The sequence below is a fragment of the Nocardia sp. IFM 10818 genome (genome assembly GCF_054655275.1).
The window spans coordinates 286,100-343,770 of the sequence record NZ_BAAHJH010000001.1; the positions used below are offsets into that span (position 1 = coordinate 286,100).

General features: G+C 69.2%; 50 protein-coding genes, 1 tRNA gene and 1 other RNA gene (2 of these 52 running past the window's edge). 37 read left to right on the forward strand and 15 right to left on the reverse strand.

What is annotated here, in order from left to right:
• Positions 1-1,224, forward strand: partial view of a WS/DGAT/MGAT family O-acyltransferase gene (locus ACYQ5L_RS01325; protein ID WP_459954994.1) — the 3' portion only. 249 nt of this gene lie to the left of the window's left edge; the window shows 1,224 of its 1,473 coding nt (coding positions 250-1,473); the start codon falls outside the window, past its left edge; it ends in the stop codon at positions 1,222-1,224.
• A gap of 1 nt (position 1,225) precedes the next feature.
• Here the strand turns inward: ACYQ5L_RS01325 and ACYQ5L_RS01330 are convergent.
• Positions 1,226-1,311: transfer RNA gene (locus ACYQ5L_RS01330), tRNA-Ser, on the reverse strand.
• A 54-nt stretch (positions 1,312-1,365) separates the two neighbouring features.
• Complete coding sequence (locus ACYQ5L_RS01335) at positions 1,366-2,364, reverse strand: hypothetical protein (protein ID WP_459954995.1); 999 nt, start codon at positions 2,362-2,364, stop codon at positions 1,366-1,368.
• A gap of 100 nt (positions 2,365-2,464) precedes the next feature.
• Here ACYQ5L_RS01335 and ffs point away from each other — a divergent pair.
• Positions 2,465-2,559, forward strand: an RNA gene (gene ffs / locus ACYQ5L_RS01340) — signal recognition particle sRNA small type.
• 133 nt (positions 2,560-2,692) lie between these two features.
• On the forward strand, positions 2,693-3,982 hold the full coding sequence (locus tag ACYQ5L_RS01345) for an aspartate aminotransferase type Ic (protein ID WP_459954996.1): 1,290 nt from the start codon (positions 2,693-2,695) through the stop codon (positions 3,980-3,982).
• Between the two features lie 51 nt (positions 3,983-4,033).
• On the opposite strand, the gene ACYQ5L_RS01350 is transcribed toward ACYQ5L_RS01345, so the two are convergent.
• Positions 4,034-4,888, reverse strand: a complete 855-nt coding sequence (locus tag ACYQ5L_RS01350; RefSeq protein ID WP_459954997.1) for a methyltransferase domain-containing protein — start codon at positions 4,886-4,888, stop codon at positions 4,034-4,036.
• Between the two features lie 62 nt (positions 4,889-4,950).
• Here ACYQ5L_RS01350 and ACYQ5L_RS01355 point away from each other — a divergent pair, with 62 nt between their 5' ends.
• The 19 genes from ACYQ5L_RS01355 (at position 4,951) to ACYQ5L_RS01445 (ending at position 24,073) form a co-directional block, all read left to right on the forward strand.
• Positions 4,951-5,529 (forward strand): HhH-GPD-type base excision DNA repair protein, encoded by a 579-nt coding sequence (locus tag ACYQ5L_RS01355; RefSeq protein WP_459954998.1) that lies wholly within the window; start codon positions 4,951-4,953, stop codon positions 5,527-5,529.
• A 200-nt stretch (positions 5,530-5,729) separates the two neighbouring features.
• Complete coding sequence (locus ACYQ5L_RS01360; RefSeq protein ID WP_459954999.1) at positions 5,730-6,425, forward strand: DUF8020 domain-containing protein; 696 nt, start codon at positions 5,730-5,732, stop codon at positions 6,423-6,425.
• 189 nt (positions 6,426-6,614) lie between these two features.
• Positions 6,615-8,159 (forward strand): FAD-dependent monooxygenase, encoded by a 1,545-nt coding sequence (locus ACYQ5L_RS01365; RefSeq protein ID WP_459955000.1) that lies wholly within the window; start codon positions 6,615-6,617, stop codon positions 8,157-8,159.
• 111 nt (positions 8,160-8,270) lie between these two features.
• A complete protein-coding gene (locus tag ACYQ5L_RS01370) occupies positions 8,271-8,417 on the forward strand; it encodes a hypothetical protein (RefSeq protein WP_379194091.1) in 147 nt (48 codons plus the stop codon).
• On the forward strand, positions 8,417-9,583 hold the full coding sequence (locus ACYQ5L_RS01375) for a YeiH family protein (RefSeq protein ID WP_459955001.1): 1,167 nt from the start codon (positions 8,417-8,419) through the stop codon (positions 9,581-9,583). Before ACYQ5L_RS01370 ends, ACYQ5L_RS01375 begins: the two co-directional genes overlap by 1 nt.
• A gap of 177 nt (positions 9,584-9,760) precedes the next feature.
• Positions 9,761-10,711: an amino acid ABC transporter permease gene (locus tag ACYQ5L_RS01380; protein ID WP_459955002.1), complete on the forward strand. Its 951-nt coding sequence runs from the start codon at positions 9,761-9,763 to the stop codon at positions 10,709-10,711.
• Positions 10,708-11,472, forward strand: coding sequence for an amino acid ABC transporter ATP-binding protein (locus tag ACYQ5L_RS01385; protein WP_459955003.1), 765 nt, complete (start codon positions 10,708-10,710; stop codon positions 11,470-11,472). The genes ACYQ5L_RS01380 and ACYQ5L_RS01385 overlap by 4 nt, the downstream gene beginning before the upstream one ends.
• 31 nt (positions 11,473-11,503) lie before the next feature.
• Positions 11,504-12,481, forward strand: coding sequence for an ABC transporter substrate-binding protein (locus ACYQ5L_RS01390; protein WP_459955004.1), 978 nt, complete (start codon positions 11,504-11,506; stop codon positions 12,479-12,481).
• Entirely contained in the window at positions 12,478-13,005 is a 528-nt protein-coding gene (locus ACYQ5L_RS01395; RefSeq protein WP_459955005.1) for a GNAT family N-acetyltransferase, read from the forward strand. The genes ACYQ5L_RS01390 and ACYQ5L_RS01395 overlap by 4 nt, the downstream gene beginning before the upstream one ends.
• Complete coding sequence (locus tag ACYQ5L_RS01400; RefSeq protein WP_459955006.1) at positions 13,002-14,072, forward strand: LLM class flavin-dependent oxidoreductase; 1,071 nt, start codon at positions 13,002-13,004, stop codon at positions 14,070-14,072. Before ACYQ5L_RS01395 ends, ACYQ5L_RS01400 begins: the two co-directional genes overlap by 4 nt.
• Positions 14,069-15,670, forward strand: a complete 1,602-nt coding sequence (locus ACYQ5L_RS01405; RefSeq protein WP_459955007.1) for an ABC transporter substrate-binding protein — start codon at positions 14,069-14,071, stop codon at positions 15,668-15,670. Before ACYQ5L_RS01400 ends, ACYQ5L_RS01405 begins: the two co-directional genes overlap by 4 nt.
• Positions 15,671-15,674: 4 nt before the next feature.
• Positions 15,675-16,634: an ABC transporter permease gene (locus ACYQ5L_RS01410; protein WP_459955008.1), complete on the forward strand. Its 960-nt coding sequence runs from the start codon at positions 15,675-15,677 to the stop codon at positions 16,632-16,634.
• Positions 16,627-16,947, forward strand: coding sequence for a hypothetical protein (locus ACYQ5L_RS01415; protein WP_459955009.1), 321 nt, complete (start codon positions 16,627-16,629; stop codon positions 16,945-16,947). The genes ACYQ5L_RS01410 and ACYQ5L_RS01415 overlap by 8 nt, the downstream gene beginning before the upstream one ends.
• A 66-nt stretch (positions 16,948-17,013) precedes the next feature.
• Positions 17,014-18,078, forward strand: a complete 1,065-nt coding sequence (locus ACYQ5L_RS01420; protein ID WP_459955010.1) for an ABC transporter permease — start codon at positions 17,014-17,016, stop codon at positions 18,076-18,078.
• Entirely contained in the window at positions 18,075-19,676 is a 1,602-nt protein-coding gene (locus ACYQ5L_RS01425) for an ABC transporter ATP-binding protein (protein ID WP_459955011.1), read from the forward strand. Before ACYQ5L_RS01420 ends, ACYQ5L_RS01425 begins: the two co-directional genes overlap by 4 nt.
• The gene (locus tag ACYQ5L_RS01430) at positions 19,676-20,752 is read left to right on the forward strand and encodes an LLM class flavin-dependent oxidoreductase (protein ID WP_459955012.1); all 1,077 of its coding nucleotides are present in this window, start codon (positions 19,676-19,678) and stop codon (positions 20,750-20,752) included. Before ACYQ5L_RS01425 ends, ACYQ5L_RS01430 begins: the two co-directional genes overlap by 1 nt.
• 8 nt (positions 20,753-20,760) lie before the next feature.
• Complete coding sequence (locus ACYQ5L_RS01435; protein WP_459955013.1) at positions 20,761-22,125, forward strand: NtaA/DmoA family FMN-dependent monooxygenase; 1,365 nt, start codon at positions 20,761-20,763, stop codon at positions 22,123-22,125.
• Positions 22,122-22,943: a DUF1684 domain-containing protein gene (locus tag ACYQ5L_RS01440; RefSeq protein WP_459955014.1), complete on the forward strand. Its 822-nt coding sequence runs from the start codon at positions 22,122-22,124 to the stop codon at positions 22,941-22,943. Before ACYQ5L_RS01435 ends, ACYQ5L_RS01440 begins: the two co-directional genes overlap by 4 nt.
• Complete coding sequence (locus tag ACYQ5L_RS01445) at positions 22,940-24,073, forward strand: LLM class flavin-dependent oxidoreductase (RefSeq protein WP_459955015.1); 1,134 nt, start codon at positions 22,940-22,942, stop codon at positions 24,071-24,073. The genes ACYQ5L_RS01440 and ACYQ5L_RS01445 overlap by 4 nt, the downstream gene beginning before the upstream one ends.
• 227 nt (positions 24,074-24,300) lie before the next feature.
• On the opposite strand, the gene ACYQ5L_RS01450 is transcribed toward ACYQ5L_RS01445, so the two are convergent.
• A complete protein-coding gene (locus tag ACYQ5L_RS01450) occupies positions 24,301-25,593 on the reverse strand; it encodes an ROK family protein (protein WP_459955016.1) in 1,293 nt (430 codons plus the stop codon).
• A 526-nt stretch (positions 25,594-26,119) separates the two neighbouring features.
• Here ACYQ5L_RS01450 and ACYQ5L_RS01455 point away from each other — a divergent pair.
• Genes ACYQ5L_RS01455 through ACYQ5L_RS01480 form a run of 6 tightly spaced genes read left to right on the forward strand, consistent with a single transcriptional unit; the run spans position 26,120 to position 32,983 of the window.
• Positions 26,120-26,887 carry a GntR family transcriptional regulator gene (locus tag ACYQ5L_RS01455; RefSeq protein ID WP_459955017.1) on the forward strand — a complete coding sequence of 256 codons (768 nt, stop codon included), beginning with the start codon at positions 26,120-26,122 and terminating at the stop codon, positions 26,885-26,887.
• 1 nt (position 26,888) lies between these two features.
• Positions 26,889-27,116, forward strand: coding sequence for a 4Fe-4S dicluster domain-containing protein (locus ACYQ5L_RS01460; RefSeq protein ID WP_379194107.1), 228 nt, complete (start codon positions 26,889-26,891; stop codon positions 27,114-27,116).
• 16 nt (positions 27,117-27,132) lie between these two features.
• Positions 27,133-28,566, forward strand: coding sequence for an ABC transporter substrate-binding protein (locus ACYQ5L_RS01465; RefSeq protein WP_459955018.1), 1,434 nt, complete (start codon positions 27,133-27,135; stop codon positions 28,564-28,566).
• A 58-nt stretch (positions 28,567-28,624) separates the two neighbouring features.
• The gene (locus ACYQ5L_RS01470) at positions 28,625-29,491 is read left to right on the forward strand and encodes an ABC transporter permease (RefSeq protein ID WP_459955019.1); all 867 of its coding nucleotides are present in this window, start codon (positions 28,625-28,627) and stop codon (positions 29,489-29,491) included.
• 11 nt (positions 29,492-29,502) lie between these two features.
• The gene (locus tag ACYQ5L_RS01475) at positions 29,503-30,243 is read left to right on the forward strand and encodes an ABC transporter ATP-binding protein (protein ID WP_459963287.1); all 741 of its coding nucleotides are present in this window, start codon (positions 29,503-29,505) and stop codon (positions 30,241-30,243) included.
• A 37-nt stretch (positions 30,244-30,280) separates the two neighbouring features.
• Positions 30,281-32,983, forward strand: coding sequence for a fumarate reductase/succinate dehydrogenase flavoprotein subunit (locus ACYQ5L_RS01480; protein WP_459955020.1), 2,703 nt, complete (start codon positions 30,281-30,283; stop codon positions 32,981-32,983).
• A gap of 115 nt (positions 32,984-33,098) precedes the next feature.
• Here ACYQ5L_RS01480 and ACYQ5L_RS01485 read toward each other — a convergent pair whose 3' ends face one another.
• Entirely contained in the window at positions 33,099-34,685 is a 1,587-nt protein-coding gene (locus ACYQ5L_RS01485) for a DUF2207 family protein (protein WP_459955021.1), read from the reverse strand.
• 326 nt (positions 34,686-35,011) lie between these two features.
• On the opposite strand from ACYQ5L_RS01485, the gene ACYQ5L_RS01490 reads away from it, so the two are divergent.
• On the forward strand, positions 35,012-36,055 hold the full coding sequence (locus ACYQ5L_RS01490; protein ID WP_459955022.1) for a neutral zinc metallopeptidase: 1,044 nt from the start codon (positions 35,012-35,014) through the stop codon (positions 36,053-36,055).
• Between the two features lie 81 nt (positions 36,056-36,136).
• Here ACYQ5L_RS01490 and ACYQ5L_RS01495 read toward each other — a convergent pair whose 3' ends face one another.
• Positions 36,137-37,432 (reverse strand): ammonium transporter, encoded by a 1,296-nt coding sequence (locus ACYQ5L_RS01495; protein ID WP_459955023.1) that lies wholly within the window; start codon positions 37,430-37,432, stop codon positions 36,137-36,139.
• A 108-nt stretch (positions 37,433-37,540) separates the two neighbouring features.
• Positions 37,541-38,374: a hypothetical protein gene (locus ACYQ5L_RS01500; protein WP_459955024.1), complete on the reverse strand. Its 834-nt coding sequence runs from the start codon at positions 38,372-38,374 to the stop codon at positions 37,541-37,543.
• A gap of 448 nt (positions 38,375-38,822) precedes the next feature.
• On the opposite strand from ACYQ5L_RS01500, the gene ACYQ5L_RS01505 reads away from it, so the two are divergent.
• From ACYQ5L_RS01505 to ACYQ5L_RS01520, 4 genes are all read left to right on the forward strand, one after another.
• Positions 38,823-41,807 (forward strand): DNA polymerase III subunit gamma and tau, encoded by a 2,985-nt coding sequence (locus ACYQ5L_RS01505; protein ID WP_459955025.1) that lies wholly within the window; start codon positions 38,823-38,825, stop codon positions 41,805-41,807.
• Between the two features lie 255 nt (positions 41,808-42,062).
• On the forward strand, positions 42,063-43,274 hold the full coding sequence (locus tag ACYQ5L_RS01510; RefSeq protein ID WP_459955026.1) for an acetyl-CoA C-acetyltransferase: 1,212 nt from the start codon (positions 42,063-42,065) through the stop codon (positions 43,272-43,274).
• 37 nt (positions 43,275-43,311) lie between these two features.
• Positions 43,312-45,465, forward strand: a complete 2,154-nt coding sequence (locus tag ACYQ5L_RS01515) for a 3-hydroxyacyl-CoA dehydrogenase NAD-binding domain-containing protein (RefSeq protein ID WP_459955027.1) — start codon at positions 43,312-43,314, stop codon at positions 45,463-45,465.
• 295 nt (positions 45,466-45,760) lie between these two features.
• Positions 45,761-49,294, forward strand: a complete 3,534-nt coding sequence (locus tag ACYQ5L_RS01520) for a protein kinase domain-containing protein (RefSeq protein WP_459955028.1) — start codon at positions 45,761-45,763, stop codon at positions 49,292-49,294.
• 5 nt (positions 49,295-49,299) lie between these two features.
• Here ACYQ5L_RS01520 and ACYQ5L_RS01525 read toward each other — a convergent pair whose 3' ends face one another.
• From ACYQ5L_RS01525 to ACYQ5L_RS01535, 3 genes are all read right to left on the reverse strand, one after another.
• Positions 49,300-50,616 carry a class I SAM-dependent methyltransferase gene (locus ACYQ5L_RS01525; protein WP_459955029.1) on the reverse strand — a complete coding sequence of 439 codons (1,317 nt, stop codon included), beginning with the start codon at positions 50,614-50,616 and terminating at the stop codon, positions 49,300-49,302.
• Positions 50,613-52,046 (reverse strand): FAD-binding oxidoreductase, encoded by a 1,434-nt coding sequence (locus tag ACYQ5L_RS01530; RefSeq protein WP_459963288.1) that lies wholly within the window; start codon positions 52,044-52,046, stop codon positions 50,613-50,615. The genes ACYQ5L_RS01525 and ACYQ5L_RS01530 overlap by 4 nt, the downstream gene beginning before the upstream one ends.
• Positions 52,047-52,273: 227 nt before the next feature.
• A complete protein-coding gene (locus ACYQ5L_RS01535) occupies positions 52,274-52,804 on the reverse strand; it encodes a hypothetical protein (protein ID WP_459955030.1) in 531 nt (176 codons plus the stop codon).
• A gap of 132 nt (positions 52,805-52,936) precedes the next feature.
• Between ACYQ5L_RS01535 and ACYQ5L_RS01540 the strand changes: the two genes are divergently transcribed.
• Positions 52,937-53,371, forward strand: a complete 435-nt coding sequence (locus tag ACYQ5L_RS01540; protein ID WP_459963289.1) for an SRPBCC family protein — start codon at positions 52,937-52,939, stop codon at positions 53,369-53,371.
• 25 nt (positions 53,372-53,396) lie between these two features.
• On the opposite strand, the gene ACYQ5L_RS01545 is transcribed toward ACYQ5L_RS01540, so the two are convergent.
• Together ACYQ5L_RS01545 and ACYQ5L_RS01550 are read right to left on the reverse strand one after the other, a co-directional pair.
• Positions 53,397-53,747 carry a VOC family protein gene (locus tag ACYQ5L_RS01545; RefSeq protein WP_459955031.1) on the reverse strand — a complete coding sequence of 117 codons (351 nt, stop codon included), beginning with the start codon at positions 53,745-53,747 and terminating at the stop codon, positions 53,397-53,399.
• 12 nt (positions 53,748-53,759) lie between these two features.
• Complete coding sequence (locus tag ACYQ5L_RS01550) at positions 53,760-54,578, reverse strand: MerR family transcriptional regulator (protein WP_459955032.1); 819 nt, start codon at positions 54,576-54,578, stop codon at positions 53,760-53,762.
• A gap of 160 nt (positions 54,579-54,738) precedes the next feature.
• Between ACYQ5L_RS01550 and ACYQ5L_RS01555 the strand changes: the two genes are divergently transcribed.
• On the forward strand, positions 54,739-55,077 hold the full coding sequence (locus ACYQ5L_RS01555; RefSeq protein ID WP_379194123.1) for a YbaB/EbfC family nucleoid-associated protein: 339 nt from the start codon (positions 54,739-54,741) through the stop codon (positions 55,075-55,077).
• Between the two features lie 15 nt (positions 55,078-55,092).
• The gene (recR, locus tag ACYQ5L_RS01560; protein WP_379194124.1) at positions 55,093-55,701 is read left to right on the forward strand and encodes a recombination mediator RecR; all 609 of its coding nucleotides are present in this window, start codon (positions 55,093-55,095) and stop codon (positions 55,699-55,701) included.
• Positions 55,702-55,781: 80 nt separating this feature from the next.
• Here recR and ACYQ5L_RS01565 read toward each other — a convergent pair whose 3' ends face one another.
• The 3 genes from ACYQ5L_RS01565 to ACYQ5L_RS01575 form a co-directional block, all read right to left on the reverse strand.
• Complete coding sequence (locus ACYQ5L_RS01565) at positions 55,782-55,973, reverse strand: hypothetical protein (protein ID WP_459955033.1); 192 nt, start codon at positions 55,971-55,973, stop codon at positions 55,782-55,784.
• 156 nt (positions 55,974-56,129) lie between these two features.
• Positions 56,130-56,771, reverse strand: coding sequence for a hypothetical protein (locus ACYQ5L_RS01570; RefSeq protein WP_459955034.1), 642 nt, complete (start codon positions 56,769-56,771; stop codon positions 56,130-56,132).
• Between the two features lie 55 nt (positions 56,772-56,826).
• A complete protein-coding gene (locus ACYQ5L_RS01575) occupies positions 56,827-57,045 on the reverse strand; it encodes a hypothetical protein (protein WP_459955035.1) in 219 nt (72 codons plus the stop codon).
• A gap of 128 nt (positions 57,046-57,173) precedes the next feature.
• On the opposite strand from ACYQ5L_RS01575, the gene ACYQ5L_RS01580 reads away from it, so the two are divergent.
• On the forward strand, positions 57,174-57,671 hold the 5' portion of the coding sequence (locus ACYQ5L_RS01580; protein ID WP_459955036.1) for a transglutaminase family protein. 3,363 nt of this gene lie beyond the right edge of the window; 498 of the gene's 3,861 nt are visible here — the first part of the coding sequence; its start codon is at positions 57,174-57,176; its stop codon lies off the right edge, out of view.

The following is a 57,671-nucleotide window of genomic DNA, read 5'->3' on the forward strand; positions in this document are numbered from 1 at the left end:
CCAGACGCCACCTGGGCGAATGTGACCGAGGCCCTGGGTGCGCTACTGGGGACGGGAGTGCGCGCGCAATATCGCCCCTGGCGGGTGCACGTCTTCCGGGGAATCAGCGGCGCACCAGGTTTCGAACCCGGTGAACGCGCCCTCGTCGCGGTCCTGCAACTGTCACACGCGCTCGCCGACGGCCGCCGCGCCAGCGTGATCGCCCGCGCGCTGTTCGGCGAGCCCGCCGCCGAGCCCACGCCCGAGCCGGGCAAGAATCTCTCGACGCCGCTGAACCGCGTGTTCGCCGCCGGACAGCGGCGGCTGCCCGCCGCGGTGGCGCGCATCGTCCCCGCCCCGTGGCTCGCCGCGGCGGCCGCCCTCCCCGCGATACCGATCGGCGTGGCCCGCACGGTTTTTCGCGGCGTGGCCGCCTATCGCGCCGAACAACAGCTTGCCGAACTCACCGCGGCCGAGGAGATTCCGCCGCCCACGCCCGGTGCCGCACCCAACTCACTGAACGGTGCGGGCCGCGCCCCCGCCGGGCATGCGGTCCGCATGATCGTCCGGGACGCGGACAGCGTGCGCGTTCCCGGCCACACCGTGACCGTCGTGGTGCTGACCGCGGTGTCCCTGGCGCTGCAGCGCCACCTCGACCGGCACGGCGTACCCGGTGACGAGCTGCTGGCCCAAGTTCCGATGTCGATAACCGGAGCGGACCGCACCCGCAACAGCTATCGCGATCTCTCGGTGGATCTGGCTGCGCGCGAGCCGGTGCTGCCCCTGCGCGCGGCCCGCATCGCGGCCGAGCTCGCGTCCCGCCGCGAACGCGCACTGCACCCGTTGCAGGAAGTCCGCGCCCGCGCCAACGACGAGCTTCCCGCCGCCCTGCTCCACCGTGATGTGACTCACTATCCGATCGAGGCTCTCCCGGAACGAGTTTCGGGTCACACCGTCGTCTCCAGCGTGCACCGCGGCCCCGCCGATCTGTCCTTCGGCGGCGGCCGGGCCCGTTTCACCGCTGGCTTCCCGGCCCTCGGCTCGGTCATGCACCTGACCCACGGCGTGCACGGCCTCGGCGACAACGTCACCATCTCGGTGCACGCCGACCCCGCGGTCGTGCCGGATCTCGACGCCTACGCCGGTTTGCTGGATTCCGCTCTGTCGGAGGTGGCTTCCGCACTGCGAACCACCCCGGAACGAGCGAAGACCCCGGCGGATCGAGTCCGGCCGGGGCCTTCGTGAGCGGAGGATAGGGGATTTGAACCCCTGAGGGCTGTTAACCCAACCCGCGTTCCAGGCGAGCGCCATAGGCCACTAGGCGAATCCTCCGTCGAGCAATATACCGGCTGCCCCCCGGGTTCGACCAAATCGGGTAGTCGGGGCCTACTTCTTGCGCAGTCCGTCCAGGGCTTTCTGGACCTGAGCCTTGGCGACCTGAGCGACTTCTTCCTTGCTCACGGTCTCGCCCTCGCCGCGGTCGACGCTGATCTCCACCTTGACCGAGACATTGCTGTCGCGGACGGCCACGGTGTAGTCGAGCACGGTGAACGAGGAGTAGTCGCGGACCTCGGCGTGCCAGTAGCCCTCCTCGCCGATGCCGGTGACATCGCCGGAGGACAGGCCGCTGCCGGTGGTGCCGGTGTCGTACTGCTTCCAGTTCTTGTAGGACGGATCACCGTAGGCGCTGTTGAACGCCACTTCGAGGGTGATGTCGGCCTCGTTCGTGTGGTATTTGTTCGTGGTCGACTGGCTCTCGTAGCCGGCCTGGCAGTTGAGGCTGCCGCCGCTGTAGTCGGTGGGCTGGGTCTCGGAATGCTCCGGGGTGCCCGAGGAGGTGGAGGCCCACTTGGTGAGCACCGACGGATCGATCAGGCTGCACGCATTGGTGACCTTCTCCATGGAGTAGTTGCCGTCCATGGCCTCTTTGTCGCCGCCCAGCCCGGCGGTGATCGACGGCGAGTCCTCCTGGGTCAGCGCGATGGCGCCGATGCCGATGCCGACCAGCACCACCAGGCCGATCACGCCGCCGATGATCCAGCCGGCCTTGCCGCCGCCACCGGACGGGGGCGGCGGGGCCGGATAGTTGTAGCCGCCGGCGGGCGCGTACTGCGGCTCGGGCGCGTACTGCTGATTGGGGTAGGCCTGCTGGCCGGTATAGGCCGGCTGCGCCTGCGGCATGGGCGGGTAGGTCTGCTGCGGCGGCAGCTGCTGGGCCGGCGGCGTGTACGGCGGCACCGCTCCGGCGTTGTAGTTCAGCATGGTCGGATCGGCGACCGGTTGGCTCGAGTCGGTCCCGGCGGGCGGCGTGGACCACCACTGCGCGGTTTCCTGGTGCTCGGCCGGATCCTGCGGTCCGCCCGAACCTGGATTGGAGCTAGTCACTACTGGATTCCCCTCCGGTACTGAGCGGGTCGCCCCGCCATGTCGGGAGCATCGTAACGACCCGGGGCGGCGCGGGTCTCGGTGAGCCGCTACACTGGCCGACGGATCCAGCGCGGCGCGCATCCTGTGAACTCCCCCAGGGCCGGAAGGCAGCAAGGGTCAACGGGCTCTGCCGGGTGCGCTGGGTCCCCTTTCATTTATGGGGTCCTTCCGGGGCGAATTCCGAGGCATATATAGCTCCCATCCAGCCCGCGCCGCCGAGTAACGTGGGCGCTTGGGTCCGCGCGGACCCGGACAAATAACTCCTAGCCCCTGGAAAGGCTGCCTGATGCCTCGGCAAACGCAGATCGGTTTGATGAGCCATGCGGAACTCGTCACGGAACACGAGACGCAGAACGCGAACTACGCGAAGCTCAAGACCGAGAAGCTGACGCTGGACATCACCCGCGGCAAGCCCGCGCCCGAGCAGCTGGACCTGTCTCTGGATCTGCTGTCGCTGCCGGGCAATGACGACTACCGCGACGGCAACGGCACCGATGTCCGCAATTACGGCGGTCTGCACGGCCTCCCGGAACTGCGCGCCATCTTCGGTGAGCTGCTCGGCATCCCGGTGTCGAATCTGCTGGCCGGCAACAATGCCAGCCTGCAGCTCATGCACGACGTGATCGTGTTCTCCATGCTGCACGGCAATGCCGACTCCCCGCGCCGCTGGGTGGACGAGCCGGTGCTCAAGTTCCTGTGTCCCGCACCGGGTTACGACCGGCACTTCGCCATCACCCAGTCGCTCGGCTTCGAGATGATCCCGATCCCGATGGGCCACGACGGGCCGGATGTGCACGCCATCGCCGAACTGGTGGCCGCCGATCCCAGCATCAAGGGCCTGTGGGCGGTGCCGAACTACTCCAACCCCACCGGTGTCACCTTCTCCGAAGCCGTGACGCGCGAACTGGTTTCGATGCCTGCCGCCGCGCCGGACTTCCGCCTTTTCTGGGACAACGCCTACGCGGTGCACCCGCTCACCGATACCGCCGATCCGGTCCTGGATGTGCTCGGCATGGCGGAGGCGGCCGGAAACCCCAACCGCCCCTACGTCTTCGCCTCCACCTCGAAGATCACCTTCGCGGGTTCGGGCGTCAGCTTCTTCGGCTCCTCCACCGCCAACCTGGAGTGGTACCTCAAGCACGCGGGCAAGCAGAGCATCGGCCCGGACAAGGTCAACCAGCTGCGGCACCTGCGCTTCTTCGAGGACGCCGAGGGCGTGCGCGCGCACATGCAGAAGCACCGCGCCATTCTGGAGCCGAAATTCAAACTGGTGCTGAAGGTCCTGGAGGATCGCCTGGGCGCCTCCAAGGTGGCGTCCTGGACCGAGCCCAAGGGCGGCTACTTCATCAGCCTGGATGTGCTGGAGGGCACCGCGAGCCGGGTGGTGGCGCTGGCCAAGGACGCGGGTATCGCGCTGACCCCGGCGGGTTCGTCGTTCCCGTACGGAAACGACCCGGAGGACAAGAACATTCGCCTCGCGCCGAGCTTCCCGTCGCTGGCGGAGCTGGAGAAGGCCATGGACGGCGTCGCGACCTGTGTGCTGCTCGCCGCCACCGAGAAACTGTTGAACCAGTAGGACGGCGAAAGGGGCGCGCACCGGCCGGTGCGCGCCCCTTCTCATGTCGCGTCAGGCGGGCTTGTGGGCCAGCACTGCGAAGATGGTCACCGACAGGTGGATGTCCCCGCTGCGCGCACCGGCCTCGAGATCGGCCAGCAGTTGGTCCCGCTGCTTCTCGGTAATGGCGTGCCGGGCCACCGCCCGGTCGGCGATGCGCGCTACCAGTGCGCCCGCGCCGACGCTGCCGTCCTGGACGAGGGCGTGCGAGCCGATATCGTCCACGACCAGCCCGGCCGCGGTGAGCTGCCCGGCCAGCTTCCGGCCCGCGAACGGGTTGGTGGTGCCCGCGATCATGGTCTCGATGACCTCGTGCACCACGCTCCGGTCGCCCGGATGCACGATGGCGGTGCCCCAGTCGCTGTCCATGAGGACCACCCGGCCGCCCGGCTTCAGCACCCGCGCGATCTCGCCGACGGCGCGGGCCGGGGCGGTCAGGTGCTGGAAGACGCGTTCGCAGAGGGCGGCGTCGAAGCTGTCGCTGCCGAACGGCAGCCCGTAGGCGTCGCCGGTCACGAATTTGGCGGTCGAGCCGGCCTGTGCGGCGCGGCGCTCGGCGGCCGCCAGCAGGTGCGGATCGGGTTCCACGCCCATGGCCGTGCCGGTGGGCCCGACCAGTTCGGCGAAGGCCATCACCTCCGAGCCGGAGCCGGATCCGATATCCACGGCGCTCTCGCCGGGCTGTAGCGCGAGCGCTTCGTGAGCCCAGTTCCGCAGCCGCTTGATTCCGGGTAGCGCGGCTTGCAGATCCTGGACGTCGACCAGTTGATCCTGGCCGTCGCGGTCGAAACGGTCCGGTCGCAGTCCGGACCCTGCGCCGGGGTGCGGCGCGGTTCCCACTGAAGAAATAGCCATGGTGTCGGGCATGGCGCCGAGCCTAGTCGTGACCCGCGTCACCGCAACCGCGGATGGATGCGATGATTCATGGCATGGTGAGTCGCAAGCTGATGATTGCTCAGGAACCCGCCGCCGACGAACTTCTCTCGACGGATGATTTCGCCCTTTTGGTGGGAATGACCCTCGATCAGCAGTACCCCATGGAGCACGCCTTCCGCGGTCCGCAGAAAATCGCCGACCGGATGGGCGGGTTCGATATCCACACAATCGCCGCCGCCGATCCGGCCGAATTCGAGGAACTGGCCGCCACCCCGCCGGCCATCCACCGCTACGGGCGTTCCATGGCCCGGCGGGTCCAGGAGCTGGCCCGATACATCATCGACAACTACGGCGGCGAAACCTCCGGCCTGTGGACCGACGGTAATCCGGATGGCAAGGAAGTACTGCGGCGGCTGAAAGCGCTGCCGGGTTTCGGGGACCAAAAGGCCCGAATCTTCCTGGCTCTGCTGGGTAAACAGGGCGGCCTCACCGCCAAGGGCTGGCGCGAAGCGGCCGGGGCGTACGGCGAGGACGGTTCCCGCCGTTCGGTCGCGGATGTCACCGATGCCGAATCCCTCACTCAGGTACGGGAATTCAAGAAGCAGGCGAAGGCCGCCGCGAAGGCGAAGTAGCCGGTATCGAATCAGGGTGGTTTTTACCCTCCCCGGCGATTCTCCGATCCTCTTATATGTGACACAGTCCGCTGGTCAGCAATCAGCGGGCAAAGTTCACTGTTCGGGCACCTTGGCGACATCTTGCGTTTGTCGCGCCCGGTTTCGATCTTCTCGTCCCGGCAGGGGCGTCCGAAACACCTGATGAGAGAACCGAAGAAATGCTGATGAGGAAATTCGCCGCTACGTCGGCGCTGCTGATCGCTGCCCTGGGCGTCACCGCAGGCACCGTCAACGCGGCGCCCGCTGCCGAGGCCGAGGCGATCAACTACGCGACCACCGTCACCGACACGCAGACGATCATCCGGACCGATGCCGGTTCCATGGTCGTCGAGGACGGTGTCTTCAAGGTCAAGGCCGCCAATGGCACCACGGTTGCCGGTACCGAGCTGAAGTTCCGCGTGGACGATTTCGAGTTCCCGATCGCCGCCGAGATCTCCGACCGCACCGCGACGCTGACCCCCGAGTTCACCCTCGAGAAGGCTGTCTACAAGCCGGTCGCGCTGCCCTACGAGAACCAGGCGCCCTGGAAGAGCGAGTACGACCGTGAGGTCGCCGCGTGGTCCCGCCTGACCAGCACCATCTCCATGGGCGCCACCATCGGCACCCTGGGCGGTGGCATCGCCGGCGCGGCGATCGGCTGCGCCCTCGGCGCCCTCACGCTGGCCGCCGTGACCGCCCCGCTGGCGACCATGTTCGGCGCCGGTCCGCTCGCCGGATGCCTCATGGGCGCCGCTGCGGTCGGCTTCCTGGGCACCCTGCTGGGCCAGGTCTTCGTGACCGCTCCGGTCGCGATTCTGGCCGCCGCCCAGTACTTCACCACGATCAACCAGCCGTTCACCCCGCCGGCCAAGTAATTCCGGCTCCAATGGAGTGAACCTCGCGGGCGGACACCGCAAAACAACGAACCCGCTCGGTCGCAGCGACCGAGCGGGTTCGTTTGTTCCTTCTCAATGTATATCGCACCCGGGGGCTTGCGGCAAGGCCCCGGCTATGCCGCAGAATCACTGCCCTAAGCCAGAACCTGCGGAATTGGAGTTGCCTGAATGCGTGTACTGAACACCGACGTCGTCATCGTGGGTGCGGGTCCGACCGGGCTGATGCTGGCGGCCGAACTGCGGCTGGCCGGGGTGCAACCGCTGGTGCTGGAGCGGCGGCTGCATCAGCACAACGTGCCGAAGGCCAGTGGGCTCGGTGGGCAGATCGTGGATCTGCTGCGCTACCGCGGTGCGCTGGAGCCGATCCTGACGGCCAGCGGGGGCTTCCACCCGGCGGCCCGATTCCCGTTCGGCGGTGTGCATCTGGACTTCACCCAGCTGCTGGATCCGCCGATGCGGGCGATGCCGCTCGCGCAGGCGCGACTCGAGGAGCTGCTCGCCGAGCGGGCCGGGGCGCTCGGCGCCGAGATCCAGCGCGGGCACGAGGTGGTCGCGGTCGGCCAGGACGAGGAGTCGGTGACCGCCGAGGTGCGCGGGCCGGACGGCGAGTACCGGGTGACCGCCCGCTACCTGGTGGCCTGTGACGGTGGGCGCAGCCGGGTCCGGGAGCTGGCCGGAATCTCCTTCGACGGCACCACCTATCCGGAGATCAACCGATTCGCCACGGTCACCGTGGGGGATTCGGTGACCGTGCTCGGCAACGGCGACCTCGAGGTGCCCGGATTGGGCACGCTCCATGCGGGTTTCACCCGGACCGAGCGCGGCCTGTTCGCCTTCGGCACGGCCATTCCCGGTGAACCGATCAGCGTCTTCACCACCGAGGACGAATCCGCCGCCGACGAATACAACACCGACGAGCCGATGACTCTGGACGAGATCCGGGACAGCATCCGCCGTGTGCTCGGGGTGGAGCTGCCGGTGCAGAACCCGACCCGGCTGTCGCGCTTCATCTTCCAGGCCCGGCAGGCGGATCGCTACCGCGCGGGCCGGGTGCTGGTGGCCGGCGATGCGGCCCATCAGTTCCCCGCCACCGGCGTGGCGCTCAACGCGGGCATGCTCGACACGGTCAACCTGGCCTGGAAGCTGGGCGCCGAAATCCAGGGCTGGGCGCCGGCCGGGCTGCTGGACACCTATCACGAGGAACGCCATTACGCCGGGGCTCGCACACTGGTGCACACCCAGGCGCAGGTGGCGCTGCGGCGCGGGCAGGACGCGGCGGCCGACGCGCTGCGCACGGTCTTCCAGGAAATGGTCGCCGACGAGCCGGCCGCCCGCCGCATCGGCTCCTGGATCGCGGGCAGCAATATCCGCTACGCGCTGCCCAATCCGAATGAGCACGCCCTGACCGGCGCCTTCGCACCCGATCTGGCGCTGCACACCGATGCGGGCACGACCAGCGTCGCCGAGCTCATGCACGCCGCCCGGCCGATCCTGCTCGACCTCGCCGACAGCGCGGAGCTGCGCGAGGCCGCCCGGGAGTGGCTGCCGCGCATCGAGATCGTCACCGCCAAGACCGATGATCGGCCGGCGGACGCGCTGCTGATCCGCCCGGACGCTCATATCGCCTGGGCCGCGACGATCGATCAGCCCGCCGTTGCCGCCGTGCCCGAGCTGCGCGCCGCGCTCGCACACTGGTTCGGCGCACCCTTGTGATCCCGGTGAGCGCAATCCTGTCGCACCGCTGACCGCGCTGCTGGACTGGATGGGCCGGGTGAGCGATCGTGTCGCCCGGTCCAAGCTAGTTCGGAAAGTGGGAAACCGGTCATGTCAGAGGAAACCGCCGGAGAGCAGGTCGCGGCGGCGACCGGGAAATGGTCCTGGGTGACCGAGGATTGGCTGGCGGTCATCGCCGGGCTGACCCTGATCGCACTCGTGCTCACCGGCGTCGTGCCGGACAAGTGGGTGCCGTGATGAGCGAGAGCACCGCGAAGGCCGTTGTGCGGGAGGATGTGTCGGGGGCCGCGCAATCGGAGCCCGTGCCGGAGCGGGCGGCCGCTCCGCGGGGTGGCAATCCGGTGGCTCTGGCCGTCGCCGGTATCGCCGCGGTGATCGTGCTCGGTTCGATCACCCGGTACCTGGACGTGAATGTGCCCAAGTGGGCGGCGGGGACGTCGTTCGCGAAGGTGGCCAAGACCATCGAGTTCCCCATCTATGCCATCGTCCTCGGGTTGCTGGGCAATGTGGCGCTGTGGAAGCTCGGTCTGCGGGAGCGGATTTCGGCGGGATTCCGGACCGAGTTCTTCATCAAGACCGGTGTGGTGCTGCTGGGCGCCTCGATCAATCTGAAGATTCTGGCCACCGCCGCCGGGCCCGCCATCATCCAGGCGCTGCTGCTGATCACCGCGGTGTTCGGGTTCACCTGGTGGTTCGGCGGATTCCTGGGTATCGACGATCGGCTGCGGGCGCTGCTGGCGTCGGCCGTGTCCATCTGTGGCGTGAGTGCCGCCATCGCGGCGGCGGGTGCGGTGCAGGCCAAGAAGGAGCAACTGGCCTACGCCGCATCGATGGTGATCGTGTTCGCCCTGCCGTCGATCTTCATCCTGCCCTGGGCCGCAGAGCTTTTCGGGCTGTCCGATGCGGTGGCCGGTGCGTGGATCGGCGGCAATATCGACACCACCGCGGCGGTCGCGGCCTCCGGCGCCCTGGCCGGTGAGGACGCCCTGCAGATCGCGACCATTGTGAAGACCACGCAGAACGCGCTGATCGGCCTGGTCGCCATCGCGCTCACCGCGTACTTCGCGCTGAAGGTGGATCGCACCGGGACCGCGCAGCGCCCGACCATCGGCGAATTCTGGGCCAGGTTCCCGAAGTTCGTGCTCGGCTTCGTCGCTGCCTCGGTGCTCGGCACGCTGTACGTGCAGTACGCCGACAATGGCAAGGCGGCCATCGCCACGGTCAACGACCTGCGCACCTGGTTCCTCATCTTCGCCTTCGTCTCCATCGGCCTCGGGTTCTCCGCCAAGGGAATCCGGGAGGCCGGTCCCCGGCCGATCGTGGTGTTCGGTGCGGCCACGGTGGTGAACCTGCTGGTGGGTCTCGGGCTGTCGGTGCTGTTGTTCCACAGCTTCCAGCCCTGATACCCACCCCGTGCCCGGTCGGTGCCGGACGGCTGGGGAGTAGCGGCGAGCCCGCTCGGTCCGCGCGACCGGGCGGGCTCGCTGTGTTTCTGCAGGTAGCAAAACCCTTGCAGGGCAATTGAATTCACTATGATCGTGACCGGCGACAAGCGTCCGGCCGCTCCATAAATTCGTCCTATGAGCATCCTCGCCGCGCCTCCGGGAAAACCGGAAGCGGTTGCCGCCGACGACGGGGAATTGACCGTCGCCCCCACCCGCCATCCGTGGCGCTGGGTGACCGGGGGCATCGCGCTGGTGCTGGTCGCGCAATTCGTGCACGGCCTGGCCACCAATCCGGGCTGGGACTGGCCGGCCTTCGCCGACTACGTGACGGCCTCCTCGGTACTGGCCGCTCTGAAGGTCACGCTCGAGCTGACGCTGTGGGGCACCCTGCTGGGCTTCTTCCTCGGCATCTGGCTGGCCATCGGCCGGTTGTCGAAGAATCCGGTGCTGCAGGTGATCTCGTGGACCTACGTGTGGGCGTTCCGGTCCATTCCGCTGATCGTGCAGCTGCTGTTCTGGTTCAACCTGGCGTATCTGTACAAGCAGGTGTCGCTGGGCATCCCCTTCGGCCCCGAGTTCGTCCGCTTCGACACCAACAATGTGATCAGCGGATTCACCGCCGCCGTCATCGGTCTGGCGCTGCATCAGGCGGCCTATTCGGCGGAGATCATTCGCGCCGGCATCATCTCGGTGGATCAGGGCCAGTGGGAGGCCGCCAAGGCGCTGGGCCTGCCCTGGCGCCGCCAGTTCTTCACGGTCATCGCGCCGCAGGCCATGCGCGGCATTCTGCCCAATGCCGCGAACGAGGTGATCAGCCTGTTCAAGGGCACCTCGATCGTCTCCACCATGGCCATCGCCGAACTCTTCTACCAGGTGCAGGTGATCTTCGGCCGCAATGGCCGGGTGGTGCCGCTGCTCATGGTGGCGACGGTCTGGTACATCGTGCTCACCTCCGTCCTCAATGTCGTGCAGTACTACATCGAGCGGCACTACGCGCAGGGCAGCGTCCGGGAGCTCCCGCCCACGCCGTGGCAGCGGGTGCGCGCCGCCTACACCGATATTCGAGCGAAGGCGGCGGCGCGATGAGCGAGTACGCGGTCGAATTGCGCGGCGTCCGCAAGTCTTTCGGCGCGCACGAGGTGCTGGCCGGAGTCGATCTGGCGGTGCGCCCGGGTGAGGTCACCGTGGTGCTGGGCCCGAGCGGCTCCGGGAAGTCCACGCTGCTGCGCACCATCAACCATCTGGAACAGGTGGACGCGGGCACGGTCCGGGTCGGCGGCGAGCTGGTCGGCTACCGGCGCAAGGGCAACCGGCTGCACGAGCGGCCCGAGCGCGAGATCCTGCGGCAGCGCTCGCGGATCGGGTTCGTCTTCCAGAACTTCAACCTCTTCCCGCATCTGACCGCGCTGGAGAACGTGGCCCTGGCGCCCGTCGCCGCGCAGGGGCGGCCGAAGGCCGAGGCGCGCGCCGAGGCCGCGGAGCTGCTGGCCCGCGTCGGCCTGGCCGAGAAGGCCGATCAGTACCCGCGCCGCCTCTCCGGCGGCCAGCAGCAGCGCGTCGCCATTGCCCGCGCGCTGGCCCTGCGGCCCGAGGTGGTGCTGTTCGACGAGCCGACCTCGGCCCTCGACCCGGAACTGGTGGGCGAGGTCCTCGATGTCATTCGCGATCTGGCGCGCGGCGGGGCGACTCTCGTCATCGTCACCCACGAACTGGGGTTCGCCCGCGAGGTGGCCGACACGGTGGTGCTCATGGACGCCGGGCGGATCGTCGAACAGGGCCCACCGGAACAGGTCCTCGACAGCCCCTCCCATCCCCGCACCAAAGCCTTTCTCTCGCACGCGCTCTGACGTGCACCCCGAATGAATGAAGGAACCACCCATGTCCCTGTCGTCCCGTCGCAGACGGATCACCGCAGTCGCCGCCCTCGCCGTGCTGAGCCTGTTCGCGAGCGCCTGCGGCAATGGCGACGCCGCCGACACCGTCCAGGCCGTGAACGGCCAGAACTACGACCTGTCCCCGGAACAGCCGGGCCGGGTGCGCGCGGCCAAGGTGGATTCCATTGCCGCCCAGGTGCCCGCCGCCATTCGCGACCGCGGCACGCTGATCGTCACCGGATCCTCCGGCACCGGCCCGCCGCTGCGCGCCTACGCCACCGATGACCGCACCCTGGTCGGCTCCGAGGTCGACTTCGCCTATCTGGTGGCCGACATTCTCGGCCTGAAGGTGGAGATCCGCGCCGCCGACTGGGCGCAGAACTTCGTGAAGGTGGATTCCGGCGAGGTGGACGCCTTCATCTCCAATGTGACCGTCACCGAGGAGCGCAAGGAGAAGTACGACTTCGCCACCTACCGCCTGGATAATCTCGCCCTCGAGGTCCCCAAGGACTCGACGTGGACGTACACGGACCGGAAGTCCTTTGCGGGCAAGCGGATCGGCGTCGGCTCCGGCACCAACCAGGAGCAGCTGCTGGTGAAGTGGAACGAGGAGAACGTCGCCGAGGGCCTGCCCGCGATCGACCTCGCCTACTTCCAGACCACGACCGACTACTACCTGGCGCTGTCCTCCCACCGCCTCGACGGCTTCCTCGGCCCGAACCCGGCCGCCCAGTACCACGCCGCGGTCGCGAACCAGACCAAGGTGATCGCCACCTTCTCCGGTGCGGGCGACGCCCTGCAGGCCGAGATCGCCGTGCTCACCCGCAAGGACAACGGCCTCATCGGCCCGGTGCACCAGGCCCTGCAGCACGCCATCGCCCATGGCGACTACCAGAAGGTCATCGACCGCTGGGGCCTGGCCAGCGAGGTCGTCAAGGAATCCCGGATCAATCCGCCCGGGCTGCCCAAGAAGAAGGGATGAGCGTGACGCGCACCGTATTCCACGTCGGACAGCACGACCCCCTGGCCGCTCCGCTGCTGGCGGAGCTGGCCATCGAATACAGCGGCCGCTACGGCGGGACGCCCGGTGAGGTGCACGCCGACCTGGTCGGCTATCCGGCGAGCCGGTTCGCGCCGCCGGACGGCGATCTGCTGGTGGTGGTCGAGAGCGGAGAACCGGTGGCCGGCGGTGCGTTCCAGCGCTACGACGCGGAAACCGCGGAGCTGAAGCGGATCTGGACCGCGAGCGCACACCGCCGCAAGGGCCTGGGCCGGTTGGTGCTGGAGGAATTGGAGGCCGAGATCGCCCGGCGCGGTTACCGCCGCATCTATCTCACCACCGGCCCGCGTCAGCCCGAGGCCGTCGCGCTCTACACGGCCGCCGGGTACACCCCGCTGCCCCGCGATATCGAATCCCCGGTCGGCACGCTGCACCCGTTCGAAAAGTCCGTGGCCGCAGCCGAATCCGCACACCGGTCCGAGGAGTCCGAGGCGGTCCCGGCATGAAATTCCTGCAGATCACGCTCATCACCCACACACCCGACCCGGTGACCGGCGCGACCGAGACCGCGCAGCAGCGGCTGCGCCGGGTGGTCGAGAGCGCGAAACTCGCCGAGGAACTGGGTTTCGACGGCTTCGCCGTGGGGGAGCGGCACGAGGACCCGTTCCTTTCCTCCGCCCCGCCCGTGGTGCTCAGCCATATCGCCGCCGTCACCTCGCGCATCGCCCTGTTCACCGGCGTGACCACGCTGAGCCTGCTGGACCCGGTGCGCGCCTTCGAGGACTACTCCACCCTGGACAACCTCTCCGGCGGTCGCCTCGAACTCATTATCGGCAAGGGCAACGGCGCGGCGCAGGCCAAGCTGTTCCACGTCACCACCGACGACCAGTGGGATCGCAATCGCGAAGGCTACGAACTGTTCCGGCGGCTGTGGGACAGCGACAATGTCACCTGGCTCGGCCAATTCCGGCCCTCGCTGACCGAGGCCAAGGCCCTGCCCCGCCCGCTGCAGCCGCGCCTGCGCATCTGGCACGGCAGCGCCACCAGCCGCGAATCCGCGGATTACGCCGCGCGGCACGGTGATCCGCTGTTCTCCGCGAATGTCACCAACCCGGTCGAACCCTACGCGGATCTGGTGGCGCACTACCGCGAGCGCTGGGCCGCCTACGGCCACGATCCGGCCGACGCCCTCGTCGGCGCGGGCACCGCGGGCTTCCTGGTCACTCGGGACTCCCAGCAGGCCCTCGACAGCTACCGACCCATTTTCGAAGCCCGCCAGGCCGTGGCCCGGAAATTCGGCGTGCCCGTCGTCTTCGACTCCATCGAGGATTTCGCCGCCCGCTCCTCGGCGCTGATCGGCAGCCCGCAGCAGGTCCTCGACAAACTGCACCGCTACCACGAGCAGTTGGGGCACGAGGTGGTCCACCTCAGCGCCGACGGCGACGGCCTCACCGACAAGCAGCACCGCGAAAGCCTCGAACTGTTCCAGGCGGAGGTGGCCCCCGAACTGCGCCGCCGCATTCCGAGCCGCCCGCTCGGAGCCGACCGCTATCCCTCCGGAGATCCCCGATGAAACGTCCCCTGGCCCTGGCGGGCGCGCTCGCCGCCACCCTCTCGCTCGCGGCGTGCGGCGGCGACACCGGTGCGAGCGACACCTCCGGCCCGCCGCGTCCGGGCGGGACCCTGCGCTACGGCCTGTCGGTCGCGCCGACCTGCTCCGATCCGGTGCAGTCCATGACGAATCAGACCATCTACGTGACCCGGCAGATCGTGGACTCGCTGGTCGATCAGGATCCGGAGACCGGACAGCTGAAGCCGTGGCTGGCCGACAGCTGGTTCGTCAGCGCCGACGCCAAGCAGTTCGTCTTCCATCTGAAGCCCGGCATCACCTTCAGTGACGGCACCCCGCTCGATGCGGAGGCGGTGCGCAGGAACTTCGACGCCATCGTCGCGGTGGGCGGCGCCAAGGCGCCGCTCGCGGCCAGCTATCTGGCGGGCTACGCGGGCACCACGGTGGTGGATCCGCAGACGGTGCGCGTGGAATTCGGCACGCCCAACGCCCAATTCCTGCAAGCCGCCTCCACCGTGCAGCTCGGCATCCAATCCGTGGCCACCATTGCGAAACCGGCCGACGAGCGGTGCCTCGGGAACAATATCGGCAGCGGGCCCTTCACCTACGCCGACTGGAAGCAGGGCGCCGCGGCCACCCTGGCCAAGCGCACCGGATACGCCTGGGGCTCGGCGGTTTTCGCGCATCAGGGCGAGGCGTACCTCGACCGGATCGACTTCACCGTGGTCCCGGAGTCCGGGGTGCGCACCGGCAGCCTCGGCTCCGGCCAGCTCGACGCCATCAGTGACGCGCTGCCGCAGGATGTTCCGCAGATCGAGAGCGCCGGCGGGCGCGTGCAGTTCACCTCGAATCCGGGGGTGCCCTTCGGCCTGCAGCCCAATGTGACCCGCGGCGCCCTGCGCGATCCGGCGGTGCGGGCCGCGTTCCTGACCGCCCTCGACCGCCAGCAGCTGGTGGATACCGTGCTCGGCCCGGAATTCAAGACCGCCACCAGCGTGCTCGCCTCCCGCACCCCCGGTTACGTGGATCTGTCGGCCCGGGTGAAGTTCGATCCCGGGGCCGCGAAAAGGATTTTGGATCAAGCGGGTTGGGTGTCCGGTGCGGACGGCATCCGCGCCAAGGACGGTCAGCGCCTCACGGTGGGGGTGCTCTTCGCCCCGGTCTTCGCGGGCAATCAGGCCATTCTCGAACTCGCCCAGCAGCAGTTGCGCGCCGTCGGCATCGAACTGAAGCTCGACCCGGTCTCGGTGGCGGAGTGGACGACCCGGCAGAACGCCAAGGACTTCGACCTCAACTACTACAACACCACCCGCGCCGACGGCGATATCCTGCGCACCACCTTCGGCGTCGACCAGCGCAACCTCAATGACCGCGGCCCCAGCGAGAAGCTGGACGCGCTGCTCACCGCCCAGCTGTCCGCCACCGATGCCGCCGCCCGGGCGCGCATCCTCGGCGAGGCACAGGGCGCGGTGCTGGACGAGGGCCTGTGGATCCCCACGGTGGAGCTGTCGCAGGCCATCGGCGTGGCCGACAGCGTGGCCGACGTGAAGTTCGAGGCGTCCGCGCGCCTGCAATTCCACGACACCTGGCTGCGGCGGTAATTCCATGCGCCGGTACGTGATCGAACGGATCCTGCAAGCGGCGGGCGTGCTGTGGGCGGCCTTCACGCTGTCGTTCGCCGTGCTGTACCTGCTGCCCGCCGACCCGGTGGAATTGGCCGTGAACCGCAGCGAAGGCGCGCCCGTCGATGCCGCGGCCATTGCCGAGATGAAGGCCAGATACGGGCTGGATCAACCGATCTGGGAGCAGTACTGGACCGCGCTCTCGCATGCGGTGCGCGGCGATCTGGGCCGCTCCATCGGTACCGGACAGCCGGTGACCGAGGCGCTCGCCGAGGCCCTGCCCTCCACCTTGGCGCTGGCCTCGCTGTCCCTGCTGCTGGCGGTGGCGGGCGGCGGCGCGCTGGCCGTCGCCGCCGCCTATACCCAGCGCCCCCGGCTGCGCGCCCTTCTCACCGCGTTGCCGCCGATCGGCGCGTCCATGCCGACCTTCTGGGTGGGACTGCTGCTCCTGCAGGTGTTCTCGTTCCGATTGCGGCTCACCCCGGCCTTCGGCGGCGGCGGATTCAGCGGCGTCATCCTGCCCGCCGTCACCCTGGCCCTCCCGGTGGGCGCGGTCATCTCGCAGGTTCTCTACTCCAGCCTGATCACCACCTGGCGGCAGCCGTTCGTGGAGGTCGCCTTCGCCAAGGGCGCCTCGCGCTGGTGGGTGCAGCTGCGCCATGTGCTGCGTCCCGCCTCCGGGGCCGCGCTCACGGTGACGGGCCTGTGGGTGGGCACCGTCCTGGCCGGGTCCGTCGTTGTGGAAACCGTGTTCGCCCGCAATGGGATCGGCCGCCTCACCCACGAATCCGTGCTCACCCAGGACATCCCGGTTGTCCAAGGCATTGTCACCTTCGCCGCCCTGGTCTTCGTCTCCGTGAACCTGCTCATCGACCTCGTCCTCCCCCTGCTGGATCCCCGAGTCGCCCACAGCCGCCCGAACAAGGAGCGTGCCCATGCCTGAAACCACCATGACCCCCTCGACGGCGGCTGAGTCCCGCTCTCGGCATGCTGTCGCCCCCGGTACGACTGCGGTAGAACACACGGCGCTCGTCGCGGCCCCGTCGCGACTCCGCCGCGTCCTCGGGCGCGCACGGCACGCGGTGGAACGCACGGCGCATTCGGCCGCCGTCAACTCGGGCCGGGCGGAACCGCCCGTGACCGCCGCGGCGGACACCGGATTCCGCTCGCGGCGGCGCCTGCTGGTGTTCTCGCACGCGCTGGTCGATCCGGGCCTGGCCTATGTGTTCGACCAGGAAGGTGCGGCCGATGACTAGAGACGGGAGCCTCGCGCGCCCGCGGCATCCCTGGAACGGCATTCAGGTCCGACCGGGAGCCCGCCGATGACCGGAGCACAAGCGCCACTTGCCCGTTCGGTGGCGGGGCCGACCGCATCCGCGTCCACCACGCCCGGTCTCGCGGCGCCCGATGCGCCTGATTCGGCGGTGCCCGATGCGCCTGATTCGGCGGTGTTCGAGGCGTCCGATCCGGCGCTGCCTGACGCATCCGTGGCGGTTCCCGACGCGTCCGAGGCCGCGGTGTCCGAGGTGGCGGCACGGCGTGCGGGTGCGGCCCGCCGGGCTGTAACGGCGCGTCGCGCGGCCGGGTGGGTGCGGGGCAATCTCGGACTGGTTGTCGCGGGCCTCATTGTCGTGCTGGTGCTCGGCTGGGCGGCCGTGCCATCGCTGTTCGCCAGTGGCGATCCGCTGGCGGGCGTGCCCGCGCAGAAGTTCCAGGGCCCGAGTACCGAACACTGGTTCGGCACCGACCGGTTGGGCCGTGATCTGTATACCCGCGTGGTGCACGCTGCCGGGCTCTCGCTGAGCGCAACCGTTTTCGCGGTGTTGCTCGGATTGGTCGTGGGCGCGCTGATCGGCCTCGTCGCGGGCACCGCGGGGGGCGTCGTGGACACCGTCCTGTCCCGCGTCGTCGATGTGCTGCTGTCGATTCCGGAGCTGCTGGTCTCGCTGGCGCTGGTGACCGTCCTGGGCGTCGGCACCCGGAATGTGGCCATTGCCGTGGGCGTCGCACTGATCGCGCGCTTCGCCCGCGTCATGCGCGCCGAGGTGCTGCGGGTGCGCAATGCGCCGTATGTCGAGGCGGCCCTCGCCTCCGGCGTCCGGTGGCACACCGTGCTGTTCCGCCATGTGCTGCGCAATGCCTACGGACCGGTCGCGGCGCTGGCCGCCATCGAGTTCGGCGTCGCGGTACTGGCCGTGGCCGCGCTCAGCTTCCTCGGTTACGGCGCGGTCCCGCCGACGCCGGAATGGGGTTCGCTCATTGCCGAGGGCCGCAACTACCTGGCCACGGCCTGGTGGCTCACCACCCTGCCCGGTCTGGTGATCATCGCGCTGGTGCTCGCGACACAGCGCATCGCCCGCGCCATTCACAAGGACAATGCCCGATGAGCGATCCGCTGCTGACCATCGAGAATCTCCGGGTCGAGTACCGGGGCAGCACCGGCACGACGACCGCCGTCGCGGGGGCGTCGCTGCACATCGAACGTGGCGAGACCGTCGCGCTGGTCGGCGAATCCGGTTCGGGGAAGTCCACTCTCGCGCACGCGGTGATCGGACTGCTGAATGGCGGGACCGTCACCGGGGGCGAGATCACCTTCGCGGGCGAACGCCTCGATCGAGCCGGAGAGCGTGCGCTGCAACGTATTCGCGGTGCGCGCATCGGCCTGGTCCCGCAGGATCCGGGCACCGCGCTCAATCCGGTGCTGCGCATCGGCGACCAGGTGGCCGAGGTGCTGCGCATTCACGGCCGGGCCGACCGGCGCACCGCGCGCGCCGAGGCCATCGGGATTCTCGAGGCCGCCGGACTGGACCGGCCCGAGGTGCGGGCCCGCCAGTTCCCGCAGGATCTTTCGGGCGGCCAGCGGCAGCGCGTGCTCATCGGCATCGCCCTGGCCTGCACGCCGGAGCTGGTCATCGCCGATGAACCGACCAGCGCCCTCGATGTGACGGTGCAGCGCCGCATCCTGGACCACCTGGCCGAGCGCACCCGGGAGTCGGGCACCTCGGTCCTGCTCATCACCCATGATCTGGCCGTGGCCGCCGAACGCGCGGATCGCATCGTGGTGATGCGCGGTGGCGGGATCGTCGAAACCGGCACGGCCGCCGATGTTCTCGGCAATCCGCAGCACGAGTACACCCAGCGCCTGCTGGCCGCCGCGCCCGGTCTCGATCACGACTGGCGGCCCCGGCCCGCAGCGGCTCGCGACGGCGAGCCGTTGCTGTCCGCGCACGGCCTGCACAAGACCTTCCGCATCGCGCGCGGGGTGTCGCTCACCGCCGTGGACGATGTCTCGCTCACCATCGCACGCGGCGAAACCCTGGCGGTGGTCGGCGAATCCGGCTCCGGCAAGTCCACGACCGCCCGCATCGTCGCTCGCTTGGCCCCCGCGGATACGGGCACCGTCACCTTCGACGGCCGAGATATCGCACGCCTGCGCGGTGCGCAGCTGCGCGAACTCCGCCGCCGCATCCAGGTCGTCTATCAGAACCCCTACGTGTCACTGAATCCGAAACTCACCATCGCGCAGATCGTCTCGGAACCCTTGCAGGCGTTCGGCATCAGCGAGCGCCGTACGCGCCGCGACACCGTCGCCGAACTCCTGGACCAGGTCGCCCTGCCGAGCGACTACCTCGATCGCCGCCCGGCCGAGCTGTCCGGCGGCCAGCGCCAGCGCGTGGCCATTGCCCGCGCCCTGGCCCTGCGCCCGGAACTGCTGGTCCTCGACGAACCCGTCTCCGCCCTGGACGTCTCGGTGCAGGCCCAGATCCTGGAACTCCTGGAACGCCTGCAAGCCGAACTGCACCTGGCCTATCTGTTCATCTCCCACGATCTGGCCGTGGTCCGCCGCCTGGCCGACCGGGTCGCCGTCATGCGACAGGGCGTGATCGTCGAAACAGCGCCCACCGCGGACATTTTCGATTCTCCGCAGCACGCCTACACGCGTGAGCTGCTCGCCGCCGTACCCGCCTTCGAAAGGACCGCCTGATGCCGCACCCCACACCGCTGCTCCTCGGCCTGGAACTGTCCGGCACCGGCGCGCACCCCGCCTCCTGGCGCCGCCCGGATTCGCGCGCCGAACAGCTGTTCACCGCCGCCTACTGGCTCGACGCCCTGCGCGGCGCCGAGGAGGCGGGGATCGACTTCGCCTTCCTGCCGGACTCTTTCGCGCTCCAGGAGGAAGGGGCCAAGGGCCGCCTGGACGCGATCGCCGTGGCCGCGCGGGCCGCCGCGGCCACCCATCGCATCGGCCTCATCCCGCAGGCCGCGGTCACCCACACCGAGCCGTTCCATATTTCGAAGGCCATCGCCAGCCTCGACTTCGCCACCGTCGGCCGCGCCGGCTGGGAGGTGACCGTATCGGCGGGACAGGCGGCGCTGTTCGGCCGCAAAGCCGAACAGGATGAGCGATCGCGCTGGCACGAGGCCGACGAGGCCGTCGAGGTGGTCACCCGGCTGTGGGACAGCTGGGAGGACGACGCCGAGATCCGCGATCGGGCCACCGGCCGGTTCATCGACCGGGACAAGCTGCACTACATCGATTTCGAGGGCGACAACTTCTCGGTCAAGGGCCCGTCCATCACGCCCCGCCCGCCACAGGGGCAGCCGCTGGTGGCCGTGCGCGCCGCCGATCCGCACAGCACCCGGGTCGCAGTGCACCGCGCCGACCTCATCCGCATCACCGCCCCCGATCTCGCGACGGCCGCGGCCACTCGCGCCGAGCTGCGTGCCGCCGTCACCGCGGCGGGGCGGGAGGCCGACCGGGTGCGCATCCTGCTCGACGTGGACATTCATCTCGCGGCCACCCCCGACCGGGCGGCCGCCGAGGTCGCCCAGCTGGAGGACTGGGCCGCCAGCGCCGCACCCGGCACCGTCTTCCATATCGGCACCCCCGCCGAACTGCGGGACCTCTTGCGGCAGATCGGAACCGAGGCCGCCGCGGACGGCGTGGTGCTGCGCCCGCTGGCCCTGCCCGCCGTCCTCCCGCAGCTGTCCGCGCTCACCCCCACCCTGCGCGAGCGCCTCGGCCTGCCCCGTCCCGCCAACCGCTACGCCCACGCCTGAGGAGAACCATGCCGGACCATCCGATACGCAAGCGGATTCACCTCGCCGCCCACTTCCCGGGCGTCAACCACCACACCGTGTGGACCGATCCGGACTCGGGCAGCCAGATCGACTTCGACTCCTTCGTGCACCTGGCGCGCACCGCCGAACGCGGGCTGTTCGACTTCTTCTTCCTGGCCGAGGGTTTGCGGCTGCGCGAACACCGGGGCCGCATCCACGACCTGGACGTGGTCGGCCGCCCCGACACCCTGGCCGTGCTCAATGCCCTGGCCGGGGTCACCACCCATCTCGGCCTGGCGGGCACCATCAACACCACCTTCAACGAACCCTTCGAGCTGGCAAAGCAATTCGCCTCCCTCGACCACCTCTCCGGCGGGCGCGCCGCCTGGAACGCCGTCACCTCCTCGGACGCCTTCACCGGTGAGAACTTCCGTCGCGGCGGCTATCTCGACCACGCCAAGCGCTACACCCGCGCCGCCGAGGTCGTGGACGCCACCCGCGCGCTGTGGGACAGCTGGCCCGCGGACGCCCTGCTCGTCGACCGGCAGCGCGGCGTCTTCGCCCGGCCCGCACCGGCCGTCCGATTCACCAGCGACCAGTTCGACATCGACGGCGAGTTCGTGCTGCCGCGCAGCCCGCAGGGCTATCCGGTGCAGATCCAGGCCGGCGATTCCGATGAGGGCCGCGAGTTCGCCGCCGCCAAGGCCGATGTCATCTTCAGCGCGCACGGCGAGCTGGAGGACGGGCGGCAGTTCTATCGCGACGTCAAGGACCGGCTCGCCAAATACGGCCGCCGCCGCGACGATCTGAAGATCCTGCCCGCCGCCGGTTTCGTGCTCGGCGATACGCCCGCCGAGGCCGAGGAGAACGCCCGCCGCATCCGCCGCCAGCAGGTGACGCCGCAGACGGCCATCGCTTTCCTGGAGCAGGTGTGGGGACGCGATCTCTCGGCCTACGACCCGGACGGGCCGCTGCCCGATATCGATCCGGTCGACAATGCGAACATCACCCGCGGCCGCGTCCGCCACGCCAAGGATCCACTCGCCGTGGCGAATGCGTGGCGCGCCAAGGCCGAGGCCGGGAATCTCAGCATTCGCGATCTGATCATCGAGACCACCGCCCGCCAGCAGTTCGTCGGCACCCCGCGCCAGGTCGCCGCCGATATCGACCACTACGTGCAGAGCGATGCCGCCGACGGTTTCGTTCTCGTCCCGCACCTCACCCCCACCGGGCTCGACGAATTCGTCGACAAGGTGATCCCCGAACTGCAAGCGCTCGGCAGCTTCCGCACCGAGTACACCGGCCCGACCCTGCGTGATCACCTGGGTCTGCGGCATCCCCATCACGGCACCGAAGGAGTACGCGCATCATGACCGCAACCGTCACCGAATTCGAGCAGCAGTGGGCCGAGTGGCGCAGTGAGCGGGACCGCTGGGCGCGGCAGCCCTTGGGCTGGCTCAGCCTGACCGGGCTGCACTGGCTCGGCGAGGCCGGGGAAATCTTCGACGGCTTACCCGGCACGTGGCGGGCCGATGGTGAAAACGTCCATGTCACGGTCGAATCCGAGCCGCGGCCGGGCGGGGACGAACTGTGGTTCGACGGCCGGGTGCTGTCGGGCACGACCACGCTGACGCCGGGCGAGGGACAGCCCGGACTCGAGGTGACGACCGGGCAGCGGGTCATCGAAGTGATCCGCCGCAGCGGGCAATTCGCGCTCCGCATTCACGACCCGGTGGCGCCCGCCCTGGCGGCGTTCACGGAAATCCCGGCGTACCAGGCGGATCCGCGCTGGGTCGTCACCGGCCGCTTCGAGGGGTACGAGGTCGCCCGGGTCGTCACCACCGGCGCGGTGGTCGACGGCCTGGTGCACCACCATCCGGCCACCGGCGCCGTCACCTTCCGGCTCGGCGAGGCCGAACACCGGCTCATCGTCTTCGGCAGCCACACCACGGGACTGCACGTCCTGTTCACCGATGCCACCAGCGGCGTCACCACCTACGGCGGAGCCCGTCGCCTCGACCTGCCCCGTCCCGGCGCGGACGGCGCGGTGGTGCTCGACTTCAACCGGGCCGCCAACCTGCCCTGCGCCTTCACCGACTACGCCACCTGCCCGGTCGCCCCCGCCGAGAACCGCCTCCCGCTGGCCGTCGAAGCGGGCGAACGGGATCCGCGCAAGGAGTACACCGCATGACCATCCCGCTCTCGGTCCTGGACCTGTCCCCGATCAGCGCCGGCTCCAGCGTCCGGCAGGCCCTGCGCAACACCATCGACCTGGCCCGGCACGCCGAACGCCTGGGCTACCAGCGCTTCTGGATCGCCGAACACCATTTCGCCGCGGTGGCCAGCGCCGCCCCGACCACGCTCATCGGGCTCATCGCCGCCGCCACCGAATCCATTCGCGTCGGCACCGCCGCCGTGCAGCTGGGCCATCACACCTCTGCATCGGTGGTGGAGGCCTTCGGCACGGTCGATGCGCTGTACCCGGGCCGCCTGGATCTGGGCCTGGGCCGCTCCGGCCACCGCGGCGACAAGGTGCGCTCGGCCGATGTGCCCCCGGCGCCCGCCCCCGACCAGCCCGCCGAGGTCCGCGACGGTGTGGTCATCCCGCCGCCGTTCGCTCCCGGCCGGGTGCTCGACACCACTCGGCTCGCCGCGAGCCTGGAGAGCCTGTATCTGCCCGGCGCGCAGCCGCTGCCCTACACCCGGCAGGTGCAGCAGATCCGCGCCCTGCTCGACGGCACCTACACCTCCGCCGAGGGGGTGTCGCTGCGCGCGATTCCCGGGGAGGGCGCGGACGTGCAGCTCTGGCTGTTCGGCAGCAGCGGCGGCGAAAGCGCCCAGCTGGCAGGGCAATTGGGGCTGCCGTTCGCGGCGAACTACCACGTTTCCCCGGGCACCATCGTGGAGACCGTGGAGTCCTACCGCTCGGCCTTCCGGCCCTCGGCCCGCTATCCCCGCCCCTACCTGGTGGTCTCGGCGGATGTGGTCGTCGCCGAGGACGATGCGACCGCACGCCATCTGGCCTCCACCTACGGCCACTGGGTCTACAGCATTCGCAGCGGCGCCGGCGCGGCCGAATACCTGGACCCGGACACCGCACCGCCGCTCTCCGAGGAGCAGCGCAGCCTGGTCGAAGATCGCCTGACCACCCAGTTCGTCGGCGCACCCGCGACGGTCGCCGAACGCCTCACCGCGCTCCAGCGGCTCACCGGCGCGGACGAACTCCTCATCACCAGCGTCACGCACGATCACGAGGACCGCCTGAACTCCCACCGCCTGCTGGCGCGGGAATGGGGCCTGACCCACGTGCGCGCCGCCTGAGACGCTCCGCCGCTCGTCAGGGAAGGGGACTCCGGAAACGAGCGGCGGAGCACCGCACCGGGCGCTGGGCCGAGCGCGGTGCGGTTCCAGGGCCGGGTCCGGACAGTGGACCGTCCGGGCCCGGCTCGCGGACATCCTCGCGAATGGCCGGAGCGCCCATCACGGCACAGCGTCACGACAGTGGGAATCCCCGCCGGACCTGTTGTCCGGCGGGGATTCCCGTGTGCTCAGCGCGCGGTGCGGGTCGCCCGCCGCATGGCCGAGAGCGGGTCGGCGTAGAACACGCTCAGCGAGGTCACCGCGGCCGCGAACTCCTGCACCCGGCCACCGAAGCGGCTGATGCGCAGATCCGCGGCCGGCAGCGTGGTGCTCTCCGCGAACGCCTGCGCCACCCGCTCCATGCCGGGCCGGTAGCCGGTGAACGCCTGACCGCCCAGGACCACCCGCTCCGGATTGAACATATCGCGCACCAGAGCCGCTGCGCGGCCGAGGATTTCGGCCCGTTCCAGCAGCAGGTCCCGGGCCGGGGCGTTACCGCCGTCGGCGGCCCGGTACAGGTCGGTCACGAGCGGCCGGCGCGGCGCCTCCGGCCGGGGCAGAATGCCCTTGCGCACCGCGCGTTCCAGCAGCGCCCGCTCCCCGACGGTGGCCTCCAAGCAGCCGCGACGGCCGCAGGTGCACTCCACGTCCGAGCCGGTCGGCAAGTGCGCGATCGAGCCGGGTCCATTGGCGGGCGTGTGCACCCGATCGTGCAGAGTGACCGCCACACCGGCGGTTTCGCGAGCGTAGATGTACAGGCTGCTGCCCGGACGAGGCTCCTCGCCCGAATCCCGCCCCGCGAGCAGCAGTTCGGCGGCCGCCATGGCCTCCACATGCGTGGACACCGACACCGGCAGATCCAGCACACTGCTGAACACCGCCGCCACCGGCGCGGCCTGCCAGCCCAGCCGCGGATGATCGACCTGCCCGGCGGTGGGCTCCACCCGCCCGGCCAGGGCGACGCCGGTCCACAGCGGCTTGCGCCGCGGCAGCCGATCCAGGAAGGCCTTGGCGCTGCGCGCCACAATGGTCAGCGCCGCGTCCTGACCCGTTTGCGGAGTGGCGATTTCGAGCCCGCCGAGAATCCGCCCGGACAGATCGGCGGCCACGATGCGCGTGACCGTGGAGCCGATGTGCACGCCCAGGGTCACATACGAATCGGTGTCGACCTCGAACGGCACCCGCGGCCGGCCGACCGCGCCGGACGCGGTGAGATCGGCCCGCTCGCGCAGCAGTCCCGCCGAAAGCAGCGCCGACACTTGGCGATTCACGGTGGCGATGCTCAGCCCGGTGGTCTGGGCGGCGATATCGCGGAAGAGCGGTCCGCGAGTGGCGGCGCGCAGCACGGCGGCCGCCGGATTGTCGGTGATCCGCAGTTCCGGCGGCACCGCGGGCCGGGCCGGGGCCAGGCGCGCCGTGGTGACGGCGGCGGCCTTCGGACCGGCGATTTTCTGAGTTCGGTCGAGCGTGGGGGAAGACAAATTCGAATCCTTGCTGCGGTCCCACTGCGACGACAGGGAGACGGATGCCTACAGGAGCGATCAGCTGTGCAGCGAGGAACCCGGATACGGGTGATCCGGAATCAGTACTCGGCTGCGCGACGGCAGGAACAACACAGTTCCCGCTGACGCGGCAGCCGCACACCCAGCGCGACGGTCACATAGGTGACCCGCGCGGCCTTGGGGCGACTGGAAGACATGGGATCAAAGTTAACATCCGGCTCAGCCCAATAGGAAGCCGTGTGCGTTCCGCGCACGCCTTCCGGGACCCAGAACACTCGGGAAATGCCTGGTGCACACGCATTCCGATCACCGTGATTCGAAGCTGTGACCCGGCCCGCACGGGTGGCGCAATACCCCGATCCGGCGGCATTCCGGCAGGCCGCGCGCTCGGGCGGGCGGCGTAGAAGCTCACCGCCCCCGCGGCGGCCGCCGTGCGTTCGGGTAGGGCGGCCCGCACCGCCATTACTCTCTGAAACCGCAGGTCAACGGCGGAAAGGAGATGAGGATGCCGCCGGAACCGATACCGCTGCGCGCTCCGGTCCGCCGGGCCGACCGCGCCCGCCAGGTGGCCGACATCCTGCGCCAGCAGGTGCACGCCGGCGCATTCGACCGCGCGCTGCCCAGCGAGGCGGAGCTGGCCGCCGAATTCGCGGTCTCCCGCAATACCGTGCGCGACGCCCTCGCACTGCTCAAGGACGAGGGACTCATCGAACGCGCCCCCAAAATCGGCACCCATGTCGCGCGCCGCAAATACGACCACGGCCTCGACGCCCTGCTCGGGCTGAAGGAAACCCTGCGCGGCCACGGCGAGGTCCGCAATGAGGTGCGCGCCGCGACCCGCGTCACACCGCCGGCCGTCGTTGCCCGGCGGTTGCGGCTCGAGCCCGGGCAGCCCGCCATCTATATCGAGCGGCTGCGCTGGTTCGGCGATCTGCCGCTCAGCCTGGACCTCACCTATCTGGTCCCGGATATCGGCGACGAGGTGATCACCCGGGATCTGGAGACGAACGACCTGTTCGCTCTGATCGAGCAGATCAGCGGCGGACCGCTCGGCTCGGCCGAACTGGCCCTGGAGGCCATCACCGCCGACGCCCACTCCGCCGCCACCCTGCAACTTCCCGAGGGCGGCGCGCTGCTGTTGCTGGAGCGGCTCACCAAGCTCGAGGACGGCCGCCCGGTCGATCTCGAATACATCCGGATGCGCGGCGACCGGATCACCATGCGCGGCAGCCTCACCCGGCCGCCCGAACGCACCGATTGGAGGCTGACCTGACATGGCCCTGGTCAATCAGCGCACCGATGTTCCCGTGACCATCGACGAATCCCTGTGTATCCAGGGCTGCACGCTGTGCGTGGAGATCTGCCCGCTCGACTCGCTGGCCATCGACCCGGACAACGGCAAGGCGTACATGCACGTCGACGAGTGCTGGTACTGCGGCCCCTGCGCGGCGCGCTGTCCCACCGGCGCCGTGACCGTGAACATGCCCTACCTGCTTCGCTGAATACCTAGGAACACCCATGAAGTACCGCCCCGCCCGCCTGACCGCAGTCGCCATGGCCGCGGCCCTCGCGCTCACCGCCGCCGCCTGCTCCCTGGAGAGCACCGGCACCGGCGACACCGTCAAACTGGTCATCGGCTACCAGTCCAAGACCATCAACACCGTCACGGCGGGAACCCTGCTGAAGGCCAAGGGCTTTCTGGAACAGCGGCTCGGGAAGCTGACCGAGGCGGGCGGGCCCGAGTATCAGGTGGAGTGGCAGGACTACGACACCGGCGCGCCCATTACCGCGCAGATGGTGGCGGAGAAGATCGATATCGGCTCCATGGGCGATTACCCGTTGCTCATCAACGGTTCTCGCACCCAGGACAACGAGCGCGCCAAGACGGCGCTGGTGTCCATCACCGGCTACAACCCCAAGGGTGCGCTCAATATGGTTGTGGTGCCGCCCAATTCCACGGCGCGGACCTTGAATGATCTGGCGGGACAGAAGGTTTCGGCCAGCGTCGGCTCCGCCGGGCACGGGACCCTGGTGCAGGCGCTCACCCGCGCGGGCATCGACCCCAAGACCGGCGTCGAGGTGCTGAACCAGCAGCCGCAGATCGGCGCGTCCGCCCTGGAATCCGGTCAGGTAGCCGGACTTTCGCAATTCGTGGCGTGGCCCGGACTGCTGGTCTTCCAGAACAAGGCGAAACTCCTCTATGACGGCGCCGAACTGAACGTTCCCACTTTCCACGGCGTGGTGGCGCGCCGCGATTACACGAATCAGCACCCGGAAGTACTGAACGCATTCCTGCAGGCGCAGCTGGACGCGACCGAATTCCTCAACGAGCAGCCCCTGGAGGCGGCGAAGATCGTCGCCGACAGCTCCGGGCTGGCCCAAGAAGTCGTGTACCTGTACAACGGGCCGGGCGGAACCTCCTTCGACACCACGCCGAAGGCGAAGCTCATCGCCGCGCTCCAGGATGATGTGCGCTACCTGAAGTCCATCGGCGACTTCGCCGACCTGGACATCGACAAGTTCGTCGACCCCACCGCATTGCGGAAGGCGTTCGCCGAGCGCGGCCTGGACTACGCGGCCGAGCTGGCGAAGACGGCCAACCCGTCCCTCATCTCCGGCACCGACCCGGTGAGCGGCAAGCCCGCCGACAACCCGGCGCTGGCCGGCGAGATCTGGTTGCAGGGCCGGGACGAGACCCAGGCCGCCGCCGATCCGACCAGCCTGCTGCGCGCCGTGAAACAGGCTCGCGTCGAAGGCAGGACCGTGCGCGCCGCCTACGTCCCGGATGCCGAGCTCGGCACTCGCTGGTTCGCCGACAAGGCCGTGTGGGTGCGCGACGGCGACACCTACCTGCCCTTCACCACCGCGGCGGCGGCCCAGCGCCATCTCGCCGCCCACCCGGCCGGTGCGATCGTCACCTACGAGCAGGCCGTGAGCGAGGTACGGCCGTGAGCGGCCATCCCGCCGGGCCGCCGCCCCGCCGCGCACCGCTGAACGGCGAGGTGCTCGGATGAGTACGGTGACCGCTGTTCAGCCGGATAGCGCTGTGGCCCGGGCGGTCTCGGCGCCGGCGGTCGCGCGGCTCCGGGCGGGCCGGGCGGTGTGGCGCTCGCGGGTGGTCCGGTTCGCGTCGGTGCTGGCGGCCATTGGCCTGTGGCAGGTGCTGACCAGCGGCGACGTCCGGCTGTGGGTACGGTTCGACACGCTGCCGAGCGTCACCGAGATCGTGCGGGCATTCCGGCATCAGCTGGGGACCGAGGTCTACTACCTGGATCTGGGGCAGTCGCTCATCCGGATCCTGTCCGGATTCGGGCTGGCGGCGGCGCTGGGCGTGAGCGCCGGTGTGGCGCTGGGGCGTTCGCGGTGGTTCGCCGACACGGTCGGACCGCTGACCGAGCTGGCGCGGCCGATCCCGGCCATTGCCATTGTGCCGGTGGCGATTCTGCTCTTCCCGGACGATGAGGCCGGAATCGTGTTCATCACCTTCCTGGCGGCCTTCTTCCCGGTCATGGTGTCCACTCGGCATGCGGTGCGGGCGCTCCCCACGATCTGGGAGGATTCGGTGCGCACCCTGGGCGGCGGTCGCCGGGACGTGCTGCTGCGAGTCGTCTTGCCGGGCAGCCTGCCCGGAGTGTTCGGCGGGCTGTCGGTGGGAATCGGGGTCGCCTGGATCTGTGTGGTGTCCGCCGAAATGATCTCGGGGCGGCTCGGGGTCGGGTATCGGACCTGGCAGGCGTACACGATCGTCGACTATCCGGGGGTGTTCGTCGGAATCATCACCATCGGCGCACTGGGGTACGGCACCTCCGCGGCGGTGGAGCTGCTCGGCCGGCGAGTGACGCACTGGCTCCCGCGCGTGCCGGAGGTGGCCAAGTGAGCGGTATCGGAATGAGCCTGCGGCTGGACCGGATTCGCCTGTCCTATACGGGGTCCCCGGTCATCGCGGAGCTGTCGCTGGAGGTGCGGCCGGGTGAGATCCTGATCCTCACCGGACCCTCCGGCTGCGGGAAATCCACGGTCCTGCGTGCGCTCGCGGGGCTGCTGCGACCCGACTCCGGCCGGGTGCTGGCCGATGGCGTCGCGGTCACCGGCACCTCCCGCGACCGGGCCGTTGTCTTCCAGGACAATGCGCTGCTGCCCTGGCGCACCGTGCGATCCAATATCGAGCTCGCCCTGAAACTGCGCGGCGAGCCCCGCGCCGGGCGCAAGGACCGGGCCGAGCGCTGGATCGAGGAGATCGGCCTCACCGGTTTCGCGGACTTCCTGCCCAAGAGCCTGTCCGGCGGGATGCGGCAGCGGGTGCAGCTGGCGCGCGGGCTGGCGGGTGCGCCGCGCGCGGCGCTCATGGACGAGCCCTTCGGGGCGCTCGACTCGCAGACCCGCGCCACCATGCAGCGGCTGCTCGTCGACACCTGGCGGACCCATCCGACCACCGTCGTCTTCGTCACCCACGATGTGGACGAGGCGCTGCTGCTCGGCGACCGGGTGGCGGTGCTCGGCCGCGCGGGCGAGCCGCTGCGCGCACTGCTGGAGGTGCCGCGGCCGCGTGAGCTCGGCGTCGACCGTTCCGGCCTGCGCGCCGAAATCATTACCGCGCTGGATCATTCGGGCGATCTCGCCGCGCTCTGAAAATTCTCGCTTCCTTCGATCGAATGCTGGTGTGCTCATGGAGATTCCCGATCTGGCGGATACCGTCCGACTCGACTGCGACGTGCTGGTGATCGGCGGCGGCACCGCGGGCACCATGGCCGCGCTCACCGCCGCCGAAGCGGGCGCGAACGTACTGCTGCTGGAGAAGGCGCACGTCCGGCACTCGGGTGCGCTCGCCATGGGCATGGACGGCGTGAACAATGCCGTCATCCCCGGCAAGGCCGAACCCGAGGACTACGTCGCCGAGATCACCCGCGCCAATGACGGAATCGTCAACCAGCGCACCATCTATCAGACCGCCACCCGCGGCTTCGCCATGGTGCAGCGGCTGGAGCGCTACGGCGTGAAGTTCGAGAAGGACGCCTACGGCGAGTACGCGGTGCGCCGAGTACACCGGTCCGGGTCGTACGTACTGCCCATGCCGGAGGGCAAGGACGTCAAGAAGGCGCTGTATCGCGTGCTGCGGCAGCGGAAGATGCGCGAGCGGATCCGCATCGAGAACCGGCTCATGCCGGTGCGGGTGCTCACCGCGAACGGCCGGGCCGTCGGTGCGGCCGCATTGCACACGCGCACCGGGGAATTCGTGGCCGTGGCGGCCAAGGCCGTCATTCTGGCGACGGGGCCGTGCGGGCGGCTCGGGCTACCCGCATCGGGTTACCTCTACGGCACCTATGAGAACCCCACCAATGCCGGTGACGGCTACGCCATGGCCTATCACGCGGGCGCGGAGCTCTCGGGTATCGAATGCTTCCAGATCAACCCGCTCATCAAGGACTACAACGGCCCGGCCTGCGCGTACGTCGCCAACCCGTTCGGCGGCTACCAGGTCAACGCGCTCGGCGAACGCTTCGTCGACTCCGACTACTGGTCCGGGCAGATGATGTCGGAGGTGAAGCGGGAGATCGAATCCGCGCGCGGGCCCATCTATCTGAAGGTCTCGCACCTGCCGGAGGAAACCCTCGACGCGCTCGAAGGCATTCTGCACACCACCGAGCGCCCCACCCGCGGCACCTTCCACGCCAATCGCGGCCACGACTACCGCACCCACGACATCGAGATGCACATCTCCGAAATCGGCTTGTGCAGCGGGCATTCCGCCTCCGGCGTCTGGGTTGACGAACACGCCCGCACCACCGTCCCCGGCCTCTACGCCGCCGGCGACCTGGCCTGCGTGCCGCACAACTACATGATCGGCGCCTTCGTCTACGGCGATCTCGCTGGCGCGCACGCCGCCGCCACCCTCGCCGCCACCCCGGCCCCCGGGGAACTGCCCGCCGATCAGCTCGCCGCCGCCCACGAACTCGTCTACCGTCCGCTCCGCAATCCGGAGGGCCCGCCGCAGCAGCAGGTGGAGTACAAACTCCGCCGCTTCGTCAACGACTATGTGGCGCCGCCCAAGACGGCCACCAAGCTCTCCCTCGCCATCGAGACCTTCGACCGCATGCTCGGCGATCTCGCGAGTATGGGCGCGCGGACCCCGCACGAGCTCATGCGCTGCGCCGAAGTCAGCTTCATCCGCGACTGCGCCGAGATGGCCGCGCGCTCCTCGCTCACCCGCACCGAATCCCGCTGGGGCCTCTACCACGAACGCGCCGATCTGCCCGAACGCGATGACGTCGAATGGCGGTACCACCTCAACCTGCGCAAGAACGCCGACGGGGAGATAGAATTCCTGAAGCGCCCGGTCGCACCGTATTTCGTGCCGGTGCCCGGCCTGGACGAACTGCCGTCGGACGAGACGGCCGTCCTCCCCGTGGCACAGCCCCCGCTCATCGGCAGCCCGCCCAATCTGGGCGAGGAGGCCCGGATACACCCCACGCTGGTGGCGGCCGACGCGCAACGACAGACCCTCGCGCCGCGAATCGCCCTGCTGCTGGGCTTGGACGCACCCGATGTCGCCGAACTCGCCCCGTTCCTCGACGATCCGGACCCGCAGGTGCGCGCTACCGCGCTGGCGGTGCTCACCGAGGGCGCCCCGGATGGTTTCGGCGACCGCCTCATCGCAGCCCTGGGCGATCCGGACGCCCAGGTCCGCGCCGCGGCCGTGGCCGGACTGCGCGAGCTGGTGGAAATCCTGCCCGCCGCCTCCGGACTCGCGGTGCACACCGAATCGCCCGATCCGCTGGTCCGCGCCGCCGTGGTGGATCTGCTGCGGGTGCTGCGCTGTGGCACACCCGAGCTGTTCGCCAAGGCCGCCGTCGATCCGGACCACCGGGTACGCATCGAAGCCGTCAACGGCCTGGTCTCCCTGGACGATTGGTCCGCCCTGACCGGCGCCGCCCACGACGACAGCAGGGAAGTCCGCATTGCCGCCGCCCGCGGGCTGGCGACCATCGGGGCCGGTGGCCTGGACACCGTGCGCCTCCTGGTGGACGACCGCGATCCGCTGGTCCGCGCCGCCGCCCTCACCGCCCTGTCCCGGCTCGGCACCGCCGACGACGCGCCCACCCTGGCCACCGCGCTGCGGGACTCCGCCTGGCAGGTTCGCGAAGGCGCCGCCCGCGGACTACCTTCGGCCGGACCCGAACTGGCCACCGAACCACTGCGCGCCGCCCTCGCCGACGTCCACCCGGACGTCCGCAAGGCCGCTGTCCTCACCCTCACCACCTGGCCGGAGAACGACTCCGCCCGAACCGCTTTGGAAACCGCCCTCACCGACACCGACGCGGACGTCCGGGCGTACGCGCGACGAGCCCTCGCAGTGCACTCAAACGCATGATTCTGGGCCGCTGGGCCGCTGGGCCGCAGGAATGTGGGGTTCGCGTGGTTGCGGGTGTGGGGTTTCAGGGGCGACAGCCCCTGAGAGCCCCCCGAGAGTGGGGGCATACCTAACCCTATTCGGCGAACAAGCTCTCCACGGCCGTAATGAAATACGGGAAGTGGCTCGCGAAGCGGTGCAGGTTCTGATCGCCGTCGAAACCGCCGAACCAGTACAGGCCGGGTACGCCGTCGTCACTGGGATTCAGGTCCCGCCATACGCGCACCCAGTGATCGCCGCGCCGCCCGGCCACCATGAACGGCAGGCCGCGGGAGAACATGAGCTCCCGGTACGGCTCGGGAACACGGTGCGGGACAGTCCCGTCCAGGGCGCGCACCATGCCTTGCACCCGGGTCGCCATATCCCGGCCGAGCGCGGTGCGTGACGGCAGATAGCGGGGGAGCAGCAGAGCCGCCACGCCGCCGAGGGCGATGGCCACACCCACCAGGGCGTGGCCCGGGCCGAGCGCCAGCACCACGGTCGCGATCGCACCGGCCGCGATGAGGCCGACGCCGAGCCAGAATTCGAAACCGCGCCGGGAGCGGTCGATGAAGGCGCCGCGCTCGGTGGCATCGTCGATGAGCGCCTTGCGCACCTGCGCCACCGGGATTTTCCCGCGCAGCTCCGACAGCAGCACCGCATCGGCGCCCTCCGGCAGCAGCGCCGCGTAGACGGCGCGCTCGTATCCGGTCAGCTGCTCGTCCGGCGGGTTCATGCGGGCGAAGCGCCAGTCCGATTCACCGGCCACCGCCACCCAGATGTAGCTGCGCACAGCCAGATCCACGATGGTGGCGGCCATATCCCAAGAGTCCACATAACCGTCCACCAGCAGTCCGGCCATGCCCGGCGTCACACCGTCCGGGGAGGCGAACTGCGCCCGATCACCGTCGCGCTGCAGCGGATCCAGCACATCGTCGTCGCCGGGCTCGGCCCGCCGCGCCCACACCACATACCCGGCGGCGGCAGCCAGACCGGCCAGCAGCACGCCGAACGCCGCCAGCACGGGACCGGTCACCGAGAACGGGCCGGGCGCATTGTCATCCTGGATATCGGCATTGGCCTCGACCGTGCCCGGCGGGAGCTGCAGCGTCACATCGAGCACGTCGCCCTTGCGCAGATCGGTCTTCTCCAGATGCGCGACCCCGTCCGGTTCGACGCGAATATCCGCGCAGTCCTGCGGATTTCCCGGCGGCCCGATGGTGCACTTCGTCACGCCCATCCGGAAGTCGGGACCGGTCACCGTCGCGCTGATCGACGCCACATCGGTGTTCAGCACCCCGGTCCAGTGGAAAACCTGTGCGCCCGAGGCATTGCTGACCGTCTTGTGCACCGTGTACTTGACGGTCACCGATCCGGGCCGCGCCACAATGGTGAACCGGTCGTCGCCGAGGGTCGCCTCGCCATCGCCGGAGGCCTGCACATCGGTGACCTCGAAGCGGCGCTGCACTCCCTCGGCGATCTGCACGCGCAATGGCAGCACCTGCCGGAATTCGCCGCCCTCGGGCACTTCCACGGTTTCGGTGACACGCAACAGCCCGTCGTCACCGAGATCGACCTCGGCGACGATCCGCACCCCGTCCGCCTGCGCCCAGGCGGCCGGCGCGGCCACCCCCAGCAATGTCAGCACCAGTGCGACGAGGGCAGCCCCCCGAAAAATCCGCATGGAAGGCTACTTTAGACAGCTTGCTATCCTTCCGAAGCGGCTGTCGGTTGTCTCTGAGAACGAGGGGGTGCGGGGGGATGACTCGCCCACCGTCCGGACAAGGACCGAACTCAGCCGGTGGACGGCCACCGCAACCGGGCCCCTGGCCCGCGCCGCCGCAGCAATCACCCCGCCGAGCACAGGGCCCGGGATATCCCCAGGTTCCGGGTCAACCGCATCGCCCCTGGCCGCCGCAGGGGCCGGGGCAACCTCCGCAGCCGCGACCGCCCCAGGGCCCGGGATATCCGCAGCAGCCCAGACAATCACCCGCGCAAGGCTTTCCGCAGGTGCCGGGATATCCCCAGCCGCAGGGCTACCCGCCGCCCGGCTACCGCGCCCCCGCCGGCTACGGCGCACCGGGCCACGCGCAACCGCGGCAACCCGGTTACCGCCCGCCCATGCCGCCGCCCGCCGCCGCCACTCCGGTCGGCGCGGCCACGCACACCCCGCCCGCGCCGCCGCGCCGCCGGCGCTGGGGCACCCTGCTGCTCATTCTCGTCATCCTGGTGACCAGCGTGGTGCTGCGCGCCGCGTTCAAGAACGGACTGGACGCACTCGGTTCGGGCGATTCCGTCCAGACCACTTACGATCCGGAGCCGGGCGGCGCCACCCTCGGCGTGGCCGATACCGCGAACAATCCCTTGGTCACCGATACCGACCTCACCCTGCTGCCCGCGCGCTGCGCCTACTCCGCCTGGGGCACCGACGTGAGCACCGCGCGCACCTTCTTCGAAACCGCCGCAGGGTGTTTGGAGAACGCGTGGAAGGCCGCCTTCGCGGAGGCCGGGCTGGCCTTCGAACCGCCCAAGCTCATGGTCTCCGCCGACACCGGCGGCATCACCACCCTGTGCACCGGCAACAGCAGCAACTTCGCCGCCTTCTACTGCTCGGCCGACAAGACCATCTACATGCCGATCAGCCAGCTGCAGACCGACCTGTTCGGCAACAACTGGGTGGTCTACCTGTCGGTCTTCGCCCACGAGTACGGCCATCACGTCCAGGCCCAATCCGGCATCCTCGGCAAGGTGCACAGCGAACGCCGGCAAGCCGGCGCGCGCAGCGACCTCGGCCTGGAACTGTCCCGCCGCACCGAACTGCAGGCCAACTGCTTCGACGGCATGTACCTGTCCTCCTCCTCGCACGGCGGTTCGCTGACCTCGGCGCAGATCAGCGTCGCGCGCAATGACGCCTACGGCCGCGGCGACGCCCCCGGGGACATGCGCGACCACGGCACCTCGGAGAACGGCGGGGCCTGGTTCGAAATCGGCTACGACAAGAACCTCACCTTCGAGTGCAATACCTTCAACGCCCCGGCGGCCAAGGTGAAGTGATCCGAAAGCGGAAGGGCGGCAGGTCTCGCGACCTGCCGCCCTGCTTCCACCACTCGGACTCGGCGCACGATGCGCTCGCGCTCAGTGCCCGAACGGCCCCTCACCGAGCTTGCGCGGCCCATGGCCGTGCCCGCTCACACCTTCCGCGTACGCGGTCTCCGCGTGCAGCGCGAAGTCGATACCGGAGATCTCCTCCTCCTTGCCGACCCGGAAGCCGATCACCAGATCGATGACCTTGCCCAGCGCATACGACACGCCGAATGCGAAGGCCGCCACCGCGACAACGCCCACCGCCTGCTTGCCGAGCTGGCTCAGCCCGCCGCCGTAGAGCAGGCCCTCCGCGCCGCCCGCACCCGTCATGGCCTGATTGGCGAGCAGCCCGATCAGCAGCGTGCCGACCACGCCGCCCATGAAGTGCACGCCCACCACATCGAGCGAATCGTCGTAGTTGCCCTTGAACTTCCAGCCCACCGCGAACGAGCACACCACGCCCGCGACCAGGCCCACGAGCAGCGCGCCGAGGGTGTTCACGTACCCGCAGGACGGGGTGATGGCCACCAGGCCCGCCACCGCGCCGGAGGCCGCGCCGAAGGTGGTCGGCCGGCCGTCGCGCACCTGCTCCACCACCAGCCAGCCCAGCATGCCGAGGCAGCCCGCGACGAGCGTGTTCAGGAATACCGCCGCGGCGGTCCCATTGGCGGACAGGGCCGAACCGGCATTGAACCCGAACCAGCCGAACCACAGCAGGCCCGCGCCCAGCAGCACGAACGGCAGATTGTGCGGGCGCATGGCATCGGTCTTGAACCCGATGCGCGGCCCCAGCACCAGCGCCAGCGCGAGCGCCGAAGCGCCGGAAGCGATCTCGACGACCAGGCCGCCCGCGTAATCCAGCGCGCCGAACTTGGTCAGCCAGCCGTCCGGGGTCCACACCCAGTGCGCGATGGGCGCGTACACGACCAGCGCCCACACCGGCACGAAGACCATCCACGCCGAGAACTTGGCGCGATCGGCGATGGCGCCGCTCACCAGGGCGATGGTCAGAATGGCGAAGGTCAGCTGGAAGGTGACGTACAGCAGCTCCGGGATGGCCGTGTTCTCCCGCACCGTGGACGGGTCGATGCCCGACAGCCCGAAGAACTCGAAATTGCCGATGAGCCCGCCGCCGGCGTCCTCGCCGAAGGCGAAGCTGTACCCGGCCAGCAGCCAGACCACCGTCACCAGCGGAATGGAGATGAAGCTCATCATCAGCATGTTGAGCACACCGCTGGACCGCACCATGCCGCCGTAGAAGATCGCCAGTCCCGGCGTCATGAGCAGCACCATGGCCGTGGCCGCGAGCAGCCAGGCCGTCGCCGCCGGATCGATGGTCGAGGTCATGTTGGGGTAACTCCTTCCGCGCGTGATCGCGTTGCACGGAAGTTACCTTTTCCTCACGTTTCGGCGCTGTTACGAAAATGAGGACTTGGATACGTGTCTGTAACAGGTCTAGCTGCGACGATCCCGGCTCTTGCGGCCCAGCGCGCGCAATCCGCGAGGTCCGGGCACGGGCAGGCCGTCGTCGAGGGCCATCCATTCGGCGGTGGTGAGCCACTGCTGCTGCGAGCGCGCGTCGGCAGTGTCGTTGAACACGCGGCGGCCGCGATCATCGCGCAGTTCGTAGGCCAGCACCGACCAGCGCGGCGGGCGGCCGTGCTCGGCCACTTGATCTCGCAGGTACGCCGCGACCAGGGTGCCGATGGTATTCACCGGGCGTAGCGAAACCCGATTTCCATAACGCGCGGCGTGGAAACGCCTTCCGGCGCACAGGGATCGGGGAGCGGCGTTATAGGCGATCCAGCCGGCGCGCTGGGCGCGCTCGATCAACCACAAATGTTTGACGGCGGTCGGCGGAATGTTGCCGACACGATCGCGAATGAGGTTGAAAACCGGTTCGGAAAGCAGAATGTCGCGACGGGTGGGACCGGTTCCGTGCGCGGTCCAATATTCGTCGGTCAACTTGGCGAGCACCCGGCCGAAATCGTCGATGCTGCGCTGGGCGCGGCGGCCCAGGCGTTCGATGCGCTCGGCCTCGGCGCGCATGTCGTTCTGCACGATGAGGGTATTGATGGCCGCCATGGTCGGCACCTGGCCGCGTTCCAGCAGCTCCAGAATGGCATTGGCGGTGGCCGGATCGGCGGCGGCGGAGACCGGTAGCGAATCACGCTTGAGGTCGTAGTCCTGCGGGGCGATGGCTCGGCTGAGCAGATCGACGGCGGCGGTATTACCCGCGAAGTCGGTGCTGGAGAGCCAGGCTGCGGCGATGACGTCGTGCTGCGGCACCAGGGCGATTCCTCCGGGAGATTTGGTTGTGCCCCGGTCGGGATGAGGGACCGGCCGGGGCCACCAACCTGATGAAGGTTTGGCTACCGAAGTTGCCGATGTCCACGGTAGCCAAACGATTGCGATCTTGCTGCATCGGGTAATGGGATCGTTATGTCGGCTCTGCGGAGTTGAAACCGAACGCGCATCAGTAAATGGTGATCTTGGGTGGAAGCCACGTCCGGCTATACCTTTTCTGAAATCGCGCTGAGAATTTGCTCGGCATGATCACAAACTTTGCGGTCGGTCTCGAGTGTTTTGAACGGGCGACCGGAATGCATGTGATTTGAATCACAGGTTTGGATGTCCAGACTGGATGAACCCAGCAATCCGGACAACCGGCGAGCCGATCGGATGCCGCGCGGGCAGCGAATCGCTCGATGTCGCCCCTACTCGGTACCCTCGGGCCGTGGCTCTGTACCGGAAGTACCGACCGGCAACGTTCGCTGAAGTGGTGGGGCAGGAGCACGTCACCGATCCCCTGAGCACCGCGCTCGACACCGGCCGGATCAGTCATGCCTATTTGTTCTCGGGTCCGCGCGGTTGCGGCAAGACCTCCTCCGCGCGCATCCTCGCGCGCTCGCTGAACTGCGTCGAAGGCCCGACCTCCACCCCGTGCGGGGTCTGCCCCTCGTGCGTGGCGCTGGGCCCGGGCGGCTCCGGCAATCTCGACGTGATCGAACTCGACGCCGCGAGCCACGGCGGCGTGGACGACACCCGTGAACTGCGCGACCGCGCCTTCTACGCCCCCGCCGAATCCCGCTACCGCGTCTTCATCGTGGACGAGGCGCACATGGTCACCACCGCGGGCTTCAACGCGCTGCTCAAAATCGTCGAAGAGCCGCCCGCCCACCTCATCTTCGTCTTCGCCACCACGGAACCGGACAAGGTCCTGCCGACCATCCGCTCCCGCACCCATCACTACCCCTTCCGCCTGCTCCCGCCCGCCACCATGCGCGGCCTGCTCGGCAGGATCTGCGATCAGGAGAACGTCCAGGTCGAGGAGTCGGTCTACCCCTTGGTCATCCGCGCCGGCGGCGGCTCCCCCCGCGACAGCCTCAGCGTCCTCGACCAGCTTCTCGCGGGCGCGGGCCCCGAGGGCGTCACCTACCCCCGCGCGGTCGCCCTGCTCGGCGTCACCGACGTGGCCCTGATCGACAATGCCGTCGAGGCCCTCGCGGCGTCCGACGGCGCGGCCCTCTTCTCCGCCATCGACCACGTCGTGGAGGCGGGCCACGACCCCCGCCGCTTCGCCACCGACCTGCTCGAACGCCTCCGCGACCTCATCCTCCTGCGCGCCGTCCCCGATGCCGCCGACCGCAATCTCGTCACCGGCCCGGGCGACGTCCTCGACCGCATGCGCGACCAGGCCACCCGCATCGGCCCGGCCACCCTCGCCCGCTACGCCGAACTCCTGCACGAGGGCCTCGGCGATATGCGCGGCGCCACCGCCCCCCGCCTCCTGCTCGAGGTCATCGCCGCCCGCATGCTCCTCCCCGCCGTCTCCGACGCTGAAACGGCAACACTGCAACGCCTGGAAATCCTGGAACGTCGGGTAGCGAGCGGCCCGATTCCGGCCGCTGCCTCTTCCTCCGCGCCCGCCGCCGCACCCGCCGCACCGGCGGCCCCGCAGGCGCCCACCTCCGGCGAACCCCGCCGCCGTGGCGCGGAAGCGCTTGCCGCTCTTCGGGAAAGCCGCTCCGGGGGAAAGGTCGCCGCGCCGAACACATCGGCCCCGGTTCAACCGTCGCAGTCTGTGCCCGGCCCGGCTGCCGCAGCCGGAAATCCGGACCGGTCCGGGCAGGCCCCCACGCCGCAGGCTTCGGCACCCGCTCAGCAGCCGCAGACGTCCGCCGCCACCGGTGGATCTGCTCACTCGACGGCCGAGGCCACAGCGGCGATGGCGCAAGGAGATTCGCCGGAGCCCAGCCGCCCGGCCACGGTCCGGCCGCCCGAGATGAATGCGGTGGGCGCCGTCCCCGCCGAAGCCGCACCGGTGCCGTCTGCCCGCGCGGGTGAAGACGCCGCGCCCCATCGCGCCGCCGCACCCGCGCCGAGCGCTGCCGCCCCCTCCACGGCAGCGGCCGGCGCGCAGATCGGTACCACGTCTGCCGAAGGGGCGTCGGCCGTGTCGCCCAATGCCCCGGCTCCGGCAAATGAAGGCACTGAGCCGCAACAGGTCTCCCAATCCGCGTCGGGTTCGCTGCCCTCGCAGCCCGGTGGCGCGGCGAACACTCCTGCTCACGAGGCGGCGTCTGCGCCGACGCCCGCAGCGGCTGCCCCTGCCGCCGAGGCGCGGTCCGCGGGCGGACAGTCCGCGTCGGAGAGCGCGGCGGTGGCCCCGGACCGGATGGCCTTCTCGGCGCAGGCGGGCGCGACGCCCGCCCACGCGGGCAATGCGGCCGGGAGCGCGCCTGCGGCCGGAACCACATCGCCTGCGTCGGAGCCTTCCGTTGCGGGCGCTGCGGAGCGGCAGTCAGCGGTGGCTCCCGGCACGACCGCTTCCACCGCCGGGGCGGGTGCGCCCGCGACATCCGCGCAGGAGCATGCCGAAGTGGCGCCCGAACCTGCCGTGCAGGAGGCGCCGACCAGTGCGGGCGATGCCGAAGGCTCGGGTGGTGCGTCCGCCGATGCGGTGACTTCCGCGGAAATGGCGGAGCTGTCCGGGGCGGACGTGCTGCGGGAGATCGAGGGGGCCTGGGCGGATATCCGGGCCAAGGTGCGGGAGTTCGGGTCGGCGGCGGTGCAGGCCCTGCTGTCGGGCGGAACGGTGCTGCGGGTCGAAGGCGAGACCATCGTCTTCGGGCATCAGCATGCGCCGTTGGCGCAGCGGTTGTCGCAGCCGGCGAACCTCGATGCGGTGCGGTCGGCGGTGCGGGTCGTGCTCGGGCGCGAGCACGACATCAAGTGGGAGGTCGGGGGTTCCGGGCCCGCCGCCGCGGGGCGCGGGGCGGGGACCGGGCCGGGGGCCGGTAAGGGTGCGCCCAAGAAGGAGGCTCCGCGGTTCTCGCGGCCGAGTCAGGCGAAGGCGGCGGCGGGTGCGGCCGGTGCGGCTGCCGCGCCCGCGAAGGCGGGTGGCTGGGGAACCCCTACTGCCGGGGGTGTGGACAGCGATTCGGCGGGGGCCGGGCGGGGTGCGGCGGGGGCCGCGGCGGCGCCGCCGGAGGACGATATTCCGCTGCCTGACGGGCCGGACCTTCCGGACGATCCGGGGCCGGGGGACTACTCGTCGGTAGGTTATGACGGCGTCCCACCTGCTACTACGGAGGAAGAGGAGCGGGAGCTGCTGGCGGACGCGGCGCGGCCGGTGCCGGCCGAGGAACGCCGCGACCCGGATGAGGTGGCCTTGGAACTGTTGCGGTCGGAATTGGGGGCTACGCCGCTGGAGGGTTGACAGTTCCCCTGTGAGGCACATTAAGTTAACCGGAGTTCGCACTCGGCGGTACTATGATCGGGTGGCCGTGAGTATCGGTTCGGCGAGGTTCTAAGGTATGCCCAGGCGTACGGGCTGCCTGAGCGCACGTCGGCCGGTTCATGAGGCTGTTTGTACAGCGTCAGGACGGTCGGTCGTGAGGCCGACTGGGCAGGGTTACCCGCGGCCGCCCGCACAACGCGGTGTCGGCGCACCTTGAGGAAGGAAAACTCCGATATGACCACAGAGGCCTACATTTACGAGGCCATCCGCACCCCGCGCGGCCGCAACAAGAAGGGGTCGCTGCATTCGGTCAAGCCGATCGATCTGACCACCGGTCTGGTCGAGGAGCTGCGGAACCGTTACCCGAACCTGGACGAGGATCGGATTTCGGACATCATCCTGGGTGTCGTCTCCCCCGTGGCCGACCAGGGCGCCGATATCGCCCGCACCACCGTGCTGGCCGCCGGCCTGCCCGACACCGTCGGCGGCGTGCAGATCAACCGCTTCTGCGCCTCCGGCCTGGAGGCCGTGAACCTGGCCGCCCAGAAGGTGCGCTCCGGCTTCGAGGACCTGGTCATCGCCGGCGGCGTGGAGTCCATGTCCCGCGTGCCGATGGGCTCCGACGGCGGCGCCATGTTCATGGACCCGGCCACCGCCTACCCGAACTACATTGTCCCGCAGGGTATCTCGGCCGACCTCATTGCCACCATCGAGGGCTTCACCCGCGATGACGTGGACGCCTACGCCGTGCGCTCGCAGGACCTGGCCGCCAATGCCTGGAAGAACGGCTACTTCAAGAACTCCGTCGTCCCGGTCAAGGACATCAACGGCCTGACCGTGCTGGACAACGACGAGCACATGCGCCCCGGCACCACCGCCGAGGATCTGGCCAAGCTGAACCCGGCCTTCGCCGGCATCGGCGACATGGGCGGCTTCGACGCCGTCGCCATGCAGCGCTACACCTACGTCGAGAAGATCGACCACGTGCACCACGGCGGCAACAGCTCGGGCATCGTCGACGGCGCCGCGCTGGTGCTGGTCGGCTCCGAGGAGGCCGGCGCCGCTTCGGGTCTGACCCCGCGCGCCCGCATCGTGTCCACCGGCATCTCCGGCGCGGACGCCACCATCATGCTGACCGGCCCGACCCCGGCCGCGCACAAGGCGCTGGCCAAGGCCGGCCTGACCACCGCCGATATCGATCTCTTCGAGATCAACGAGGCCTTCGCCTCCGTCGTGCTGAAGTTCCAGAAGGATCTGCAGATCCCGGACGAGAAGCTGAACGTCAATGGTGGCGCCATCGCCATGGGTCACCCGCTGGGCGCCACCGGCGCCATGATCACCGGCACCGTGGTCGACGAGCTGCACCGCCGCAACGCCCGCTACGGCCTGATCACCCTGTGCATCGGCGGCGGCATGGGCGTCGCCACCATCATCGAGCGCGTCTGACGCCCAGCCACCACGACTTTCGGGAGAACGAAACACGATGACTGAGAACATGATCAGCTGGGAGAAGGACGCCGACGGCATCGTCGTGCTGACCATGGACGACCCCAATCAGGGCGCCAACACCATGAACCAGCTCTACAAGGACTCCATGCGGGCCACCGTGGACCGCCTGGTCGCCGAGAAGGACGACATCACCGGTGTCGTGCTGACCTCCGCGAAGAAGACCTTCTTCGCCGGCGGCGACCTGAAGAACATGATGCAGACCGGCCCGGACGACGCCGCCGCCATCATGGAGGAGCTCACCTTCATCAAGAGCGACCTGCGTCGCCTCGAGCAGCTGGGCAAGCCGGTCGTCTCGGCGATCAACGGCGCCGCCCTGGGCGGCGGCCTGGAGATCACCCTGGCCACCCACTACCGCATCGCGGCCGATGTGAAGGGCCTGAAGATCGGCCTGCCCGAGGTGAAGCTGGGCCTGCTGCCCGCCGGCGGCGGTGTCACCCGCATCACCCGCATGCTGGGCATCGCCAACGGCCTGATGGGCGTGCTGCTGCAGGGCAACGAGTTCAACGCGCAGAAGGCCAAGGCCACCGGCCTGGTCAACGAGGTCGTGGGCTCGGTCGAGGAGCTGATCCCGGCCGCCAAGGCGTGGATCAAGGCCAACCCGGACAAGGGCGTGCAGCCGTGGGACGTCAAGGGATTCAAGATCCCGGGCGGCACCCCGACCACCCCGTCGCTGGCCGCCAACCTGCCGGCCTTCCCGGCCAACCTGCGCAAGCAGCTCAAGGGCCAGAACATGCCGGCCCCGCAGGCCATCATGGCCGCCGCGGTCGAGGGCGCCCAGGTCGATTTCGACAATGCCTCGCTCATCGAGTCCCGCTACTTCGTCTCGCTGCTGACCGGCCCGGTCGCGAAGAACATGATCCAGGCGTTCTTCTTCGACCTGCAGTCGATCAACAACGGCGGTTCGCGTCCCAAGGACGTGCCCAAGCGTGAGATCAAGAAGGTCGGCGTCATCGGCGCGGGCATGATGGGCGCGGGCATCGCCTACGTCACCGCCAAGGCCGGCATCGACGTCGTCCTCAAGGACGTCACCATCGAGGCCGCCAACAAGGGCAAGAACTACTCCGAGAAGCTCGAGGAGAAGGCCCTCTCGCGTGGCAAGACCACCGAGGAGAAGTCGAAGGCGCTGCTGGATCGCATCAAGCCGACCGCCGACGCCGCCGACTTCGCGGGCGTGGACTTCGTCATCGAGGCCGTGTTCGAGAACCCGGAGCTCAAGGCCAAGGTCTTCGGCGAGATCGAGGACATCGTGGACGCCGACGCGCTGCTCGGCTCCAACACCTCGACCCTGCCGATCACCCTGCTGGCCAATGGCGTGAAGCGGGCCGAGGACTTCATCGGCATCCACTTCTTCTCGCCGGTCGACAAGATGCCGCTGGTCGAGATCATCAAGGGCGAGAAGACCTCCGACGAGGCGCTGGCCCGGGTGTACGACTACACCCTCGCCATCCGCAAGACCCCGATCGTGGTCAACGACTCGCGCGGCTTCTACACCTCGCGCGTCATCGGCAAGTTCATCAACGAGGCCATCAAGATGCTGGCCGAGGGCGTGGACCCGCAGACCATCGAGCAGGCCGGTCTGCAGGCGGGCTACCCGGCGGCGCCGCTGAAGCTGTCGGACGAGCTGAACTTCACCACCATGCAGAAGATCTACAAGGAGACCGCAGAGGCCATCGTGGCCGCCGGTGGCGAGATCGATGCCGCGTCGGCCGCGACCGCCGCCATCCTCGACAAGCTGGTGGGCGAGTTCGATCGCAAGGGCAAGGCCGGCGGCGCGGGCTTCTACGACTACGTGGACGGCAAGGCCACGGGTCTGTGGGCCGAGCTGCGCACGCTGTTCAACACCTCGCGTGAGCTGCCCGAGGGCGTCACCTTCGAGGACCTGAAGGACCGCATGCTCTTCGCCGAGGCCATCGAGACCCAGAAGTGCTTCGACGAGGGTGTGCTGACCACCACCGCCGACGCCAATATCGGCTCGATCTTCGGCATCGGCTACCCGGCCTGGACCGGTGGCACCCACCAGTTCATCGTCGGCTACCCGGGTGGACAGGAAGGCTTCGTCGCGCGCGCCGACGAGCTGGCCGCCAAGTTCGGCGACCGCTTCCAGGTGCCCGCCTCGCTGCGCCAGTAATACGGCGCTGCGGCGCTGAAACCCCCGGCCCGGGTCGCGATCATCGCGGCCCGGGCCGGGCCGTTTCCAGGGGAGGACCGGTGACCGGGCCTGACATGCGGAGGTGCGCCGAATCCTCTACGCACATGTGCGTGTCGCGCTACGTTTGGATGAGTGCGGGTGACGCCGACACCACCCGTAGGTTCGGTACGCGCACTTCCAGGTTCGAGGTGGCCAGATGAATCCACAGGCGCGCCCGGGGGGCTCCGGGGGCGACTCGACGCGAGCCGAGTCCGCCACCCAGGGGTTCGTGCCCATGAGCATCACCGACGAACTCGAGGCCATGGGGCTGGGCGAGGCCGAGGAGATCGGGCGGGGCGGATTCGGGATCGTATTCCGTTGTGCGCAAAAGGCGCTGGACCGGATAGTGGCGGTGAAGGTGCTGTCCTCGGAGATCGACGAGGAGAGCCGGGAACGGTTCCTGCGCGAGGAACAGGCCATGGGGCGGCTGTCCGGGCATCCGAATATCGTCGACATCCTGCAGGTGGACGTGACCCCGACGGGGCGGCCGTTCATTGTCATGCAGTACGCCACGCACGGGTCGCTGGAACGGCTGGTTCGCGAGAACGGGCCGCTGACCTGGTCGGATTCCCTGCGGGTCGGGGTGAAGCTGGCGGGGGCCATCGAGACCGCGCACCGCGTGCAGGTGCTGCACCGGGATGTGAAACCGGCGAACGTGCTGTTGAGCCGGTACGGGGAGCCGCAGCTCACCGACTTCGGAATCGCCCGCATCCCAGGGGGTTTCCGCACCTCCACCAGCATGATCACCGGATCGCCGGCGTTCACCGCCCCGGAAGTGCTCAAGGGCGAGGAACCGACCGTCCGCTCGGATGTATACGGTCTCGGATCCACATTGTTCGCATTGCTGACCGGTCACGCCGCCTATGAACGGCAGGCGGGGGAGAAGGTCGTCGCGCAGTTCCTGCGCATCACCAGTCAACCGCTGCCGGATCTGCGGGAGCTGGAAATACCGGCCGACGTGGCCGCGGCCATCGAGGCCGCCATGTCCCCGGATCCGGAGAAGCGGCCCGGATCGGCGGCGGAGTTCGGGGACATGCTGCGCGCCATCCAATCCGAGCACGGCCAGGTGCCCGATGAGATGGCCCTGCTGGACGGCGACGGGAGCGCCGGGGACAGTACGGATCCCGCTGCGACCCAGCACTATTCGCGCCAGCGCACCGGCACCGTGGTGACCGCGCCGCGCAATCGCTCGCTGAGCCTCACACCGCCGAGCCCCGCGGCGAGCGGAGTCTTCCCGGCGATGGGCGGTACCGGGACCACGCTGCCGCCCACGGCCATGACGAAATTCCGGCCGCCCCGACCGGCGCGGGAACCGGTGCTGCGCCCGCGGCTGCTGGAGCCGCTGCGCGCCGGGGGGCGGCGGCGACTCGCGGTCATCCACGGTCCGGCGGGATTCGGCAAGAGCACCCTGGCCGCGCAGTGGTGCGCCGAGCTCACCGATCGCGGTATCCCGGTGGCCTGGATCGGCATCGACCGCGGCGACGACAACGAGGTGTGGCTGCTCGCGCACATCATCGCCGCCATCCGCAAGGTCCGCCCGGAGCTCGGGGCCGGACTGGAGCAGGTGCTCGAGGAGCGGCCCGCCGAGGCGGTGTCGTACGCGGTGACCGCGCTCATCGACGAGGTGCACGCCAGTGGTTCGGCCGTCGTGGTGATGGTGGACGACTGGCATCGCATCACCGACGCCGGGGCGCACCGGGTGCTGGAGTCGCTGCTCGACAGCGGCTGCCACCATTTGCGTTTCGTGATCACCAGCCGGGAGCGCGCCGGACTGCCGCTGAACCGCATGCAGGTGGCCGACGAACTGGTCGAGATCGGGTCCGGGCAATTGCGTCTCACCGCGGAGGAGACGCGGCAGATCCTGGTGGACCGCACCGGGATCGAGCTCACCGACCGGCAGGTCGAGCAGATCCACACCGCCACCGACGGCTGGCCGGCGGCCATTCAGTTCGCGAGCCTGTCGCTGCGCGCCGCGGACCAGGATCCGGATCAGTTCATCGCCCGATTGTCCGGGGACAACAAGGCCATTCGCGACTATCTCGCCGAGAACGTGCTCGATTCCCTCGAACCGCGCATGCTCGAATTCCTCACCGCCCTCGCGGTACCGGAGCGGGTGAGCGCGTCCCTCGCCGAGGCGCTCACCGGTGCAGCCGATGCCGCCGAACTGCTGGAGCAGGCCGAACAGCGGGAGTTGTTCGTGCACCGGATCGCCGAGGACTCCGGCGTGTACCGGATGCAGCCCATGGTGGCCGAGCAGCTGCGCGCCCGCCTGGAGCGCGCCCAGCCCGGTCAGGTGAAGGCATTGCACCGCAAGGCTTCCCGTTGGTACGCCGAACATCAGATGCTGCGCCAGTCGGTGGATCACGCCCTGGCCGCCACCGATTTCAAGTTCGCCCTGGACCTGGTCGAGAGCGGCGGCATGGACCTGATCGACCGTTCCCGGCTGGCGACGCTGTTCGCGACGGTGTCGAAACTGCCCGTGCAGCAGGTGGCCTCGCGTTCGAAGCTGCTCATGGCGCTGGCCCGGGCCAATGTGACCCTGCAGCAGTCGGGCGCGGCCCGCACCGCGCTGGGCCGGTTGTCGAACATGCTGGCCCGCAGCGCACCGAACGATGCGGAGGCGGTGCAGCAGCGCTGTCAGGCCGCCGTACTCGCCGCCGCCGATCAGGTGGCCCGCGATCGCACCGAGGGCGTCATGGAGCGCCTCACCGACTGTCTGGCCCTGGCCGACGACCTGCCCGCCTGGACCGTGTCCACGGCCGCGAATCTCGCGTCCTTCGTGCGCCTGTGCGAATTCGACTTCGAGGGCGCGCGCACCATGCAGGAGTGGGCCGCCCCGTATCACGCCCGCTCCGCCGATCCGCTCGGCGTGGTGTTCGGCCTCTGCGGCCAGGGCGACGCCGCCTATGAGCAGCTCGATATCACCACCGCCACACGGTTTTTCGAACAGGCCTGGCAGACCGCCCGGGATCGGTCCGGGCCGCGCTCGCATGCGGTGCGGGTGGCGGGGGCGCTGCTGGGCGAGGTGGCCTACCGCCGCGGGGATCTGGATGGCGCGCAGCGCCTGCTCGACCAGTCCCATGAACTCGTCCCGCGCGTCGGTCCCGTCGACTTCCTGATCACCATCTTCGCCACCGGAGCGCGCGTCAAGGCCGTGCTGGGGGATATGGAGACCGCCACCGCCCGGCTCGACGAGGGTGCGCGAATCGCGGTGGACCGCAAGCTGCCTCGCCTGGCCGCGCATATTCGCGCCGAGCGTTTCCGGCTCGGCCTGCCCGCCGATCAGCTCACCGCGGGCCTGGTCACCGATCCGCCGATCCGTCCCGTCCGCCATCTCACCGGCGCCGCCGTCCTCACCGCCGAGGCCGAGGAGATCGCCACCATTCGCGCGCTGCTGGCCCGCCACTACCGTGGCGACGACCGCTCGCTCACCGATGAGCTGGCCCCGCTCGGCACCGACGACACGGTGGTCAAACGGGCTCGCGCCCTGCACGGCCGCACCCGTGAGAAACGCCGTCCCCGAGCGGAACTGGACTCGGCCCTGCTGCTGGCCGAATGCCTCTCCGCCGCCGGCTGGATGGGCGAGGCCATTGCCGTGCTCAGCCCGGTGGTGATCCGGTGCGCCGAACTGGGCTGGCCGCGGCCGCTCGTGGACGCGGGCCCGGGCGTACAGGGCATCCTGCGCACGCTGCGCACGGACATGCCCCTGGTCACCGGCAATGCCGAGGGCCAGGAGCTACCGCGGGCCTTCCTGGATTCGCTGTTGTGAGCCGGTCAGGCGTTCCACCACGGGCGCAGCGGAACGGTCCACGCCTGGTCCTCGCCGAGCTTGACGCCCAGCACCTGGTGTAGCTGAACCACATTGGTCTCGAAGCCGAGCTGGCAGCCGGCCATGTACAGGCCCCACACCTTGGCGGTGCCCTCGCCCACCTCGGCGACGGCGGCGTCCCAGTTCCGGACCAGGTTCTCGCACCATTCGGCGAGGGTGAGCGCGTAGTGCCGGCGCAGGTCCTCTTCGTGCAGGACTTCCAGGCCCACGTTCTGGATCTCGGAGATGATGCGGCCGGAGCCGGCCAGTTCGCCGTCGGGGAAGACGTAGCGGTCGATGAAATCCCCGGCCTTGGTGGTGTGCTTGTTGTCCGGGCGGGTGATCGAGTGGTTGAGGAACAGGCCGCCGTCGCGCAGCTTGGACTTCATGAACTCGAAGTAGGCCGGGTAGTTGTGCACCCCGATGTGCTCGGTGAGGCCGATGGAGGAGACGGCGTCGAAACCGCTCTCCTGGACATCGCGGTAGTCGGAGTGGCGGACCTCGGCCAGCTCGGACAGGCCCTCCTCGGCAATCTTGGCCTGCGCCCATTCGGCCTGCTCGGCGGATAGTGTCGCGCCGATGACCCGGACGCCGCGCTTGGCGGCGTAGCGCACCATGCCGCCCCAGCCGCAGCCGATATCGAGCAGCCGGTCGCCGGCCTTCAGGTTCAGCTTCTCGAAGACCAGCCGGTACTTGTTCTCCTGCGCCTGTTCGAGGGTCCAGCTCTCGTCCCCGTACACCGCGCAGGTGTAGGTCATGGACGGGCCCAGCACGTACTCGTAGAAGGTGTTGGAGACGTCGTAGTGGTGGTGGATGGCCTCGGCGTCGCGAGTCTTGGAGTGGCGCAGGCCTTCCAGCGCGATCCGGCGCCAGCGCGGCAGCGTCTCCTGCGGCGGCGGGGCGATCGGCTTGAGCAGCTCCCAGCCCAGCGAACGCGCGATGACGACCAGCTGCAGGGCGGTGGGGCGGTGGAACTTCAGCTTGCCCAGGGCCTTCAGCAGCTCGTACGGGTCGCCCGGGTGCACGCCGTGCGCCTTCATATCGCCGGCGATATAGGCGCGGGCCATGCCCAGATCACCGGGCGCGGTGGCGATGTAGTTGACGCCGCGCGGATTGATGATCTCCAGGCCGAATTCCGAGTCGTCCGGGCCGGTGGTGCTGCCGTCGTACGCGGTGAAGCGAATCGGCATCGGCCCGTCTATGAGGGTCTCGAAGATCTCGGCAATGCTGAGCTTGCTCCCGAGCTCGGCGAAAACGTCGGAACGGTCCTTGAACGTGGTCACTTGCGTTGCACCGCCTTCGAATACAGATCCAGTAAACGATGATCCGGGTCGTAGTGCTGCTTGAGCTTGGCATAGGTGTCGCCGCCGTAATACAGCGCGGCGAACTCGTCTTTGTCGTAGTAGGAATCCGAGTACAGCGATTTGTGCCCGTCGAGGGCGGACACTTCGCTTTCGATGGCGCGATTGGCCGCGCCCTCGAGCTGCCCGGCCACGGTCGGCACCGCCGACCAGAAGCCGACGTTCACGTAGGTGCGATCCGGCTCCAGGGGGTACAGCGGCCACGGCCGCTCGCCATCGCCGGTGTCGCGCAATCGCAATGGGCACAACCAGATCGGCTCGATCGGGATCTCCCGCAGGAACCAGTGCAGGAAGTCGGCGGTGCGCTCGATGGGCACCTCGATGTCCTGCACCACCCGCTCGCGGGGCGGATTGCCCTGGCGGGCCTCCAGTTTGTCGCCGATGTGGAACTTGTGATCGAGGGCGATGAGCTTCCAATAGAAGCTGCTGCGCCGGTACCGCTTGGGCCAGAACCGGCGGATACGCGGATTCTGCGCGCCGAAGGCCCGCGAGCACCAGAACCAGTCGGTATCCCATCGCCACAGGTAGTCGCTGATGGTCAGCCGGTCGCGCTTCGGTTCCGCGCCGTCGTGCTGGATCGACCGGTAGAAGATGTCCATGCCGGTGTAGTCGCTGACCGGCCCGGGTTCCTCGGTCTGGCGGCCGAGCACCAGGTAGCTCTCGTCGGCGGTGAACACCACGCCGTCGAGATAGTCGACCTGCTCGCCGGCATACGAGCGGTCCGCGATGATCTGCGCCATGGTCGTCTCCAGGTCCCGCAGATCATGAAACCGCAAGTGCCGCAGCGCCACGAACGGTTTCACCGTTTCCAGTTCGATCTTCAGGCGGGTGGAGTAGCCGAGCGTTCCGTAGGAGTTCGGGAAACCCCGGAACAGATCGGCGTGCGGGCCGTCCGGGGTGGCGGTGATGATCTCGCCGGACCCGGTCAGCACGTCGATCTCCAGCACGGATTCGTGCGGCAGGCCATTGCGGAACGAGGTCGACTCGATGCCGAGCCCGGTCACCGCGCCGCCCAGGGTGATGGTCTTGAGCTGCGGCACCACCAGCGGCGCCAGCCCGTAGGCCAGGGTGGTGGCGACCAGATCCTCGTAGGTGGTCATGCCCGCCACCTCGGCGGTGCGCGTCTGCGGATCCACCGCGATGACCTTGTCCAGACCGGAGACGTCCAGGCCGGGGGCGGTGTTCTTGGCGCGGGCCCGGAACAGATTGGAGGTTTTCTTGGCCAGCCGGACATTCGCGTCCGGCGGGATCGCACGGTAGGACGCCAGCAGTCTTTCGACCCCGGCGCGGTGCGCGGCAAAACCTGATTCCTGTGCGGCCGGTGCGCGGCCGGCCTTCCCCAACAGACTCACTGCCACCCTCGGAACGCTAGCGTGCACCGCCGGGTGCGGCCAGTAGGAAGACACCGGCGGGGCGGTTTTTCACGCACAGTTTGCATGTGCGCCTACGGAACTACCTGCCATATCCGAGGCTATTCCCGCCGCCGCGGTGATCATTCTTACTTCGGCTAACAATTTGGGTACGAAGTGCCGCCCGCCGTATCCGAGGGGCGAAAGCCCCTCGGGCTATCGGATTTCGCTCAGTACCGTTGCTGGGGTGGATGGCTCGGCTGGGCATAACCGGGCGGGGGACCGTACTGCGGCTGCGCGCCATAACCTTGCGGTGCACCGTAATTCGGGGCGTACCCGTACTGCGGGCCGGGTTGCGGGGACGGTTGTGGATAAGGCTGCGGATATGGCTGCGGATATGGCTGGTTCGGCGGGAACGGCGGCGGCGTGCCGGGCCCGGCGCCATTGCCGCCGTCGGAGGACCGTGTGAACTCGCCGACCAGCATGACCGCGCCGCCCACCGCCAGCAGCGCGCCGATGCCCAGCAGGATCCACGGCGTCCAGCCGTTGCTCTCCTTCTGCTCGTCGTAGCTGCGCTCGGTGGTCTTCCCCTTGCGGGTGGTGGTGCAGGTGTCGCCGGGATGCATCTCCCGGTTGCCGCACATGACCTTCCCGTCGCCGGAGTCGCCGAGCGTGACGACACCGCCGATCAATAGGGCGCATCCGATGACGATGGCAGCGAGATACGACACCACGTTCTTGACGCGGCGCACGGTGTGCATGCTGGAACGATTCCCCTCGATGAAAACCGGGTACCGAAAGCCCGGGTACAACAGACGAAAACCAGTCGCGCTGGGTTGCGGCGTAGCATAACCGGGCGGCACCAGGGCCGGGGAATCAATAAGGAGCACATGGTGGGACAGGTCAGCGCCTCCAGTTCGATCGTCGTGACGGCAGATCCGAAGCGGACCCTCGACGCGATCGCGGACTACGAGTCGGTGCGCCCGCGCATCCTCTCGCCGCACTACCGTGACTACAAGGTGGTCGAGGGCGGCGTGGGCGCCGGCACCGTCGCCGAGTGGACGCTGCAGGCCACCGAGAAGCGCGTCCGCAATGTGCGCGCCGCGGTGTCCGTCTCGGATTCCATGGTGACGGAACGGGATTCGAACTCCTCCATGGTCACCACCTGGACCGTGACCCCGTCCGGTACCGGCGCACTGGTGACCATCCGCACCAGCTGGAAGGGTGCCGGTGGCATCGGTGGCATCTTCGAAGGCATCTTCGCCCCCCTCGGCCTGAAGAAAATCCAGGCCGAGGTACTCGAGAACTTGAAGAAGGAACTGGCCTAGAAATTCCGGTGTGTGGCGGCCGGACCTAGGCCGCCGCGATATCGAACAGATTGCCCTCCGGATCGGCCAGGGTCGTCCACTGCATGCCGTATTCGTCGAAATCGGCGATGCGCTTGGCGCCGAGCGCGATCGCGCGGTCGATCCGGGCGGGCAGATCGTCGGCGGTCAGGTCGAGGTGCACGACGTTCTTCCCGGGCGTCTTGTCCGGGACGCGGGTGAACATGAGCAGCGGCGCCGCACCCGCGCTCCGGCCGACGGTGGCGAACTCGGCATTCGCCTCCGGATCGACCGGAAGCTCCAGCAGTCGCGCCCAGAATTCGGCGAGCTCGGCGGCGTTCTCACAGTCGAAGGTGATGTTGGCGATGGTGACGGCCATGGTGCTGTCCTTTCAGAGCCGGCCGATGGGCCAGCAGATCTCGGTGACGAATTCGGCGGGCTCGACCTCACCGGGCCCGGCCAGATAGCGCTCGCGAATGGGTTCGGCGAGCGCGGTGTCGTGTTCGGCCACATGGCTGCCCAGGGCCCCGTAGGTGCGGTCGAAATCGATGAACGGACCGTGGTGCACGGCGATGGCGAAGCGCCGGGCGGGCAGTTCGAGCACCGTGCCGTGCGCGGCGGCGCGGCGGGTGTCGGCCGGTGCGAGCGGCACGAAGGCCACCACCTCGCCTTTGTCCTGCTCGAAGAACTCGAGCGCGTAGGTGGCGCCGCCGGGGCCGTCGGGCTGGATGCCCGCGGTCTCCAGGGCCTGATACAGCGTGCCGAAGGCGCTGTCGCACCAGGCGTCGATCGCCTCCCGCGCCACCACCTCGGCAATCGCGAGCGCGGGATGGCTCGGGATGGAACGGTATTCGACCTGAACCCGGACCGGGCTGGGCGGCAGCAGCAGCGTGCGCAGCGAGGCCACCACATCGCGGGTGCGCATGAGCTCGGCCTCCATGCGATCCAGATGGGCGCGCAGGGCGGCGTCGCGCGTCTCCCGATCCGGCGCGGCCAGCACCTCCCGGATCTCGGGCACCGGCATGTTCAGATCGCGCAACCGGCGGATGAGGTGCGCCTGCTCCACCTGATCGGTCGAATAGAACCGGTAGCCCGAATGGGCATCGATTTCCGCCGGCTCCAGCAGATCGATCTCGTGGTAGTAGCGCAGCGCCTTCACACTGAGGTGGCTGAGCCGGGAGAACTCACCGATCGGAACGGTTGCTGTCATGCCCCTCAGCGAACACTCTCCCACCGGGGGAGAGTCAAGTGGGCCAAGGGGGTTTGGGGGCCTGGCCCCCAATCCCCTTCCTCCCGCCGGGGGAGAGTCGCCTTCCGCGTGGGCGCGACTAGGCTGGGGACGAATCAGTTCCCCGCAGAGAGGACACCCCGTGCAGCCCGGTGGAGAGTTCGACATCCAGCAGTTGATGGCCCAGGCGCAGCAGATGCAGCAGGCCGTGATGGCCGCGCAGCAGGAGATCGCGGAGTCCGAGGTGGAGGGCGAGGCGGGCGGCGGGCTGGTGCGCGCCAAGATTCGCGCCACCGGCGAGGTGCTGTCGCTGACCATCGACCCGAAGATCGTCGATCCCGAGGATGTCGACACCCTGCAGGATCTGGTCATCGGCGCGCTCAACGACGCCATGAACAATGCGCAGAACCTGGCCGCGGAACGCCTGGGCCCGCTGGCCGGCGGCTTCGGCGGCGCCGGCGGCGCGCTGCCCGGCTTCTGATCGGGGCCGGCGCAGGTGTACGAGGGTCCCGTTCAGGATCTCATCGACGAGCTGGGCAAACTGCCCGGCGTCGGCCCGAAGAGCGCGCAGCGCATCGCCTTTCATCTGCTCGGCGTCGAACCGCCGGAGATCGACCGCCTGCAGGCGGCCCTGCAGAAGGTGCGCGACGGCGTGCGCTTCTGCGCCGTCTGCGGCACGGTCTCCGATGGTGAGCTCTGCCGCATCTGCGCCGATCCGCGCCGCGACCGCACCATGATCTGCGTGGTCGAGGAACCCAAGGACGTGCAGGCCATCGAGCGCACCCGCGAATTCCGCGGCCGCTACCACGTACTCGGCGGCGCCCTCGACCCGCTCTCCGGCATCGGCCCCGACCAGCTCCGCATCCGCGAACTGCTGACCCGCATCGGCAACCAGGACGACGGAGTGGACGTCACCGAGGTCATCATCGCCACCGACCCGAACACCGAGGGCGAGGCGACGGCCACCTACCTGGTCCGCATGCTGCGCGATTTCCCCGGCCTGTCGGTGACGCGACTGGCATCCGGTCTGCCCATGGGCGGCGACCTGGAATTCGCCGACGAGCTGACCCTTGGTCGCGCATTGTCCGGACGCCGCGCGCTCTGACGGTGTTTCGCCGGGCCATGGGGGTTTCCCGGGCCGTTGGGGTTTCAGGGGGAACCCCCGAGAGTCCTACGAGAGTTGTTCTAAGTCCAGTAGGGCGGGGCCGGCATGGCCGCGGGCTGCGGGCACGGAATGTGCTGGCTGTTTCGGGGAATGTCGGCCCCGGCCCCGGTGGCGTGCAGGGCGACCGCCACGGCGAGGGTGGCCGCGACCCCGGCGAGGATCGCCAGGCTTTTTCGCACTCGCGGGGTACCGATCTTCGGGCGGAGCTTCATCGGTGCACTCCTCGCTCGCAGGGAGTTACGAGAACAAGCCGTGTTGCGCCGTGCGGAATAACCGAAAGGCTAGCGTTCCTGCACCCGCGCAGCCTTTATCCCGAGGGCGCTCGAGCCCGAATCGAAATGCGGCTGTTATGTCCCCGCCGCGCGAATTCAGAAGGTGAGCCGCTGCCAGGGCAGCGTGTCGAAGCGTGACCGATCGCCGGTGGTCCATTCCCAGATGAGATCCGCGACCAGCGCCGGATCATTCAGAGTGACGGTGAAATGCCGGTCCGCCGATCCGTCCCGGTATTCCAGGTCGTAATGGCCGTCTTCGTGCCGGTAGGTCTGGATGTAGACCTCGTCGCCGCGATCCACGATCAGATACGGCCCCGGCTGCGCCAGTTCCGGAATCCAGCGGTGCACGAGTTCCTGTGTGAGATAGGGGAATTCGCCCGCGCCGCCGTGCGATACCGCGACCGGCACGTGCCCGGCCGGATCGATCAGCCAGGCCAGCTGCGGGTCGTACACCGCGTATCCGCGCGGCGTCGCCAGCTCGAACAGCAGATTCCGCACGAACCCCACGGCGTCGATCGGGCTGGATACGAACAGCGCCGCGCCGACCGCGCTCTCGGCGGCGGCGCTCTCGAGGAAGTTGTCCTCCTCGGGCAGTTCGCCATTGCGCTCGTCGAGCTCGGCGGCCATGTCCGCCACCGCCGGCGTCGCCGGTTTCCCGTCCTGTGTCGCCAGATATGCGTCGACCGCGGCGGAGGTGGCGGCGGCGCCGGAGGGCAGCAGGACGTGGTCGTAGCTCACCCGGCCAGGCTAGTGGCAGGCGAGCCGGGTGTTGCCGCCAGCCCGCCGGGCGGGGCTAACCGGCCAGGCTCTGCGGCCCCGCGTCCATGACGACCTCGGTTTCCAGGCATTCGCAGCCGCCGGCCACTTCGGAGCAGTCGGCCACGAATACGTGGCGTATCCGGTCGAGATCCTCGCAGTGCCAGTCGGTGCATTCGGCAGCGCCGTCGGCGTGCGCGATCAACGTCCCGTGGCAGTGATCGAGGGCCGATTCACAGAGCGAGCAGGTGCTCATGAAGCTCCTCCAATCGTCTCTACGAGTTCCTATCACTCGGGTGCGACAACTGTGGGAGGTCACCGCGTGTCGTCCGAACTGTCGGGAATCCGCCCGCGTGTCCGGGGTCTGGCGTGGTGAACTTAAGAATGGGCGTCAAAGTGTCCCTGGAACATCGCACGACCTACACCTTCGACCGCCCGGTGCGGATCCATCCCCATGTGGTGCGACTGCGACCGGCGCCGCACACCCGCACCGCCATCGAGGCGTACTCGCTGCGGGTGACGCCCGCCGCGCACTGGGTGAACTGGCAACAGGACGCCTTCGGGAATTTCCTTGCGCGCCTTGTCTTCAACGAACCGGCGCGGGAGATGTCGGTGCTGGTCGGGCTGATCGCGGATATGGACGTGATCAACCCCTTCGATTTCTTCGTCGAGGAGTACGCCGAACATTTCCCGTTCGACTATCCGCCGCAGCTGTCGGCCGATCTGGAACCGTATCTGCGGCCCGTGGACGAAGGTGAACCAGGTTCCGGCCCAGGGAAATCCGTGCTCGACTGGGTGCGCGCGCACCCGCCGCGGCCGGGTGCGCACATCTTCGACTTCCTGGTATCGGTGAACCAGGCCCTGCACCGCGATGTCGGCTAC

Coding starts and splice junctions, on each gene's coding strand:
- ACYQ5L_RS01345 (WP_459954996.1), top strand. CDS start 2,693: ATGCCTCGGCAAACGCAGATCGGTTTGATGAGCCATGCGGAACTCGTC.
- ACYQ5L_RS01350 (WP_459954997.1), bottom strand. CDS start 4,888: ATGCCCGACACCATGGCTATTTCTTCAGTGGGAACCGCGCCGCACCCC.
- ACYQ5L_RS01355 (WP_459954998.1), top strand. CDS start 4,951: ATGGTGAGTCGCAAGCTGATGATTGCTCAGGAACCCGCCGCCGACGAA.
- ACYQ5L_RS01360 (WP_459954999.1), top strand. CDS start 5,730: ATGCTGATGAGGAAATTCGCCGCTACGTCGGCGCTGCTGATCGCTGCC.
- ACYQ5L_RS01365 (WP_459955000.1), top strand. CDS start 6,615: ATGCGTGTACTGAACACCGACGTCGTCATCGTGGGTGCGGGTCCGACC.
- ACYQ5L_RS01370 (WP_379194091.1), top strand. CDS start 8,271: ATGTCAGAGGAAACCGCCGGAGAGCAGGTCGCGGCGGCGACCGGGAAA.
- ACYQ5L_RS01375 (WP_459955001.1), top strand. CDS start 8,417: ATGAGCGAGAGCACCGCGAAGGCCGTTGTGCGGGAGGATGTGTCGGGG.
- ACYQ5L_RS01380 (WP_459955002.1), top strand. CDS start 9,761: ATGAGCATCCTCGCCGCGCCTCCGGGAAAACCGGAAGCGGTTGCCGCC.
- ACYQ5L_RS01385 (WP_459955003.1), top strand. CDS start 10,708: ATGAGCGAGTACGCGGTCGAATTGCGCGGCGTCCGCAAGTCTTTCGGC.
- ACYQ5L_RS01390 (WP_459955004.1), top strand. CDS start 11,504: ATGTCCCTGTCGTCCCGTCGCAGACGGATCACCGCAGTCGCCGCCCTC.
- ACYQ5L_RS01395 (WP_459955005.1), top strand. CDS start 12,478: ATGAGCGTGACGCGCACCGTATTCCACGTCGGACAGCACGACCCCCTG.
- ACYQ5L_RS01400 (WP_459955006.1), top strand. CDS start 13,002: ATGAAATTCCTGCAGATCACGCTCATCACCCACACACCCGACCCGGTG.
- ACYQ5L_RS01405 (WP_459955007.1), top strand. CDS start 14,069: ATGAAACGTCCCCTGGCCCTGGCGGGCGCGCTCGCCGCCACCCTCTCG.
- ACYQ5L_RS01410 (WP_459955008.1), top strand. CDS start 15,675: ATGCGCCGGTACGTGATCGAACGGATCCTGCAAGCGGCGGGCGTGCTG.
- ACYQ5L_RS01415 (WP_459955009.1), top strand. CDS start 16,627: ATGCCTGAAACCACCATGACCCCCTCGACGGCGGCTGAGTCCCGCTCT.
- ACYQ5L_RS01420 (WP_459955010.1), top strand. CDS start 17,014: ATGACCGGAGCACAAGCGCCACTTGCCCGTTCGGTGGCGGGGCCGACC.
- ACYQ5L_RS01425 (WP_459955011.1), top strand. CDS start 18,075: ATGAGCGATCCGCTGCTGACCATCGAGAATCTCCGGGTCGAGTACCGG.
- ACYQ5L_RS01430 (WP_459955012.1), top strand. CDS start 19,676: ATGCCGCACCCCACACCGCTGCTCCTCGGCCTGGAACTGTCCGGCACC.
- ACYQ5L_RS01435 (WP_459955013.1), top strand. CDS start 20,761: ATGCCGGACCATCCGATACGCAAGCGGATTCACCTCGCCGCCCACTTC.
- ACYQ5L_RS01440 (WP_459955014.1), top strand. CDS start 22,122: ATGACCGCAACCGTCACCGAATTCGAGCAGCAGTGGGCCGAGTGGCGC.
- ACYQ5L_RS01445 (WP_459955015.1), top strand. CDS start 22,940: ATGACCATCCCGCTCTCGGTCCTGGACCTGTCCCCGATCAGCGCCGGC.
- ACYQ5L_RS01455 (WP_459955017.1), top strand. CDS start 26,120: ATGCCGCCGGAACCGATACCGCTGCGCGCTCCGGTCCGCCGGGCCGAC.
- ACYQ5L_RS01460 (WP_379194107.1), top strand. CDS start 26,889: ATGGCCCTGGTCAATCAGCGCACCGATGTTCCCGTGACCATCGACGAA.
- ACYQ5L_RS01465 (WP_459955018.1), top strand. CDS start 27,133: ATGAAGTACCGCCCCGCCCGCCTGACCGCAGTCGCCATGGCCGCGGCC.
- ACYQ5L_RS01470 (WP_459955019.1), top strand. CDS start 28,625: ATGAGTACGGTGACCGCTGTTCAGCCGGATAGCGCTGTGGCCCGGGCG.
- ACYQ5L_RS01475 (WP_459963287.1), top strand. CDS start 29,503: ATGAGCCTGCGGCTGGACCGGATTCGCCTGTCCTATACGGGGTCCCCG.
- ACYQ5L_RS01480 (WP_459955020.1), top strand. CDS start 30,281: ATGGAGATTCCCGATCTGGCGGATACCGTCCGACTCGACTGCGACGTG.
- ACYQ5L_RS01485 (WP_459955021.1), bottom strand. CDS start 34,685: ATGCGGATTTTTCGGGGGGCTGCCCTCGTCGCACTGGTGCTGACATTG.
- ACYQ5L_RS01495 (WP_459955023.1), bottom strand. CDS start 37,432: ATGACCTCGACCATCGATCCGGCGGCGACGGCCTGGCTGCTCGCGGCC.
- ACYQ5L_RS01510 (WP_459955026.1), top strand. CDS start 42,063: ATGACCACAGAGGCCTACATTTACGAGGCCATCCGCACCCCGCGCGGC.
- ACYQ5L_RS01515 (WP_459955027.1), top strand. CDS start 43,312: ATGACTGAGAACATGATCAGCTGGGAGAAGGACGCCGACGGCATCGTC.
- ACYQ5L_RS01520 (WP_459955028.1), top strand. CDS start 45,761: ATGAGCATCACCGACGAACTCGAGGCCATGGGGCTGGGCGAGGCCGAG.
- ACYQ5L_RS01535 (WP_459955030.1), bottom strand. CDS start 52,804: ATGCACACCGTGCGCCGCGTCAAGAACGTGGTGTCGTATCTCGCTGCC.
- ACYQ5L_RS01545 (WP_459955031.1), bottom strand. CDS start 53,747: ATGGCCGTCACCATCGCCAACATCACCTTCGACTGTGAGAACGCCGCC.
- ACYQ5L_RS01550 (WP_459955032.1), bottom strand. CDS start 54,578: ATGACAGCAACCGTTCCGATCGGTGAGTTCTCCCGGCTCAGCCACCTC.
- ACYQ5L_RS01565 (WP_459955033.1), bottom strand. CDS start 55,973: ATGAAGCTCCGCCCGAAGATCGGTACCCCGCGAGTGCGAAAAAGCCTG.
- ACYQ5L_RS01575 (WP_459955035.1), bottom strand. CDS start 57,045: ATGAGCACCTGCTCGCTCTGTGAATCGGCCCTCGATCACTGCCACGGG.